This is a genomic window from Tissierella simiarum, from assembly GCF_018917865.1.
Lineage (GTDB): Bacteria > Bacillota > Clostridia > Tissierellales > Tissierellaceae > Tissierella_C > Tissierella_C simiarum.
In genome coordinates this window covers 57,672-115,342 of record NZ_JAHLPM010000002.1, presented here as the reverse complement: position 1 = coordinate 115,342, position 57,671 = coordinate 57,672, and the positions used below count along the sequence as shown (strand labels likewise).

Here is a 57,671-nt window from a genome sequence, read left to right as displayed (position 1 = left end):
TCTACCAGAAATATTTCCACTAGATGTGGAAGAAAAAATAGAGAAAAAATATACATATGTAGATACGCTAGGAGTAATAGATGATGGATTTGTAGTAAATTCTGCAGAAGACATAAAATCTCATTGGGGAGAAAAATGGATTGAGGGTTTGATAAAAGTTAGAGCAATTGGAGTAGACAAGAATGGAAACTTTAATCCAAAGACTGCTGTAACTAAAGAAGAATTTTTCAATATACTAGGTAAAGTATTATTTGGTGTAGATGAAAAGGTAGATTATGTTGAAGAGTTAAAGAAGTTAAATATTTTCCCTGAAGAATATATAACATCAAAGGAGAATATAAGTAGAGAAGAAGCAGCTGGAATGTTAGATATTTTAGTTTCAAATCCAGAGTTCAAAGTTATAACTATATTAGCTACATCAGACATCCATGGGCATATAACACCATATACACCAAGTGGAGCTAATAGACCTATTGGCGGAATGGCAAAGATGAAGAAATTAGTTGATGATGTTAGAAGTCGTCAGCCAAATACTTTATTAGTAGACATAGGAGATGCTCCTTATAATACAAATGTGGCTAACTTATTTGAAGGAAAACCAGTTATTGAGCTAATGAATATGATGGGATATGATGCCATGACTTTGGGAAACCATGATTTTGATTTTCCACAAGATGTGATGGAAAGAAATGCAAAACTAGCTAATTTTCCATTTTTATCAGCAAATACTTATTACAATGAAAAATATCCTGATTATTTAAAACCCTCTATAATTAAAGAAGTAGGCGGAATAAAAGTTGGTATAGTAGGAGTAGTAGACCATAATAGTGGCTTCTATACTCATCCAAACAATGTTAAAGGTATAGAGTTTAAAAATCATTTTGATTCGGCTAAAAAAGAGATTGAAGCTATAAAAGACAAGGTAGATTTAATAATAGTATTAGGACATTTACACACAGATAACGGAGTATTACCAGAAAAGGTAGATGGAATAGACCTTATGTTTGGTGGAGGAACTGATATCGTTGCTTATCCAGAAAAGATCAAGGATTCTTGGTTAATTTCTTCAGGAAAACATGCGGAGCTTGTATCTCAAACAAATGTAAATATGCTTAATGGGAAAAAATTAGGATTTAATTTTGGACATGTTTTTATGACTGAAAATCTAGAAGAAGATAGTGAAGCAGTTAAACTAACGGAAAAATATACTAAAGAGTTAGACGCTAAAATGGAAGAAATTGTAGGAACTACAAAAGTAGCTTTAGATGGAGAAAGAGGAACTACAAGACGTAAAGAATCCAACTTAGCCAATGTAATAGCTGATAGTTTAGTAGAAATAACAGGAGCAGATGCAGCTTTATTAAATGGTGGTGGAGTTAGAGCTAGTATCCAAGAAGGAAATATTACATTAAAAGATGTTTATACAGTACTTCCTTTTGATAATGCAGTAGTGCTTTTAGAAATGGAAGGTAAAACTTTAAAAGCTGCTTTAGAGCATGGAGTTTCTCAATATCCAAGTGCAGCAGGATCATTCTTACAAGTATCAGGAATCTCCTATACTTTTGATGCAAATAAGGAAGTGGGAGAAAGAATAGTTGACATTAAGGTAAATGGTAAAGATCTAGAAATGGATAAGAAATATAAAGTGGCTGCTAATGACTTTTTAAGTGGTGGAGGAGATAAATTTACTATGCTTAAAGATGATGCAGAATTATTACAAAAGACTAAATTTTATTTAAGAGATAGTTTTAAAGAATATTTATTAAATCATAAAACTATAGAACCAAAGACTGAAGGACGTATTATTATATTAAACGAAGTCGTTCATGAAGATTAAAAGTGTATAATAAAGCCAGCTCTTAGGAGCTGGTTTTATCAGTATTTTTAATATAAAAGAAATGGGCATGAAATTATTTTAAGTACTTTTTCCATAAGATATTATGATATAATAAATTTAAGGGAATAATACGAGAGAGGAGGTAAATCTATGGATGACAAAACTTTTGAACTGCTGGAAAAAATGTATTCTGAGTTTTTAAGTTTTAAAAATGAAATGACAGGTTTTAAAGAAAGATCGGAGAGATTTCAAGATGAGATGACAGAATTTAAAAACGATATGACGGAATTTAGAACTGATATGACAGAATTTAAGAGTGAAATGACAGAATTCAAAAGCGATATGACAAAATTCAAAGACGATACTACCTCTAGACTTACTAGGATTGAAATGAATCAGGAAAGTATGGAAAAAGACATCAAGACTATAATAGAAGTTCAAGTAAATCATATGGAACAGAATGAAAAACAACATAAGGAAATGATGGACACCTTTGATGGGAAAATAGAAGTTATGGAAGCTGCTATAAGACATATAGCAGGACAGACTACAATGAATACTGCAGAATTAACTACTTTAAAGAAAAAGTTAGCATAGATTAAAATGATACATTAAATAAATAGTTATATAAATAATAAGTTAGTGATTAAAACTAGCTTATTTTTTTTATTATAGAAAAGATTAAATTATTAAATATTCATAAAATTTTATAACACTTTAAATTAGAAAAGAAAAGTTTTTATAGTAAACTAACAAGGCTTATTTTTTTATATTATGATATTATATAACAGATTCAATTTTGTATTAAAAATGGATATATTAAACAGCTTAGAAAATTTATTAAAGTAACCAATTTTATTATTAAAAATCCAAGGAGTGATGAATATGAAACAAAAGGAAGATAAAATAATACTTAAAGGTGACATAGTTTTTACTCCGACTAAAGAAAAATTTGAAATTCACAAAGACTCTTATATAGTAGCAGAAAATGGGAAGGTAGTAGGAATATTTAAAGAATTAGAAGAGAAATACCAACATTACGTTATAAAAGATTTTAGTAATAAGATTATAATACCAGGGTTTATAGATTTACATCTTCATGCTCCCCAATATCCCAATAGGGGATTAGGGTTAGATAAGGAACTTTTACCGTGGCTTGAAACTTATACATTTCCAGAAGAAAAGAAGTATGAAGACATTCAGTATGGAAAAAAAGTTTATACTAAGTTGATTAGAGAGTTATGGAGAGTTGGAACTACTCGCTGTGTAATATTTAGCAGTATACATAAAGAAAGTACAAAGCTTTTATTTGATTTATTCATAAAATCTGGATTAGGAGCATATATAGGAAAGGTAAACATGGATAGAAATTCTCCTGATTATATTACGGAGGATACAAAAAAATCAATTGTAGATACAGAAGAAATAGTAATAGAATATAAAGATAAATCAGATTTAGTAAAACCCATTATTGCTCCAAGATTTGCCCCTGTATGTACTGTAGAACTCCTTGAAAGTTTAGGCTATCTTGCATCTAAATACAATCTACCCGTTGAATCTCACCTTAGTGAAAACATAGGAGAATTAGCATGGGTTAAGGAATTGTATCCAGAGTTTGCTAATTATGCAAGTGTGTACAATCAATATGGTTTGTTTGGTCAGACTAAAACTGTTATGGGTCATTGCATATATAATACTGAAGAAGAAATAGAATTAATGGCTAAGAATGGAGTATATGCTGCCCATTGTCCTCATTCAAATTTTGATCTTTCTAGTGGAATTATGCCAGTAAGAAAGTTCTTAGATAAAGGTGTACCTTTAGGTTTAGGTACAGATATGGCAGGAGGACATTGTATAAGTATGGCGGACGTTATGGTGGCAGCTATCCAAAGTTCAAAGATGAAATGGCTCGAAACTAATAAAGAACTTCAACCAATTACTATTAGTGAAGCTTTTTTCTTAGGAACAAAAGGTGGAGGAAGTTTCTTTGGTAAAGTTGGAAGCTTTGAAGAAGGCTATGAGTTAGATGCTTTAATAATAGATGACTCTTCGCTGGCAGATATAGAGCCCCTATCCTTAGAAGAAAGAATACAAAAGTTTATCTATATTGGAGATGATAGAAATATAGTTGAGAGATACATAAGAGGAAGAAAGGTTGAAGAACCCGAATTTTAACTATTATCTTTATAAAGATAAGTTAATAGGTGATTAAAAAATAAATTTATATATTTCAGAATATTGAGTAGATAATAATTTCCTTAAGTGCTATAATTTTAACGAAGGAGTATTATAAGGGAAATTAATATGAGCTCATGAAAGTATTAAGTTTATTTTCTAGTTATCAAAAGAGATTATGGGGAAGATTTAAAATTACTATATTTTAAATTTAAGGAGTAGGTACCATGACTGGGCAAAATGGAATTAGTGTTGAAGATATGTTGAAGTTAGAGGTTATGGGAGATTCTAATTTAATTGCTGGATCTAAAGGTGCTAGAAATACAATAACTAGAGTAAATATTATGGCAGATCCAGATATAATTGACTGGGTAAGTGAAGGGGAATTTTTGTTAACAACTGCATATTTTTTTAAAAAAGAAAATGCTGAAGTACAGAAAAATCTTATCGAAGAATGTTCAAAGAAGAAGCTTTCTGGTATTGGAATAAAAGTGCATCCTTATTTAGATTTTCTTTCACAGGAAGTTATAGATCTTGCGGATGAATTAGGCTTTCCTTTAATAGATATCCACTATTCCATACCTTTATCAGATGTAATGCTGTCTACAATTAAAGCAATATTCAATAAACAAGCCTCCTTGCTGGAAAGAATAGAGAAAGTCCATGGAAGATTTATAAATGTAATGCTTAATGGAAATGGAATAGAAGAATTAACTAAAATAGTCGAAGAAAATATTAAGAATCCTGTAATATTAAAATTAAATTTTTCCCACGATACCATTGAGCAGTTGGAAAACGTAGATGATATTACAAGAAATCAAATTCGGGAAGATGTAAAGCGATTTTATAATCCAAATAGTAGTAAAAGTAAGTTGAAAAAATTAGATGAAGAGAAAATGCTCATAAATGGAAAGTATGTTAAAAGAATGGTCATGCCAATAGTTGTTAAAGACAATGTATATGGCCATATATTTTCTTGGTCAACAAATACGCCCTTAGGTGGTTTTGATTTATCCATTATAGAAAGTGCAACAACTACTATAGCTTTAGCGGTATTGCAGGAGCTTTCTATTAAAGAAATAGAGATAAGATATAGATCCGAGTATTTTGAGGATTTAATTTCCGTAGATTCAAAGAGAAAGAGAAAAGCTTTGGAGAGGGCACGATTTTTTAACTTAAATCCTAGTGATTATTATGTAATAGAAGTAATGAGCTTCAAGTTTAAATTTGATAAACAAGAAAATGATGAATATTCTATAGACTTTATTCAAGATTACATTAATAGGACTGTCACAACGGTAGAAGAAATAATAGATTATTTTAAAATAGAGGGAATCGTGGCAAGCAAGATGAATGGAATTCAAATACTATTAGGATTTAAAGACAAAAAGTCTATTGATGACAGACTAAGAAGATTTAATGATATGATAGTTGAAAAATTAGGCGAAAAATTTAAGAACTTAGAAGTAAAGATTGGAGTAGGTAGGGCTTATAAAGGACTTATCAATGTAAGTAAAAGCTTTGCAGATGCTATAAAAACCATAAGGACTGGAAGAATCCTTACAGAAAGACAAGTAGTCTACTTTGATGATTTAGGTATATTTAAAATATTGTGTCAGGACTTTTTAACAGAAGAATTAGAGGATTTTTATGCAACTACTTTAAAACCTCTAGTAGATTATGATAATAAAAAATCCACAGAATTAGTTAAAACTTTAGAAGCTTATTTTATGTTTAATGGGAATCTAACAAGGATGTCTGAACATTTGTATACCCATTATAACACTATTTTATATAGAATTAATAGAATCAATGAAATAACAGGAATGAATTTAGATGATTCAAATGATAGATTAAATCTTGAAATTGCTTTGAAGATTAGAGAACTTTTAGTAAAATAGAGCATAGATAAAAGCCTTGGAGAATAAAAAATATCCAAGGCTTTTATCTATGCTCTTTTAAAATTATTGTAGAATAATAACAAAGACTTTTTCATAAAGATATATAATCATATTAGAGTGGGAGTGTGGTAAAGTATAAAATTGTTTTAGGAGGGGTTAGATGTCTAATGATATTTTAGAAGAAAAAGTGGGGTCTGAGCTAATATATCGCATCAATGATAAACCACCATTAAAAATCGCTATAGCATTAGCCATTCAAAACATTATGGCAGCTTTCAGCGGAATTGTAGCAGTACCTTTAGTAGTAGGGCAGGCATTAGGATTATCACCAGCGGATATGACTTTTATGGTAAGTGCTACATTGTTTGCATCTGGATTAGCGACGCTTATTCAATCTCATGGAGTAGGTCCAATAGGTTCAAGATTACCTTGCATTATGGGGACTGATTTTACTTTTGTAGGGCCTGGAATTGCAGTAGGTACAGCCTTTGGATTACCTGCATATTTTGGAGCCACTATATTTGGTTCTTTTTTAGAAATGATTTTAAGTCGGCTTATTAAACCTCTCAGAAGATTCTTTCCACCTGCAGTTACAGGAATAGTTGTTACTTTAATAGGACTAACTATGCTTCCTGTAGCTGTTGACTGGTCTGCTGGAGGATCGGGAGTTTCAGACTATGGTAGTTTGAAATACATATTATTATCTTTCATAGTTATGGCTATTATTGTTTTATTAAATCAAAGTGGCAAAGGATTTTTTAGTGTTGGAGCCATTCTTATTGGTATTATATCTGGGTATATTATATCTATTCCTATGGGTTTATTGGATATTACACCAGTGAAAGAAGCAGCATGGCTTTCTTTCCCTAGACCTTTTAAATTTGGAATTGATGTAAATATAACTGCTATTCTAACTTTTTTACCTGCCTATATTGTTACAGCTATAGAAACCATAGGAGATTTGATATCAGTAGCTTCTGCTAGTGAACATGAAATAACTGGTGATGAATTATCAGCAGGAATATTATCAGATGGTGTGGGAAGTTTTTTGGCTGGTATTTTTAATGCAGGACCTCATACATCTTTTAGTCAAAATGTAGGGATTATACCTCTAACAGGAGTTGCTAGTAGATATGTAGTAATGCTATCTGGAATAATACTTATGTTATCAGGAATCTTTCCCAAGTTAGGAGCATTAGTAGCTATAATGCCTAATCCTGTTTTAGGGGGAGCTGGTATTATGATGTTTGGTATGATAGCAGTTGGTGGATTAAAGATATTAAAAGATGTAAACTTTAATAGACGAAATAGTTTGATTGTAGCAATAGCTATTGGTTTGGGATTATCCGTTGTATATAGACCTGAAATTTTAAATAATTTCCCAAAAGCTTTTTCAACCATATTCCAATCAGGAATGACTACGGGAACTATTACAGCAATAATATTAAATATGATACTTCCAGGTGGAGAAAAAGCAGCATAATAAAGATAAAAAAATGCCTAGACCATTCAACGTCTAGGCATTTTTTATTCTTTCACTAAGGCTACTGCTCTAATGGGGGAACCTGACCCATCTCTAATCTTTAGTGGAAGCCCGATGTATAAAAATCTTTTATTTACCAGTTTGTCTAAATTACACAAATTCTCCGTATTAGTTATGTCATATTCTCCACAGATCATATGGGCAGAAAAATTCAAATCTTCAGGATGATCAACAGAAGGTGAATCTACTCCAATGTTTACCACACCTTTTTCAGCCAACCATTTAGCTCCTTCATAGCTAAGACCAGCATAAGTAGTTTGCCATTTATTAGTATCAAAATTTCTATCAAAATGGCCTGTATATAGGAGAACAATATCTCCTTTTTTTATTTCCTGTCCAGATCTTTCAACTGCTTCCTCTAAATCTTTTGGCTCAATATATCTTGTTTCTGGTACGTGAGTTAAATCGATGCATATAGCACTACCCCAAAAATATTCTAAAGGCATTTTGTCAATAGTTGCACCAGTAGGTTTATACTCCCATACAGCATCACAATGGGTTCCACAGTGTTCACTTAAGAGAAGATTTCTTGCAGAGAACCCTAAAGCAGTGCTTCCAGTGTCTTTCATGTTTTTTTCATGAGACATATTTGTCATTATGAAAGTTTTCTGATGCATTGGAAATACAGACATTCCCTCATATATTTCCTGTGATAAGTCTATTAATTTTAAACTCATAACTCTACTACCCCCTTTAATACTAATTATATTAATTGAATAGGAGAGATAGTATATATAAAATATACAAACTGATTATTGAATATTTACAAAATTACTTAAGCATATAGAGAGTAAATAAATAATTTTTATAGTAAACTAACAAGGTTTATTTCAAAATATTATGTTATTATATAAAAAATTTATCATAGCATTAAAAAAAGGGGGTTTTAAAATGTATGATCTAATAATTAAAAATGCAAGGATACCACAAGGGGATGAAATGATTTTAACAAATATTCTAGTAAAAGATGAAAAAATAGCAGGTTTTATAGATGAAATTGATGGAATAGAAGTAAAAGAGGTAATAGATGCAAAAGGATTTTTAACACTACCAGGTTGTATAGATTCTCATACTCACTTTATGGATCCAGGATTTACCCATAGAGAAAATTTCTTAACAGGTACTTCTGGAGCTGCTGCAGGAGGTGTAACCACTATTATAGATATGCCTTGCTGTTCTGTTCCATCTGTAAGAAGCGTATCTCAACTTGAAAACAAAATAGAAAAAATAAGGGATAAGGCTATCGTAGACTATGGTTTCTGGGGAGGAGTAACAGGAGAAGATGTAAGGGAAGGTTGGCTACATAATGTAAAAGAGCAGGCAGATTATGGAGTTATAGGGTTTAAAGTTTATATGACTCCATCGGTTCCAACTTATCCTAGAGTTACAGATCCAGAAATGCATGAAGCCTTTAAAGCAGTAGCAGAAACTGGATTACCTATAGGAATACATGCAGAGAACTTTGCTATGTGTGACTATTATGTGAAAAAGTTCCAAAAAGATGGAAGAATGGATGGGCCAGCTTGGGCAGAAGCAAGGATGGAATTAGCAGAAAAAGTTGCTATTCAATTAGGTATAAGTTTTGCAGAAGATACTGGTGCAAGACTTCATATAGTTCATATGAGTACGGGAATTGGAGCAAAACTTGTTAAAGAAGCAAAGATGAGAGGGATAAATGTAACTAGCGAAACTTGTCCTCATTATCTAACATTAAACTATAAAGAAGCTATGGATAAGTATGGAGCTTTTGCTAAAATTGCACCTCCTATAAGAGCCAAAAAGGACAACGAAGAATTATGGAATGGAATAATAGACGGTAGTGTAGACTTCATAGCTACAGATCATGCTCCTTACAATGTAGAATCAGAAAAAGATAAAGAAGGAATGAATATCTGGACAGCATTCCCAGGAATACCTGGAGTAGAAACTATGGTTCCTATTATAATAAGCGAAGGATATAACAAAGGTAGAATTACTTTATCTAAGCTTGTAGAAATATTGAGTACCAATGCTGCTAAACATTATGGAATATATCCAAAGAAAGGGAGCTTAAATATAGGAGCAGATGCAGACTTTACTATTATTGATCTAGATAAGGAATGGACTATAGAAAAAGAAAAAATGTATTGTCTTGCTAAATATACTCCATTCGACGGCTTTAAACTAAAAGGAAAAGTAGATAAAACTTTAGTACGTGGAAAGGTAGTATTTGATGAAAGTCAAGGAATTACAGTAGTAGAAGGCTATGGAAAGATAATAAAAAGGCAAAGTATACAAAAATTAGATAGAACTATAAGATTTTAAGGAGGAATAATATGTCTAGACACGCTATTTTAGTTATAGATATGTTGAATGATTTTGTGGGAGAAAAGGCTCCTTTAAGATGTCCTGGAGGAGAAGAGATAGTCCCTAATCTTCAAAACCTTTTTCAATGGGTTAGAAGTAGGAAAGGTGATGACGTACAGTTAGTGTTCATACAGGAAGCTCATAGAGAAAATGATGCGGATTTTAGAGTTAGACCCGTTCACGCAGTAAAGGGAACTTGGGGTTCCGATTTTATACCAGAATTATATCCTGAAAAAGGAGAATATATTGTTCAAAAAAGAAGACATAGTGGATTCCAACATACAGACTTAGATTTATTTTTGAGAGAAGAAAATATCGACACAGTAGTAGTTACTGGAGTTTGGACCAATGTTTGTGTAAGAAGTACTGCTACAGATGCCTTGGCAAAAGCTTATAGAGTAATTACTTTAAGTGATGGCTGTGCATCAAAGACTAAAGAAATGCATGAATATGGGCTTAATGATCTGAGTATCTTCTCAAAAGTAATGACTATAGACGAATATGTTCAATCTTGGGAAAAAGGACTAGACCCTTGGAAAGGTGGGGGTGACAGAGAAAATAAAGTAGAATAAAGCCTATAGGGTATTTACCCTATAGGTTCCATGAAAGAGAGGAAAGGAAATGAAAGTAGTAGTTGGAATTTCTGGAGGAAGTGGGTCAATATATGCTATTTCACTTCTAAAGGCACTTAAAGAATTGAATATAGAAACTCATTTAGTAGTATCCACTATGGGAGAGTATGTTACAGAACATGAGTGTGGTGTAACTATAGAAGAATTAAAGAATCTAGCTACTTATTTTCACGATAACAAAAATTTTGCAGCTCCTATAGCAAGTGGCTCTTTTAAAATAGATAGTATGGTAGTTCTTCCTTGTTCAATGAAAACCTTAGCTGGAATTGCAAACGGTTTTGCAGACGGTCTTCTAATTAGGGCCTGTGATGTGACTATCAAGGAAGGAAGAAAGTTAATACTTGTACCTAGAGAGACCCCTTTAAGTCCTATACACTTAGAGAATATGTTAAAACTATCTAAAATAGGAGTAACCATTTTTCCACCTAGTCCTGGGTTTTATAACCATCCTGAGACCATTGAAGATATAGTATTAAACATGACAGGTAGAATACTGGATATGATAGGAATAGACAATAACTTAGTGAATAGATGGAAGGGTTTATAGAAAGGAGGGCAGCTTTTTGCTTAGATCTACATTAGAGAAATTGGAAAAAATGAATCAGCTTCTTATATGTGAAAGAGAAGTAAACTCTGAGTATGAATTAGGTGCAGTGCTTAAACATTTTGAAAATAAAAGACCTATATTATTCAATAAAGTAAAAGGAAGTCCTGTAAAAGTAGTTGGAGGATTGTATGGAGATAGGGAAGTTTTTTATAACCTTCTCAACATAAATCATGAAAATAGATTGTTTACCTTTATGGATGTAATAGCCAACTCTAAACCTTATAAATTGGTTAGCAATGGTCCCATAAAAGAGAATATCATAGATAAAAACATAGATTTATCTAAAATCTTTCCTATTCCTAAATTCCAAGAAAAAGATTCTTCAAGTTTCATTACAGCTGGAATACTGGTAGTTAAAGATCCAGATACGGGAAGACATTTTACATCTGTGAGAAGGTTTCAAATAAATGGCAAAAACGAAGTTTCAGCTCTTATAGCTTCACCAAAGCTTACCAATGATTTTTTAGAATTAGAAAAATTAAATAAACCTATGGATATAGCAATAATTCTTGGATATGATGCACCATTTTTATTGGCAAGCCAAATAAGCAGTTTTACTTATGGAGTAGATAAATATGAGGTGGATAGTGCTCTGAGGGGGAGACCTTTAGAATTAGTAAAATGTGAAACTGTTGACCTTCTTGTACCAGCCTATAGTGAAATAGTTCTAGAAGGGAAAATCATACCAAACAAAAGGAAAATTGAAGGGCCTTTTGGAGAATTGATGGGATATTATGGAGAGGCGGCAAATCATCCAATTATTGAAATAGACTTAGTTATGCATAGAAACAACCCTATATTTCAAGTGGCATTTCCTTGTAGAGAAGAGCATTTATCCAATGGACTTATTAGAGAAGTAGAATTATATAATTCCCTTAGAAATCAAGTAGATGTAGGAGATGTTTATGTAACAGAAGGTGGAGGATATAGGTTTAATGCTTTTGTATCTATAAACAAACATCAAGAAGGTGACGGCAAAAGTGCTATTATAGCAGCTTTAGGATCTAATAAAGATTTAAAACAGGTAGTTATAGTAGATGAAGATGTAGATATATTTAGTTTAAAGGAAATTGAATGGGCTATTACTACAAGATCTCAGGCTAGCGAAGATTTGGTAGTTATAAAAGGGGGCTTAGGTTCGTCCTTAGAGCCGTCTCACGGAATAAGGGGAGTAACGGATAAGGTAGGAATAGATGCAACAAAGCCTCTAGGAGAAAAAGGTTTAAAATTTGAGAGAGCTATAATTCCAAATTACGAAAACATAGATATTCATAAATATTTTCCAAATATAGAATAAAGAAGGTGAAGCATAATGAGGGAAGCTATAGGAATGGTTGAAACCAGAAGCCTTATAGCAGCTATAGAGGCAGCAGATACAATGAGTAAGTCTGCGAATATAAAAATAATAGATTTTCAGATTGTAGGTTCAGGATTAGTTTCGGTAACGGTTTCGGGGGAGGTAGCAGCAGTAAAAGCAGCAGTAGATAGTGGTAAGGAGAAGGCAGCAACGGTAGCAGAAGTAGTTTCAGCCAATGTAATTCCAAGACCTCATGAAGAAGTGGATAAAATATTATAGCTTAATGGTGGTGAAAAGTTATGGTTAATCCATTAGCTAGGGTTTACATGAATAATGTGATAAACAAAACTAGCTCTACTAAGAAATCTGATTTAAAAGAAAATAAAGCAGATAATTTAACGTCTAAGGAAGAAAAGTTGATATTAGAAATAATAAGAGGAGAAAGAGAAGTAAAGGAAAATAAAGCTGTAGCTCCTATATTGACTTTAGATGAAGTAGTTGAAAAGATTAAGAGTAGCCGTTAATTTATAGGACGGAGGTGTAGTATGAATAAAGCATTAGGTCTTATTGAGACCATAGGACTTACTACTGCTGTTACAGCAGTAGATGCAGCTAGTAAAGCAGCTGATGTAACCTTAATAGGAGTAGAGAAGGTAATAGGGGTAGAAAAAGCAGTAGGAGTAACTATTCAGCTGGCTGGAGAAGTAGCAGCAGTAAGAGCAGCGGTAGATGCAGGAGTGGAGGCAGCTAACAGAATAGGTACAGTAGTTTCAAGTCATGTAATACCTAGACCCCATGATGAAGTAGATACTCTTATAGAAAAATTTTCTAAGAATTTAAAAATAAAAGAAAATAAAGTAGAAAATAAAAAGAAAAATAAAGATAAAGAAAACAAAAATAAGGAGGAATAAAGCATGAGTCAAGCATTAGGATTAGTTGAAACTAAAGGATTGGTAGGTTCAATTGAAGCTGCTGATGCTATGGTAAAGGCAGCTAATGTAACACTAATAGGCTATGAGAAAATAGGCTTTGGGCTTGTAACTGTAATGGTAAGAGGAGATGTAGGGGCAGTAAAGGCAGCAGTAGATGCAGGGGCAGAAGCGGCAAGAGCTGTTGGAGAATTACACTCTGTTCATGTAATACCAAGACCTCATTCAGAAGTAGAAAGAGTGATACTAAAAAATTATGAATAATCCCTTTGGGGTGTGCTAAATGAATAAAAATAGATTAACTCTAAATGTATTGGACAGTATATCCAAGAAGATTAATAAAAGTAATTCCTTAAATTCAAATAATAAAGTACTAATCCTTATTACAGGTTCATTTTTTGAATTAGATGAAAAAATAAAGGAACTAAAAAGACTAAAGGGCAATAATATTGATATTTCCTTAGGATTTTCTTTTATGGCCGAAAAAATATTAGATATAAATAATATAATCGATTCTTTAAATCCCTTAAAGGTATATAGAGAGGAAGATATATTTAATATTCACAATATAATAAAGGACTACTCAAAAATAGTAGTACCTAATATCACTATAAATACTATTTCAAAAGTATCTTTAGGAATGGTAGATAGTTTTGTATCAAATTTGATTTGGAGTTTTTTATATATGAATAAAGAAGTATATATAGATTTTACTTCTTTAAAGACATATATGGGAGAACCGTGTAAAAATGCAGAAATAGATACTATGATAGATGATTATACAAGTAAGGTAAAAAAAATGGGCGGATTAGAAATAGAGAAAGGAAATTATCTAGAAAAGATATTCTATGGGGAGAATATGAGCGGAAAGATAGATAGTCTAAATAAGGTAATAACAGAAAGGGATATAATGAACTATTCAAATACAAATAAGTTTATTTTAGTGCCAAAAGGGACTATCTTAACTCCTTTGGCAAAAGATAGGGCTAAAGAGCGGGGAATAGAAATAAAGATAGAGACTTAAAGAGGTGATGGTAATATGTATATCGGGAAAGTAGTTGGTACAGTAGTGGCAACAAGGAAAGATGATAGACTTATAGGCAGTAAGCTAATGATTACCCAGCCTCTCAACGGAAAATTAGAATCTATAGGAGAACCCTTAATTGCTGTAGATACAGTAGGAGCTGGAATCGGAGAACTAATAATATATGTAAAAGGAACAGCTGCTAGAATTGCAGCAAAAAAAATGGAATCTCCTATAGATATATCCATAGTAGGTATAATTGATGAAATAGATATTCATAATGACCTATTAAATAAAGAATAGGAGGGAGGCATGGAATTGCATAATACTTTTTATTTAAAAATGGCAGTTGAGTACAGGAAATTAATAGATGTTCTTATGAGCAGCAAAGAGTATGCAGATGTAGTTCTTCATAAAGGAGAAGTAATAAATGTTATAACAAGAGAAGTATATAAGGCTGATATTGCCATTAAAGATAAGTATATTTTGTTAGTAGGTGACTGTAGAGATTTAATAGGACCCGATACTTTGGTTATTGATGTGGAAGGGAAATACTTATCCCCAGGCTTTATAGATTCTCATATGCATTTTGAAAGTAGCATGCTTACGATTACTGAATTTTCTAGACTCTCAATTCCTTCAGGGACCACCACCCTAGTAGCAGATCCTCATGAAATCGGAAATGCATTAGGCTCTATTGGTATGAAAGCTATGGCTGATGAAATAGATAACGTTCCTAATAATGTGTACTTAGTAGTACCAGCTTTAACTCCAGATTGTCCAAACTTAGAAACTGCAGGATATGATATAACTTCAAAGGATATGGAAGATTTATTAAACTATAAGCACATAATTGGAATAGGAGAACTACAGGGATTTAGCAATGCTAAACATGTTTATAGAAATACTCCTGAAATAGTTACAGATTTAGTTTCTTCAACAATATATGCAAGAAGTAAAGGAATGATAGTAGATGGAAATGCACCTGAATTATTTGGAAAAGATTTAGCAGCTCATATAATCTCAACGGGAGGAAAATGTTCTTGCCATGAAACTACTACAAAAGAGGAAGCTATAGAGAAACTAAGACAAGGAGTTTATCTATTTATGAGGGAAGGCTCAACTCAAAGAAACATGGCAGAATGTATTAGAGCAGTTACAGAAGAAGGGTTGGACTCTAGAAGATGTATATTAGCCACCGATGACATGGTATCTGCGGATTTACAGACATTAGGACATATGAATGAAATAATTAAGAGAACTATAAAAGAAGGGGTAAGCCCTGTAGAAGCAATACAGATGGCTACTATAAATCCAGCTACTTATTTTGGGTTTGACCATGTAGGAGTTCTTGCTCCTGGGAAAATGGCAGATATAGCGATAATAGAAGATTTAGAAGAAATGACTGTAGAGGGAGTCTTTATTCAAGGAAAGTTAGTAGCTTCTAAAGGAGAACTTCTAATAGACCTACCTAAATATACTTATCCTGAAGAAGTAAAAAAATCTGTTAAAAGAGGACCTATTACCGAGAAGGATTTAGAGATTGAAGCTCAAGGCTCTACAGCTAGAGTTAGATGTATAGAGCTTATACCAGATCAAAATTTAACAGGAAAATTAGAAGAAACATTAAGGATATATGGAGGAATAGCTAAGCCTGATACATCTACAGATACACTAGAAATAGCCTGCATAGAAAGATATGGTAGAAATGGCAACATAGGTAAAGCTTTTGTCAAGGGGTTTGGAATGAAAGAGGGGGCTTTTGCAGAAAGTGTTGCTCATGATACCCACAATATTATAGTGGTAGGAACAAATGTAAAGGATATGACTTTAGCCGTTAACAGGGTTATAGAAATAGGAGGAGGCATAGCCATAGCAAATAAAGGGAGAATTCTTTCAGATATGAGGTTACCAGTAGGTGGACTTATAACAGATGAATTAATGGGGAATGAGGTAAGTGAAAAAATTGCAGAATTAGAGAGGATAGTTTCCAAAGAATTAGGTTGTAAAGTACATGCTCCATTTATGCATCTATCTTTCTTAACTCTATCTACAAGTCCTTCTTGGAAAATTACTGACAAGGGTTTAATAGACGTAAATAATTTTGAGGTTCTATCTCCAGTAGTAAAGTAAAAAAGGCTTGTATTGAAGCATTAATACACTAAGGAGGCTTTTTTTGAAACCCATTACGGAAAGTTTAAATTAAGGAAAAGTAGGACTTTCCTATGGGTTATAAAAAACTGTATAAATATTAAAGGAAAAGGAGGGTAGGAAATTTAGAATTAAAACAAAGGGGGAGTTGTATGTCTAGTAAAGCAGTTAGTAATGAAGGATTCTTGGAAAGAAGATTCAAACTTAGTGAGCACAACACAGATATAAAGACTGAAATTATAGCAGGAGTTACTACATTTATGACTATGGCTTATATTCTAGTGGTTAACCCTTTGACTCTGGCAGATGCAGGAATGGATAAAGGAGGAGTTTTCACAGCCACAGCTTTGTCTGCAGTTATTGCCACTCTGATTATGGCCTTCTATGCTAACTATCCTTTTGCCTTAGCACCAGGTATGGGACTTAATGCTTTTTTCGCTTATACAGTAGTAATAAAAATGGGATATTCTTGGGAAACGGCATTAACAGCAGTATTTCTAGAAGGAGTTATATTTATCCTTCTTTCACTAATTAAAGCTAGAGAAGCTATATTTGAAGCTATTCCTACTAATTTAAAAAATGCCGTATCCGTAGGAATAGGGTTATTTATAGCCTTCATAGGCTTATCGTCAGCAGGAATAGTGCAACAGGGGGGAGCAATACTTGAATTAGGAAATCTAAAGTCACCAAGTGCGGTACTTGCAATTATAGGTCTTGTAATTATGGGAGTATTATTGGCTAAGAAAGTTAAGGGAGCACTTCTTATAGGAATAATAACTACTACCTTAATTGGAATACCAATGGGAGTAACTCCTATTCCAGAAGGGATAATTGGACTTCCTCCTTCTTTAACAAATGTAGCATTTAAATTTGACTGGACAAAAGTATTTACTGGCGAAATGCTTATAGTAGTATTTACCTTTCTATTTGTAGATATTTTTGATACAGTAGGAACCTTAGTAGGAGTGGCTTCAAAGGCAGATATGCTTGATGAAGAAGGAAAACTTCCTAAAGTAAGTCATGCTTTACTTGCTGATGCAGTAGGAACTATAGCTGGTGCTTGTTTAGGAACTAGTACAGTAACTACATATGTAGAAAGTGCATCAGGTGTAGCTGAAGGAGGTAGAACAGGACTTACAGCATTATCTACTGCTTGTATGTTTGCTTTGGCACTTTTATTTGCTCCAATATTTATTATAGTGCCGAAAGCTGCAACAGCACCAGCATTAATAATGGTAGGGCTTTTCATGATGAGTCCAATAAAAAAGATAGATTTAGAAGATTTTACAGAAGCAATACCAGCATTTTTAACTATTATTATGATGCCTTTAGCTTATAGCATTGCAGAAGGAATTGTATTTGGAATGGTATCTTATGTACTTTTAAAAGTACTTATTGGAAAGTGGAAAGATGTATCTTTTGTAATGTATATACTATCAATACTATTTGTAGTAAAGCAATTCTTCTAAAAAGTGCCACCTTCCAATGAAAGGTGGCACTTTCCAAGAATCTATCTTCTGAATCGGAGGAGGCATGAAATAATGGAATTACAGGAAGTTTATAAAGGAGAAAATGTAAATGAGATCATAAGGGTTTTATCTATATATAAAAATGAAGCAAAGATAATAGCAGGCGGAACAGACATAATTATAGATTTGAGAAATGAAAAGATTTCGCCTAAAGTTTTAATAGATATTTCAAATACTAGGGAACTTTCCTATATAAAAGAGGAAGGAGAATTTATTGAAATAGGAGGAGCCACTACATTTACTCAATTAATAGAAAATCCATTAATACAAGAAAACTTGCAAGGACTTAAAAAAGCTTGCAGCCTTGTAGGTTCTCCTCAAATAAGAAATAAGGGAACTATTGGAGGAAATATTGCTAATGGTTCTTCAGCAGCAGATTCTATACCCCCTTTAATTTGTTTAAATAGCACTATTACTCTAGTAAGCACTAGGGGAAAGAGAGAAGTATATTTAGAAGATCTTTACACAGATATGAATAAAACTATAAGAGAAGATGAACTCCTTACCAATATTCGTTTTAAAAAACCTAAACCAGAGCAGATACTTACATTTTCTAAACTAGGTCTTAGAAAAGCTTTGGCTATTTCTCGGATGTCTATAAGTACTCTTCTAGAAATCAATAAAAAAGGAGTGTTTAAAGCCATAAAAATTGCCAGTGGTTCTTTAGGTAAGTATCCTATGAGGGAATTAGAAGTAGAAGAGTTTCTTCTAGAGAAATCTCCAGATGAAAAAACCATATATAAAGCAGCAAAGATTCTTCAAGAGTCTATGGGCAAAAGGTTAAAGGGAAGATCAACTTTGCCTTACAAAAGAGAAGCTGTTATAGGAGTATTTAGGGAAGCTGTTGAAGAAGGGGTGAATTGGTCCTGTGAAAGAAATAAAATTAAAGGTTAACGGCATAGATTATATACTAAATATAGATGAAGATATAAGACTTATAGATTTATTGAGAGATAAGCTTAGATTAACTGGAACGAAAGAAGGGTGCGGTGAGGGAGAGTGTGGAGCCTGTACTGTAATAATGGATGGAGTCTCTGTTAACTCTTGCTTGGTTATGGCTTTTCAAGCTGATGGAAGTAATATTTTAACCATAGAAGGATTAGAAGAAGAGGGTAAATTACATCCAATTCAAAAAGCTTTCATAGAAGAAGGAGCTATTCAATGCGGATATTGTACTCCTGGCATGATTATGTCTGTAAAAGCTCTTTTAGATAAGCAGCCTTACCCTAGTAGGGAAGAAATAAGAAAAGGAATATCTGGAAATCTATGTAGATGTACAGGATATAACAAAATAGTAGATGCAACAGAAATGGCTATTAAATATATAAAAGAGGAGGGGGTATAGTGAATTTAAATATAGTGGGAAAAGATATTCTTAGAGTAGACGGACTAAGTAAAGTAACGGGAAAAGCATTATATCCTCAAGATTTATATATAGATGATATGATTTATGGAAAAACTTTAAGATCGGATAAATCTCATGCTTATATAGAGGTAGATATTAAAGAAGCTGAGAAGATAAAAGGAATAATAAAAATTTTTACTTATAAAGATGTTCCAATTAATCACTATGGAGTTGTATTTAAAGACCATGAAGTTTTTTGCAGAGAAAAAGTAAGGCAAATAGGAGATCCTATTGCTTTTGTTGTTGGAGAAAATGAGAGAGTTTGTAAAGAAGCTTTAAAAAAGATAAAAGTATATTATGAAGAAATAGAAGGGGTATTTAACCCCATAGATGCTATGAGAGAAGATTCCCCAAAGATTCATGGAGATACGAATATAGTCTATCATTATAAATTGAAAAAGGGAAATATAGAGGAAGGCTATAGTAACAGTTATGTAGTAGTAGAAAATACCTACAAAACTCACATGGTGGATCATGCCTTTCTCCAGCCAGAAGCAGGATTGGCTTTTGTTGATAAAGAAAATATTTTAACAGTTATGGTAGCCACCCAATATCCTCATTATGATAGAGAAGAAGTAGCAGCAGCCCTTAATTTGTCACAAGAAGAAGTAAAAATAATAAATACCAATGTAGGAGGGGCCTTTGGAGGAAGAGAAGACATAAGTCTTCAGATTCATTTGGCTTTAGCGGCATATACACTCAAGAAGCCCGTAAAAGCTATATATTCTAGAGAAGAATCATTTATAGCACACTCTAAACGCCATCCTTTAATTATGAAATATAAGACAGGTGCAGATAAGAATGGATACTTACAAATAATGGAAGCTGAAATAATAGGAGACACAGGAGCCTATGCTTCCTGGGCAACTAATGTATTGAGAAAATCAGGGGTTCATGCCACAGGACCATACTTTATACCCAATGTAAAAGTAGATAGCTATGCTGTTTATACAAATAACCTTTTTGCTGGAGCTATGAGGGGATTTGGAGCTACTCAAGTACCTGTAGCTCATGAACAACAGATGGATATATTAGCAGAAAAATTGGGAATAGATCCTATTTCTATAAGAATGAAAAATATATTTAAAAAAGGATCTGTATCGGCTACTGGGCAGATAATGTTGGAAAGTGTTCCTATTGATAGATGTATAGAAGAAGTAGTAAAGAATATTGGTTTCTCCATGAGTGTAGGGAGGGGATAAAATGAAAAAGAAAGGAGTGGGGATAGGTATATCTTTTTATGGAATAGGATATGGTAATGGGTTTCCAGATGTATCTAAGGCAGTAGTAAGGCTTCTAGATGGGGGAAAGATAGGAATATATACTGGAGCTACAGAAGTGGGGCAAGGTTCAAAAACAGTCTTATCACAAATTGGAGCAGAAACTCTAAAAATAGATTCAAAGGATATATTGTTCATATGTGAAGATACTAGCCTTATGCCGGATTCAGGAACTACTGCTGCCAGTAGACAAACCTATAATACTGGAAATGCTATAAAGACTGCTTGTGAGAAATTTAGAGAAGAGTTATTAGACGCAGCTCAAAGAGAATTAGGATTAAACTCTGTTTCTGGATTGACTATGGAAAAGGGAGAAATATATTTAAACTTTTTTCCACACAAAAGGATTTCTTTTAAAGAATTAAGTAAGACTTATAAAGATAATCCAATAGAAGTAGAAGGAATATTTACTGCCCAAACTGTAGAAATGGATTCAGAAACAGGACAGGGGGCGCCTTACTGGCCTTATACTTTTAATGCCTGTGGAGTGGAAGTTGAAGTGGATACATTAACAGGAAAAGTAGAAATTTTAAAGGCAGTTTTTGCTCAAGATACAGGAAGAGCTATAAACCCTAAGTTAGTAGAAGGACAGATGGATGGTGGTTTTGCCATGGCTTTAGGTTATGCCTTGTTTGAAGATTTAGAAATAGATAAGGGCAGGATAAAAAACAATAAGTTTTCAAAATATCTTATTCCTACAGCAATGGATATGATAGATGTAAAAAACATTATAATAGAAGATCCAGAAAATACAGCACCTTATGGTGCAAAAGGTATAGGAGAATCCGTTACTATTCCTATAACACCTGCCATATTAAATGCTATATACGATGCGGTAGGAGTAAGAATTACTGAAATACCAGTAACTCCTTCACGATTGTTAAAGGTTTTGGCAGATAAGGCATAAGAGAGAAGGATTTAAATTTAATATAACTTTTAATTTTTAAAAAATAAAGGGGGATAAAAATGAGTTTGCAAAAAAAGTATATTTTAGCAGTTCCTAATTTTAGTGATGGAAGAAGAGAAGAGGTTATTGAAGCCATAGTGGATGAAGTAAGAAACAAAGACGGAGTAAAGTTGGTAAGTTATGAGCCTGAACACGACTTTAATAGAACAGTAGTTACTGTAATAGGCGAACCTGAACCTTTAAAGGAAGCTTTAATTCAAATGGCAGGTAAATCCTATGAACTAATAGATATGGAAGAACAAAAAGGAACCCATCCTAGAATAGGAGCTCAGGATACTATACCTATATTTCCATTTAAAAATATAACCTTAGAGGAATGTATAAATTTAGCTAATGAAATAGGAGAAGAGTTATTTGAAAAATATAAGGTACCTATCTTCTTCTCAGGTAAAAATGCTAGAACGGAAGATAAAGAAAGCATATCTTTCATAAGAAAAGGTCAGTATGAAGGATTAAAGGAATTACTTGAGGATGTAAATCATCCAGATTACGAAGAGAGGAAGCCAGATTTTAGCGTAGACGGTAAATTAAGTCCGAAATCTGGAGCTACAATAGTTAGTGCAGATACGGAAGGGCTAACAGCCTATAATGTATTTTTAGGAACAGAAGATGTAAAGATTGCTAAAGAAATAGCTAAAGCAGTAAGAGGTCCCAGTGGAGGTTTCTCAACAGTAAGGGCAGTAGGTATTAAATTTCCGGAAAGAGATGGTGTAGTAGTTTCTATGAACATGTTTGATTGTAATGTCACACCTCTTTATAGAACCTATGAATTAGTTAAGCAAGAAGCTAGAAGATATGGAATACCAGTTACTGGATCAGAGCTAGTAGGTCCTGTAAAATTGGAACATTTACTTAACTCTTTAGAATATTATCTAGGATTTGAAAACTTCAGGAAAGAACAAATATTGGAAACTCATTTAATGGAATAAATGATGAAATAAAAGTCTAATATTAGACAAGAGGAGCTCTTTAAAATCACAGTTTAAAGGGCTCTTCTATATTTTTAGACATCTTTTTCTTTCCTTTACAACATTACCTATATTTCCCGGGAAAAGTGCAAAAAAATTAAAAAAATTACTGAAGAAAAATATTGAAAAACTACTTTTCTGGTAGTAAAATATTTTTGTTACTTTATTAAAAGGTGGTGTTTTAAATGAAACTAGTTACCTTTAATCCCTTTAGAACCCTAGGGATGCGCAACGTAACTTATATTAAGCCAGAAAATATTTTTAAAGAAATAGATAAGATAAAAGAAGCAGATTATGTATTATTTCCTGAATACTGGCAAGTAAATTCTTTAGTTTATGGGCTGAAAAAGAAAATATTTCCTAATATTAATACCTATCACCTAGGACACAATAAAATTGAAACCACTAGAGCATTATGGGCTACTTTTCCAAGAAATGTACCTTATACTCAAATATTAAGCAAAGATAATGCAGATATTGAAACAATTGAAGAAGAATTTGGATATCCTTTAGTAGCTAAAGAAATAAAAAGTTCCATGGGTAGAGGGGTATTTCTTGTAGAAAATAGGCAGGAATTAAAAAATTATATAGAGAATAATGATACTTTATATATTCAAGAAAAACTTCCTATAGATAGAGACTTAAGAATAGTATATGTAGGAAATAAAGTAATAGGAGCTTATTGGAGAATAGCTGCCGAAGGAAGTTTTCATAATAATATAGCAAAAGGAGCCAGTTATGATTACAATGACATTCCTTTGGAAGCCATTGAATTAGTAGAAAGAGTTGCGGCTACTTTAGAAATAAATCATGCAGGATTCGATATAGCTGTAGTTGGAAATAATCATTATATATTAGAATATAATGTAATGTTCGGAAATGAAGGATTAAGAAATATGGGAGTTGAAGTAGAAAAATGTATTTATGAATATATTTCATCGGACCCTGACTTTAATCCAAATAGTCCAATATATCCTAAAGCTTCATAAAAAATATCCCCTTTACAGTCATATATTTATGTAAAGGGGATATTTTTATTCTTCATCTAATTTTTTACCACAGCTGGAACAAAATTTAGAGTCTATGGTTACTTCAGCACCACATTCACAGGTAGTAGTTTCCTCTTTACCTGTTTTTTCATTTAGAATGCTTTTTAATTCTGTAATTTTCTCATTAAAATAATTAATTTGATCTACTACTCCTTCTAAAAGTTCGTCTTCCATTTCTTTATTTGCTATTTTTTCAAATACAGATTTTCCTAAAGCTAAATATAATTCATCTCTGTTATCTTCAATTTTAGAAATTTCATTTTTTAAAGATATGATTTCTTGAGTTTGTTGAATTTTTTCTTTACCTTCTTGGAAACTTTTCTGAACACCTTTTTGTAAACCTAGAAGACTTTTTTGGAGTTTGGATTGGAAATCAGACATTTATATGTTCCCTCCTCAATTAAATTTATATAAATTATTAAAATTCAGTATCACCTTTACCATCTAAATTCATTTTCATTCTTGTTTCTCCATTAAAAGTTCCTGAATCGAAATATTCTTTATAATATATATTATTACCTAATACATTAATAGACCTAGGGTAAGCAGCTTTTAATTCTTTAGCTTGAGTACCATCAAGTTTTGCTTTCCATAATGTAGGTAACTTTTCCAGAAAATTATGATTAGGACCTACATAAGTATCTATACCCTTACTAAGATTGCTAAAATAAATCCATCTATTATCTATATTTATATTTTCAACAGAAAAATCTAATACCTTCTTATTTTTTCCACCCTTTATTGGGACTTTATATACTTTAGACTTATCAGAGTAGTTGATATAGTAGATCTCGTTGCCTACAGTATTTATACAATTAGCAGCATCTTTAGTTATAAGGCTTTTGTTTTTACCATTTTTATCTGTTTTATAAATGCTTCCTACAGGAATACCTGGGCTAAACAAAGGACCATCTACCTTTTTCTCATCTACAGCATAAATTATATTATCATTAGTAATATTAAAACATGCTATTTTATCATCTATTAGTTTTTCAATTTTAGTACCATCTAAGTTTGCTCTATATAGTTTTCCGCTATCCTTTAGATTTACAAAATATATTTTTGTATCACTTATATAATATTGTCCAATATTATCAATTAGTTTTTTTAATGTTGTACCGTTAGATCCAATGGAATATAAATTATTTATATAGGGATCTTTGGTATCATCAGAATAATCATAATCTGGATTACTCTCATATTTAGCAAAATATATAATATTTTTCGATACATTTAAATTACTAATATCATGATAGTCATCTTTATTTATTTTAACAGGGTTTTTTCCATTGGCATCAGCTTTATATATATTGGTTTGATCCCAGGATTCTCCAGATATATAATATAAGCTATCGCCATCTTTAACAACCCAAGAGCCATTAACACTATTTCCAATAGTAGTTCCTACAGTAGTGGGAGCTGGCTTGTTTGTAGTAGTTTTCTTAGTTGCTGCTGCTTCAATATTTGATACAGAGCCTAAGAACATAATTGTAGCAATAAAAATAGTCAAAATAGAATAAAATCTTTTCTTCATGTAAATTCTCCCTTCAATATCTGATTCATATAATATGTTCAATTAGAACACATTCGACAAAATTTACAAAAGTCCTTCTTTTAGTTAATAAAAAGCGACAAATGGTAGTTCATAATTTCAAGGTGGTATAATACAATTAATGGGAGGTGGACTTAATGAAAAAATTATCTATATTCTTAATTATTGTGGGGATATTGTTGATAAGTAGTCCTTTAATAAAGGATATACGCTATAGTTATCAACAAAAGAAAATGAAGAAATCTTGGGAGAATATATTTCAATTAGTAGATAATGAAAGGGAAAAAAGTATCTCTAAAAATGAAAGTGAAGAGATAGAGTAGATACTAATAACTATTTGTTTTGATGTAAGGCACAATACAGAGGAAGTTATTTTAAATAAAAGAAGGAAATTTTTAGTATTATGTAGAATATGTTTTTTAACTTACGGTAATAGGAGGAGGCTATGGCTAGGAAACCAAGAATAGAGTATTATGGTGCTATATACCATATTATTCATAACGGGAATAACAAGGAGTATATTTTTGAAGATGAAGAAGACAAAATTTATTTACTTAAGGTGGTTGGAGAAGTAAAAGAAATATATGATTTTAGTATTTTTGCCTATATTATAATGAATAATCATTATCATTTTATTATAAGAGCATATAATATTCCTATTAGTAAAATTATGCATAGAATAAATACTAAATATGCTAAATACTATAATGCTAAAAAACAAAGAAAGGGATCTCCTTTTGAAGGTAGATATAGAAGTATATTGATTCAAAATGAAAGTTATATTTTAAACTTAATAAAATATGTACATAACAATCCAGTTTATGCTGGTATCTGTAGCTCCATGGAAGAATATAAATGGAGCAGTGATATATTCTATAGAATGAATTTAGATAATCTAGTAGATATAGATGGATTATTAGATATGTTTTCCTTAGATAGACTAGTAGCCATAGACAAGTATAAAAAATTAATGAAAGAAGTTCCAGAAGATTATTTAAGTCTAAAATATCAATATGAAAATGAGAATATAATAGGAATCGATGAGTTTAAAGAGTCCTATAAAAAACAGGATAAAAATGTAAAAGCAATAGGCTTAGATGAAATATTAAAAAATATTTGTTCTACAGAAGAAGATTTTAAATTAATAAAAAATGGTTCAAGAAAAAGATATCTTACTCAATATAAATACGAATATATTATGGAAGCAAGAAAAAATGGTTATACCAATATAGAAATAGGAAAAAATATTGGTATAAGTCCTAGGGCAATTAGACTTTTATTAAGTCTTTCATAAAAATTATTGATCGCTGAAGAGTCATAGCTTTTCAGTGATTTTTTGTTTTTAATATTTCTATATATATTTAAACCTTTAAAGTAGTAAAATATATTTTGATTTTAGTTCTGTAAAAATTTATATAAGAGTAAAATGTAAAAACGAGAGAATAAATTACTTTGTAAAGGATTATTTGAAAAATCTTTTAAGGGGGATCAATATGTATATAGGAAAAGTTATTGGAACTGTAGTGGCAACGAAAAAGGACAATAGGCTTATTGGAAGTAAACTAATGATTATTCAGCCTCTTAATATTGAATTATTACCTATAGAAGAACCAATAATTGCTGTAGATACGGTAGGTGCTGGAATAGGAGAATTAGTAATAATCGTAAAGGGAACTGCCGCTAGAATTGCAGCTCAAAAAATGGAGTCTCCTATAGATATATCTATTGTAGGGCTAGTAGATGAAATTAATATATAGAAAACAAAAAATATATAAGATAAAAACTTTTATATAAAATATATGAGAAAAGAAGGTTTTATCGAATTAAGGTAGAAATAATATTATTATGAAGATAACTTTATACAAGGAGGATTAATTATGAATTTTAAAAACAAAAAAATCTTTAGTCTAGTACTTTCACTAATGCTCTTAGTTGGTATATTTATTGTACCAGTAAATAATGCTTATGCTAGCAAAGACACAGTAAATATTACAATTTTAGGGACATCAGATGTTCATGGTAATGTTATAAATTGGTCTTATGAAGATGGTAAAGAGATAGAAGAGACTAGTCTTGCTAAAATTTATTCTTTAGTAGAAAAGGTGAGAAAAGAAAATCCAAATACTTTATTATTAGATAATGGTGATACTGTTCAAGGAACTATATTAACAGATGATTTATATAATGTTAAATTAGAAGAAAAACACCCTGTAATAGATGTAATGAATTTTATGGGATATGATTCTATGACTTTAGGAAACCATGAGTTTAACTTTGGTTTAGATTTAGTTGATAAAATAGTGAAAGAAGCAGAATTCCCTATTCTTTCAGCTAATATTTATAATAAAAAAGATAACTCATATTTTGTTAAACCTTACATTATAAAAGAAGTAGGCGGAGTAAAAATAGGTATTTTAGGATTAACTACTCCTAATGTTCCAAAATGGGACGGAGTTAAGGTAACAGATCTTAACTTTGAAGCTATGGATAAAGCTGCTGCAAAGGCTATTAAGGAATTAAAAGAAAAAGAAAAAGTAGATATAATAATAGCTACAGCTCATGCAGGAGTAAATGGAGAGTATGATGAATTAGGAGGAGATTCTGTTAAAAAGGTTATTGAAAATAATCCTGAAATAGAAGCGTTCTTAGTAGGACATGATCACTCTACAGTTAAAGAAACTATAGGAAATACAGTAGTAGGTGGACCAAGAAATGAAGGTAGACAGGTAGTTAGATTTGATTTAGCTCTTGAAAAAGAAAATAATAAATGGGAAGTTAAAGATAGAAAAGTAGATGTAATAGATGTAAAGGAATTTGAAGCATCTAAAGAGCTTGTTGCTTATGCTAAGAAGTACCATGATACCACATTAAAATTTCTTGAAGAAGTTATAGGTGAAGTAACAGAAGATTTCCATCCTGCTTCAGAAGTAAAGGGGATTCCAGAAGCACAAGTTAGAGATACAGCTGTAATGGATTTAATAAATGAAGTTCAATTGAAAAATTCAGGGGCAGATGTTTCAGCGGCAGCTTTATTTAAAGATAGTTCCAATTTAAAGAAGGGTGCAGTAAATTTTGCCAGTGTATTTGATATCTATAAATTTCCTAATACTTTAAAGGTTGTAGAAGTAAATGGGAAAGAACTCAAAGATTATATGGAATGGTCAGCAGCTTATTACAATACTTATAAACCAGGGGATGTAACTATTAGCTTTAATCCTGAAATAAGAGGATATAAGTATGATATGTTTGCTGGAGTAGATTATAAAATAGATATTTCTAAGCCAGCAGGAGAGAGAATAGTTGACTTGAAATTTAAAGGAGAGCCTGTAAAAGAAACAGATAAATTTAAGTTAGCTATAAATGACTATAGATATTCTGGATTAAAAACTGAGGGAATAATAAGTGGAGAACCAATTTATGATTCAGATCCAATTTCTTTAAGAAGTATGATTGTTGAACATATTAGAAATCTTAAGACTCTTGAACCAAAAACAGATAACAATTGGGAAATAATTGGAGCAGATCTAGATCATCCATTGAGAGATTATATAATAAAGCAAGTAAATGAAGGTAAAATTCAGATTCCAACATCAGAAGATGGAAGAACGTCTAACGTTAAGGCTTTAAACGTTAATGAAATGATAGATGCAGGGTTAATACCAGAAGAAGTATTAAAAGAACACAACATAAAGATAGAAAAGCCTGTAGAAGAACAAGTAACCACAGAACCAGCGGTAGAAGTTAAGAAAGAAGTAACCACAGAACCAGCAGTAAAAAAATATTCTGTAAAAACTGGAGATGTATTATGGAGAATAGCTAAGAAATTTAATACTACTTGGCAAAGATTAGCTGAGCTTAACAATCTTAAAAATCCACATTTGATTTTTCCAAATCAAGAAATATTAGTACCTTAGATAAAAAGAGCATAATCAACAATGTTGATTATGCTCTTCTTTATAACGAATAGGAAAGTTCTACTTTTTTCTTTTTTCAATATAAGAACTCGTTCTGACCTAAATGAGTTTCAAAAAAGGCTACATTAAAAGGCTTCTTTAGAAGCCTTTTTTATTATTTAATTGTTTATACCAAAGCTTATAGTATTCTCCATTTTTTTCCATAAGTTTTTGATGAGAACCTTTTTCTATTACTTTTCCTTTTTTTATAACATAAATAACATCACATGAAGTTATAAACTTCAATTTGTGAGCTACAATTATGGTAGTTTTGTTTTTCGTATATTCTAATATAGTTTCTTCAACAATTTTTTCAGTTATAGAATCGAGATTACTCGTAGCTTCATCTAGTAAAACTATATCTGGGTTTTTTAAAAGAGCTCTTGCTATAGAAAGCCTTTGTTTTTGTCCTCCTGATAAATTAGTTCCATTTTCATCTATGATAGTATCATATTTGTTAGGAAGGGAATTTATGAAGTCATCTATATCAACTCTTTTACAGACTTCAGTGATTTCGTCATCCTTTATAAAAAAATTGCCCATGCATAGATTTTCCTTTATAGTTCCATTGAAGAAAAACAAAGATTGGGGAACATATCCAACTCTGCTTCTTAAATAATCAAGATCTATGTCATTTATATTGATATTATTTATAAATATATTTCCCTTTTCTATGGAGTAAAAATTCATTAAAAGCTTTGTTAATGTGGTTTTGCCTGAGCCGCTTTCACCTACAAAAGCTACTCTTTCACCAGGTTTTATATCAATATCAATATTACTTAATACAGGGGTTTCCGAATTGTACTGAAAGGAAACATTTTCAAATGTAATATTTCCTTTTAAAGAAGGTTTCAAAGAACCTTTATACCTTATTTTTTCTTTCTCAATATCTAATATATTTTCAACTCTTTCTGCCGCAACCATTGCTGTTTGAATAGATGGCTGTAAGTTTATTATGCTCTCTATAGGATTTAAAAAATATGTAAGTAGAGCATTAAAGGTTAGGAGTTCGCCTAGAGTTAATCTTCCCCTTATGACTTCTATTCCACCAATCCAAAAAACTATCACATTAAATATAACTTTAATATAAGCTTTTAAAGAACTTTGGAGATTGGTAATCCATCCTCTTTTTAAAGCATTCCTTGTCAAATTTAAAAATTTCTTTTCTGTTTTAAGCTTTGTTTCATTTTCTGTACTGAAGGCTTTAATAGTATCTATTCCATTTAGTGATGATATTAAGTATGAAGTAAGATTTGATCCACTTTCCATAGTTTTTCTATTTATATCTTCTAAAGGTTTTCTGAAAAAGTATACTATTATGCCATAAAAAGCAATGGGAATAATAGTCACCAAAAATAGAATAATATTTTGACGATAGAGCATAATTCCACCTATAATTGCCATAAGTGTATCTATCATAATTGCTAAAGCTACATTACATATAGCATCCCTTATTTTTCCTGAATCATTAAACCTTGATATTATGTCTCCAATTTCTCTTGTATCAAAAAAGTTCATAGGTAGGTCAACAACATGTTCATAATAGCCAAGCATAAGTCCCATATCTATGTTTTGCCCAAGATACAATAAAAGCTGGGTCCTAAATAGTTCAAATAAAGTTTTAAAGGTGAAAAGTAAAATAAATAAAAGAGAAAATCGAGTTAATAAACTTTTAGAATTATTGGGGATTATTTTATCGACAAGAAACTTAAAATAAAATGCTCCTATTACACCAAAGATTGTTATTAATAATGAGATAAAAAATATTTTTATAATAAATTTCTTTTGATATTTAAGAATGGCGGAAAATTTCTTAAATAACCCTTTCTTTTCTGAATCCAATTGTATTTTAGGTATGATTACAAACATAATACCATTCCATATATTCATAAATTCAAGAAAGGAGAAGCTTATAATACCTTTTTTGGGAACAGATGCTATTATTTTATTTTTATTTATTTTTTCTATAACTATGTAATGATTGATTCCATTTTCATTTATATATGCTATTGCAGGTATAGGACAATAAGACAATATATCTTCAATGTTACTTCCTTTAAGCTGTTTAATAGAAAATCCTAGCTTGTCTTCTAAATCCATAATATTTAAATCTTCTTCTTTATAATTTATAATGCTGTTAATTTTAGATGCAGAGATTCTAGTACCAAAATGTTTGCATAATGATGACATACATACTGCAAAAGATTCTCTATTTTCTTCATCATAAGTTACTTTTTCCATATTTACCACTCCTTCTTAATAGCTAATTTTAAAGCTTTATTAATATAACTGTTAAATTTTGTACAAAAGGCTTGTCTTTTCCACTTACATATTATACAATATATTACAAGGTAATCATACATTACCATTAAATAAATTATATAGACATAATGGTAATGCAAAATAAAATAAGGGGGTATTTGTATGAATATCAAAGAATTAACTAAGGGGTTGGAGGAATTTATATCCACAGATGTAGTTACAGAATCACTTAATAAAATAGGGGATGATTCTAAACCACCAATACAACCACTATATGGAATTCCACCTGTAGAATATTAAAAATAATAGGAACAACAATATTGGGAATGACTTAAGTCATTCCCAATAATTTAATTCTAAATTTTTTATGTTAATAGACAATAAATAATAACATAATTGAGTGGGAGGATAATTATGAAATACAAGCCAATGACTGGTGTTTGGGAAATAACAATGGGATGCAATATGCGTTGTAAGCATTGTGGATCAATATGTGAAAATCCTCAAATTGACGAGCTAACGACGAAAGAAGCTTTAACTTTATGTGAAGAACTTGGAGCATTAGGCTTTAAACATATAACCTTATCTGGGGGAGAACCGACTACAAGAGATGATTGGCATATTATAGCAAAGGGACTTAGAGATAATGGTATTATTCCAACTATGATAACTAATGGATGGCTTATAAATGAAGAGATTATAGATAAGGCTATGGAATCAGGGATAAATACTATTGCTATAAGTATAGATGGCTTAGAAGAAACTCATGATTTTATGAGAAAGTCTGGTTCTTTTCAAAGATCTATAAAAGCTCTTAAACTTATGAAGGATAAAGGAATGTATTCTGCAGTAATAACTACAGTAAATAAGCAGAATATAAATCAGTTAGAAGATATGAAAAGTGTATTCATAGAAAATGGAGTAACTACATGGCAACTTCAAATTGGTATGCCTATGGGAAATTTAAAAGAAAACTGTGAGTTAGTTTTAGATAACGATGGGATTGATACAATAATTGATTTTGGATATAAAAATTTAAATGATAATAAAATAAAAGTACATTTTGCAGATTGCATAGGATACTATAATACAAAAGAAATGGAAGTAAGAAAGGCTTTTTCTAATAATAACTACATATGGCAGGGTTGTGGAGCTGGAAAACACAGCTTAGGTATTTTATGTAACGGTGACATAGTAGGATGTACTTCTATAAGAAATAAAGAATTTATTGAAGGAAATATAAGAGAAAATTCTTTAAAAGATATATGGACAAGTTCTGAAACTTTTAAATGGAATAGAGAAATTACAAAAGAAAAAATAGAAGGATTTTGCAGTAAGTGTAATTATGGGGATGTATGCCTTGGTGGGTGTTCCAATTCAAGATTATGTATGGAAAATAGTATATACAAAGAAAATAAATATTGTTCATATTACATAGCCATGGATAGAAAAAGGGAAGAAATAAAAGCTATAAATGACATAGATATTCTATTTGAAAATGCAGAGAATTTGGCAGAAATGGGACAATTTCAGTTATCTGAACTTTTATTAGAAAGAGCAATTCATTTAGGAAATGAGAATATAGAGATTTTAAATCTTTATGCTTATGTAAATTTTATGCTAAAGAATTATACTATAGCTAAAGATGTAAATGAAAGAATTCTTGAAATAGATCATAATGATATATATGCAAATAAAGGGTTGGGTTTAACACTATGTAAATTAGGAGAAGTTGAAAAAGGAATACATTATCTTAAAAATGCTGTGAAACTTACGGATTCTAATTATATGGACCCTTATCATGACTGTGCAGCAACTCTTATGGAATATGATAAAATAGAAGAAGCTAAGGATATTTTACAGCAGGCTAGAAACATGTCATTAGACTTTTTTGAAGAGAATAAGAATTTATACGATAAATTAAATATATCTGCTATAGCAGAAGAAGCATAGCTTTAAATAAGGTTTTATATAGATGACTATATAAAACCTTATTTAATGAAAGGGAATTATAGATTACCATTTAGTTTTAGCCATGAAAATAATTTAGATTCTAATACTATATGTATGTAAGAATATCTAAATATCTTATTCGCTAATGCAATACTGCAGATAATAGTTTTTTATTTGCTGGCACATATTTTTAATACTAGTATTCTCTTTGTTTAATTTTTTTTCAAATCTAATTAGACCTTCTGTCATTTTATCTAAGTTATAATTTTTTACCAACTCTTCAACTTTATTTTCTTTAATATTTCCAATAGGGCATACATCGTCATCTAAAAATTCGCAGGGTTTGATAATGCCAGCCTCGCTTATACACCAATTTAAAAGACCTGCACCACATTCTAAACTTTTATGTTTAAAGTCGATACCTTTTTTGTTTTCATCTTCACGCCAAGTTAAAACTCTTATTTTATTCCTATATTTTTCCGATAAATCATCTAATATATATTCTACATTTTTAATATCTTCTTGAGATATAACTAACGAACTTAAAGAAGCTGCTCTTCCACTTGATGTTAAATTACCAAATCTTATTGAGCTTGCACCAATTTTATAAGTAAATTCAATCATATTTTCTATATTATTGATATTTTGTTTTGTAATTATTGTTGATACTGTTGAAGGAATTTTTATTTTAGAAAGTTCATTTATGGCATTTATAGTTTTTCTGAAAGAGCCTGAAACTGTAGTTACCAAATCATGTTTATTTTCCTCATATGAGTACATTGAGATCTGAACCGTATTTACCCCTTTGTAGTTATTTACATTTTCAGAATTAATTAATGTTCCATTAGTAGTTATGCTAGTATCAAAGTTATCAATACAATGTTTCAAAATATCAAAAAATTTATTGTGAAGCATAGGTTCTCCACCAGTAAGTTGTATATTAGTAGTCTTATCCTTCAGAAAACTTAACGTATCTATTAACTCATTATAAGGAATAAAGTCATCATTTTTATTTGAACATTTCTTAAAACAATGGATACAGTTAAGATTACATTTATCAGTAAGACTTAGAACTACTCCCATAGGTACTTTTGCATCTTTTAATCCCGTTTTTTTAAAGTAGGTAGATTTGGGCAACTCACTTAGGAAGATAAAATTAGATTTGCTTTTTATAAAATCCATCATAATATTCTCTATTTTGAATTTATCATCCGTCTCTAACTCAATAGCAATTTCAGATGTAATTTCATTAATAGATTTATTACCACTGAATTTTTCTATCATATATATTTCTACATCATTCAATACATAATTTCCGACGTCTGTAATAAGTATTCCACGATCTTCAAAATAATGTAGAATGCTATTATTTAAAACATGAGGATACATATTTATACCTCCATTCATATATACCGTTATCTAACTTAAACGGTAATAATAAAAAAGTTGGTAAAGCAGAAAATGTCCTACTTTACCATGTGTTAAATAAAAAATTTATTAAATTATAAGTCACCAGGATCTCCATACATTACATCTTTATAACAATAGAAAGCTTGAAATTTTAGACATGATTGAACGCTACATGTATTAAAATCAGGTTTATAGTTAAAAAATTTAGCTTTATTCATAATTTCACCTCCTTTATATATGGAAAAACATGATTATTTTTCCATTAATTTTGGTTTATTATAATTATAGCATTTAAAGGACAAACTTGCAAATGTTTTCCATTTAATTTGGGATTTTATATAAGTATTAGGTTATATATAACTGGGATATAAGTGAAAAGAATTAAAAATATATTATTCTAATAGGGTTGTATGAACCATAAGCCTTAACTATATGTTATTATAAATAGAATGTTTTATTATAAGCAGAAAAGTAGTATAAAACTTCATTCGGAAGTCTTATCACAGAATAAACTAGGATGTATGAAACATAAGATATTATAAATTAGATAATTTTCATATCTTACTTTATTAAAATTAATCTAACAGTTTAATAGATTAAGTAAGATTAGTGTCCGAAAATGTCGTAATAAGCCGAAAATCTAAAAGGTTCTGAAAACATTGACCATTGAAGCAATATATGGTAATATATGAGGAAAGGTTTATATACATAGGCGATGATACACTGACTACAATACTATTGACAGAACTATTTTAAATATAAGTTGAGGAACTAGAAGCCCAAGAATTTAGAGTTATTAGGATATAACTTAATACTATCTAAAATTATTGTGGCTTTATGTATTATATAGTATAAAATTGTTTAAATATAAGTTAAACAAATAAATTAGGACTTTTCTTAACTAATTAATATAAAATTTACTTTAATGTTTTAAATGAGTAAGATATTACACCAAGTAAGAATTGTGCTGCAAAAATTAATTATTTATTAGATTAAATTAAAAATAATTAAGCAAATTTGTATGTCTTAATCATTAGAAGTCTATCTAATATTGAACCAAAACTTGTCTAACATTGTCGAAAAAATAATCGAAGATTTTAGAAAATTAAATTTATTAATAAATTTAATTTAAAAACTTTATAACATAAGAATTAGTTATAAATTGTAAGCTTCTCTATATTTATGAAAATAGAATCGTATGTCCGTTTTTATAAATGATGAAGTTTACAATTTAAAAGAGGGAATTACATAATTAAACTTACATAATTAATATGTGGATTATTAATTTAGACCAAAGATAATTATAATTAAGTTTTATTGTTTAATATGGAATTTCCTCAAATATAAATTATAAATTTTTATATAAAATAAGGAGGGACATTATGAAAAAGTTCAAAAAATTGTTAGCTCTTATGCTAATAATAGCTATGACCATGTCAATATTAGCTGGATGTGGTAAAAAGACTCAAGATGTTACAAAGGAAGAGGAAGAAGTAGAAGTGGAAAAGGCGGAATCTACTGGACCAAAAGTGTATAGAAAAAGTGGTATGTCTACTGATACTCTTAATCCCCATGTAAGTGATAGTACATCTGAAAGCTATGTAATGGAACTAATTTATGGAAATCTATTAGACTTAATTTATGATAAAGAAAGTGAAGGATTAAAATTCATTCCAAATCATGCAGAAGCGTTACCTACTACTGAAGATGGAATAACTTGGGTATTTAAATTAAAGAAAGATATAAAATGGACAGATGGGACCCCTATTGATGCAAATAGCTATGTATGGTCATGGAAAATGTTGTTAGACCCAGAACTAATCAATAGTGGTGCTAGAGCGTTATTTGATACTATTCCAGTTGTAAATGCTTTAGAATATTTTAAAGGTGAAGTAGAATGGGAAGAAGTTGGAATTAAAGCGTTAGATGATTACACATTAGAAATAAAATTAGAGACACAAATGCCGGAAATAGATGTTCTATTGACATTTAGTAGAGGATATCAAGCTACAACTCCAGTACATAAAGAATTATATGAAGCTGGAATGAAAGAAAAGGTAAAGAAAGAAGGAGAAGAAGATTCGAAAGGTCTAAAGGAAACTGACTATGCTACATCTTTGGAAAAAACACCTTCTTCAGGAACTTATAAATTGACAGAGTGGGTTAGAGATCAACATAAAGTATATGAAAAGAATACAGGAACTCCTGTAGCTGATTATTATACACCAGATAGAATAGAAGAAAGAGTTATCAGTGAAAATTCTACTAGAATACAGTTATTTGAAAAAGGAGAGTTAGAAGCAGTATCAGTTACTGGTGATGATTATGAAAAATATGCAGAAGATCCAAGAATAGTATTCCAAGAAGCTAATACTGTATGGGGATTCTATATAAATGGGAAGTCAGAGAAGAACCCTATTTTACAAAATAAGGATTTAAGAAAAGCATTATTCTACGGAATCAATAGAGATGCTATATCAAAAGGTGTATTTAAAGTATATGCCTCTTCTCCATATTATATATCCACACCTTGTATGGTAGGAGATTGGAAAGAAGGCTTAAAATATCGTGATACTGAAAAAGCAAAGGCAATTACTCCAGAGGGAAGCGGTTACAATCCAGAGCTAGCAAAGGAATATTTTGAGAAAGCTTATGCAGCTAATGGGAATAAAAAAATACAGATAGAAATAATATATTTTGAAGCACAAGAAACTATGAAGAGATTATCAGAGGTAGCAGAAGAAGAATACGAAAAATTGTTCGGATCTGATAAACTAGATATTACATTAAGAGCTATGCCTCCTATGGCAGCATATGATACCTATGAAAATGGCGATTATGATATGGGTATTGGTGCTAGAGGACAAAATACATTTAATGCATGGAAGAGTATGGTAGTTTGGACTAGTGATTTTCCAAATAAAACTGACACAATGTATAATAAGGAATTTGATGAATTATTCAAAAGAACTACGCAAGGGGATCTAATGAATAAACCAGAAGAAAGAATAGAAGCTTTAGTTAGAATGGAAGAGATACTAATGGATGAGATACCATTAATACCTATATTCCAAAACAATAACGCTGTGATGTATCAAGATAGAATTAAACTGATAACTGGTGGTAAATATATGCCAGAGGTAGGGTTTGCTCCATATCAAGCAGAAATATTAGATCAATAACAACATGAAAATTCTAATATTTTCAATTCTGGATTGTAAATGAATATAATAGTCAATCATATTTGAGCAATTATAGTTTAAACTATAATTGCTCAAATATAGATATAAACTTTAAGTAACATTGAAAGGAGTAGTAAGCCGATGCTAAGATATATAGGTCAAAGATTAGCTGCAATGGCAATTACATTGTTTTTAATCATAAGTATATCCTTTTTTGTTCTCCATGCCATGCCAGGAAGTATAGTAGGTGATGATCCTATGATTCCTCAAGAAGTAAGAAAAGCTATTGAAGCAAAATATCATTTGGACAAGCCCTTGCCAGTTCAATATGGGTATTTTTTGAAAGATTTTTTATCCTTTGAATTTGGGACATCACTGAAGGTCCAACCTAGGGTCCCTGTATTCAATATAATAGCTGAAAAGTTACCAATAACTTTACAACTTAATATTTTTTCTCTTATTTTAACGGTGCCTCTAGGAATTACTTTTGGAATAATTGCAGCATTGAAAAAGAATACAAGAATAGATCATACTATTTCTACGCTAACTATTTTCTTTATATCAGTACCTTCTTTCGTTTTTGCAGCTGTAATGCAATATTATATGGCTTTTAAATGGGATTTAGTTCCTATATTGTTATCAACAGAACCTACTCTTACTTGGACAAAGTTTAAGTCTATGATTCTACCAATACTTTCTCTGTCATTTTCTGGAATAGCGGGGATTACTAGATATATGAGAGCAGAATTATGTGATGCTTTGAATTCTGAATATATGCTTTTGGCAAAGACTAAGGGATTATCCCAGGTTCAAGCGACTGTAAAACATGCTATACGTAATTCTTTTATACCTTTAGCTAATATAATTGTACCTATGTTTTTAGGAATCTTAGGAGGGTCTATGGTAGTAGAAAACATATTTAGTATACCTGGAACTGGAAGTTTAATGGTTAGGTCTATAAATGCATTAGATCATCCATTAAGTATTGCTGTATTATTTTTCTACTCTCTAATAGGTCTTATCAGTATTTTGTTAGTAGACCTATCTTATGGAATTATTGATCCTCGAATTCGTATAGGAGGTAGAAAATAATGGATACTACTAAACAATTAAAAGAAGAAATAAAGATTAAAGAAAAAGACTTTAAATTTGTTCAGTTGGATGAAAAGATATATGATGAAAAGTTTGAAGGAGAGGCTATTGGATTTTTTAAGGATGCAATGCTTCGTTTTAAGAAAAATAGGGCTGCAATTGTATCTGGTTGGATTATTGCTTTTATAGTATTCATGGCTATTTTTGGGCCTATGATGAATGAATATACTTATAGAGAACAACATTTGGAGTGGGCATTTTTACCACCGAGAGTTCCAGGGCTTGAGAAACTCGGAATTTTTGATGGAACAAAAGAAATAAGAGTAAGGAAAGAGAATATAGAAGAAAAGTACGGAGATGCACTTATAAAAGTAGTGGAAGAATATAATGTAAAGCATCAAGGTCGAGATGTGGCCATGGCTGTAATAAAGGTGGATGCATACAAATTAAATGAAGCTGAAGATGTATATTTTTGGCTTGGAACAGACTCTATAGGAAGAGATCAGTGGACTCGTCTATGGAGAGGTTCAAGAGTATCTTTATTTATCGGAGTTATGGCTGTTATAATCAATATGTTTATTGGAGTTGTTTATGGCTCTGTTTCCGGTTATTATGGCGGTTGGATAGATATGGTGTTGCAGAGAATCACAGAAGTCTTAGGTGGAATTCCTAGCTTGGTACTGATAATGTTATTTATTATGTATATGGGGGCAGGTATAATACCCTTTATTTTGGCAATGGTTCTTACTGGCTGGATAGGTATGAGTCGTATGATAAGAGCTCAATTTTATAAATATAAAGGGCAAGAATATGTGTTAGCGTCTAGAACTATGGGAGCTAAAGATAGGAGTTTGATTTTTAGACATATTTTGCCTAATGCTATAGGACCAATTATTACTCAAGCTACTTTGGCAGTACCGGGATTTATTTTTACTGAATCCATGTTATCTTATCTGGGACTAGGTCTTGGGGCACCTGAGCCTTCTATTGGGGTTTTATTAGCAGAAGGTCAAAAAGTATTATTAAACCATCCTCATTTAACTTTATTTCCAGCTATGGTAATATCTATATTAATGCTTGCATTTAATCTATTTGGTAATGGATTAAGGGATGCATTTGACCCAACATTAAGAGGACAAGAATAGAAAGGAGGTTGTAGCCATGGAAAATAGAGAAAAAGTATTGCAAATAAAAGATTTATATATAACCTTCAACACCTTTTCTGGAAAAGTTCATGCTGTTAGAGGTGTTAATTTTGATTTACATAAGGGAGAAACTCTAGCTATTGTTGGTGAATCTGGTTCAGGGAAGTCTGTAACAAACAAGACTATTATGGGGATTTTAGCCAAAAATGCCAATATAGAAAAAGGAGAAATCCTTTATAATGGTAAAGATTTGACTAAATTTAATGATAAAGAATTTACCAAAATTAGAGGATCGGAAATTTCTATGATATTTCAGGACCCTATGTCATCTTTAGACCCAGTAATGAAAATTGGTAAGCAAATAACGGAGGCCATGTTAGTAAAAGGAAATATTACAAAAGAAGAAGCAAAGAAGAAGGCAATAAAATTAATGGGGGCTGTAGGGATTCCACATCCAGAGAAGAGATATGAACAATATCCATTTCAGTTTTCTGGAGGAATGAGGCAAAGAATAGTTATAGCCATAGCTTTAGCTTGTGATCCAGATATATTAATATGTGATGAACCTACAACGGCTTTAGACGTAACTATTCAAGCACAAATATTAGATTTAATAAAGGAAATACAAAAAGAGAGACAAATATCTGTAATATTTATTACCCATGATTTAGGGGTTGTAGCTAATATGGCGGATAGAGTAGCAGTTATGTATGCGGGTAAAATTGTTGAAACTGGAACGGTAGACGAAATATTTTATGATCCAAAGCATCCATATACTTGGAGCTTGTTAGCTTCTATGCCAGATTTAGACACAGATGCTACAGATGAACTGTTAGTTATACCAGGAACACCTCCAAATATGTTATATCCTCCTAAAGGAGATGCTTTTGCTCCTAGAAATAGATATGCTATGGAAATTGATTTTAAAGAAGAACCTCCTATGTTTAGAGTAAGTGATACTCATTATGCAGCCACTTGGCTTTTACATCCAAGTGCTCCAAAGATTGATATGCCTGATGCATTAAAGATTCGAATAGAAAAGCAACAAGAAAGGCAGGTGCTGCAAAATGAAACAAACTAAAGAGGATGCAGTATTAAGAGTTGAAAATTTAAAACAATATTTTACTAGTGGATTTGGAAAGAAGAAAATAGTGGTAAAGGCTGTAGATGATATTAGTTTTACTATCAATAAAGGAGAGGCCTTTGGACTAGTTGGAGAGTCTGGTTGTGGAAAAACTACTACAGGTAGATCTATAATTAGATTATACGAGCCTACAGGCGGAAATGTATATTTTAATGGAAAGTTAATATCAAGGAAACTTTCTAAGGAAGAAAAAAAATCAGTAACTCGTGGTATCCAAATGATTTTCCAAGATCCTATAGCTTCCTTAAATCCAAGAATGACCGTAAAGGAAATTATAGGAGAAGGTTTAAAAATTAATAATTTATGTGATAATGAAGAACATATGATGGAACTTATATATAATATGCTTGAAACGGTAGGTCTTACTAAAGATCATGCTACTCGATATCCTCATGAGTTTTCTGGTGGTCAAAGACAGCGTATAGGTATTGCAAGAGCTTTAATTACTAATCCTGATTTAGTAATTGCTGATGAACCTATATCAGCTCTAGATGTATCTATTCAAGCACAGGTACTAAATCTGCTAAATGAATTAAAGAAGAAATTGGGATTAACTGTATTATTTATTGCTCACGATTTATCTGTTGTTAAGTATTTTTCAGATACTATAGGAGTAATGTATAATGGGAAGATAGTAGAGTTAGCAAAGTCTGAAGAGTTATATAAATATCCACTTCATCCATATACTAAATCTTTACTATCTGCTATACCTTTAGCTGATCCAAACTATGAAAGACATAGAAAAAGGATTTATTATGATCCAAGTATTCATAACTATGATAAAGAAGAACCAGAATTAGTCGAAATAAGACCTGGTCACTTTATATATGCATCTAAATCAGAAATTGAACAATACAAAGTATTAATTTAGATAAATTCTCCTTTCTAATGGAAATTAAAAAGTAATAGATATTAGAAAGGAGAATTTTTATTGTTAATTCACTAGGAAGAAATTTTGAAAATTTAAGTAACTTATCTAAACTTTGTATTTCCAACATGAAGTCTTTCTTATCATTAGGGCAAAATTATCAACATGCAAAAGTTTGCTATGGTAGAATGTTAGAGATCTTAAACTTGGAACAAGAGCATAATAGAAGTAAAATTATAGATGATATAGATTCTATTGAAGTAAAGAGATTAAGTTTTCAGTATGTGATTAACATACCTTTAAGTCAAAATTTAACCTTTGGAATTCAGTCTTACGATAGTAATAGACTAGAAAGATTGTGTTCAAAGCTATCCATAGATAAAAGAGTAAATAGTAAGTGTGATTATATAAACTTATCAGGTGGGGAAAAACAGAAAATATGCGAAATAAGAGCATTACTAAAAAACCCAAAGATGATGATACTAGATGAACCTATATCAGCTTTAGATTCTAGGAGCATAGTTAGACTTAAAGAAATATTGGGTGAAGAAAAGGAAGATAAGATTATATTATTGATTACTCATAATGAAGAAATTGAAGATATTGTAGATGAATTTATAACTCTTTAATAATATATAAATTAAAAGCCAGATTACATTATATGTAATACTGGCTTTCTTTCTAGCTTTCCTTGTGAAGTTTTTCAATTATTGATAGAATGGTATTAAATTTATCCTAATAGGAAGTGGAGCTTATGAAGAACAATAAAGAAAAGGTTTTTGCTATTGTTAAAGAATCTATTGTCAATTCTTCCAAAGGTATTTCTGCTGGAGAAATTGCAAAAATGTTAAATATGCATAGAAGTAATGCCAGCTCCTTATTAAATGAACTGTATAAAGAAGGAAAGCTTTTAAAAATTAGAGGGAAACCCGTATTATATACCTTAAATAAAGATGAGAAAAGGGGAACAACTACTTTTAAGACTACGGGAAATTTTGATATGTTAATTGGAAGTAGTGATTCTCTTAAGAAGAGTATACAACAGGCTAAGGCTGCCATATTGTATCCTCCTAACGGATTACATACTTTAATATTAGGGCCTAGTGGAGTAGGTAAGACTATGTTTGCAGAATTGATGTTTAATTTTGCCATAGAAAATTCTACATTTCCTATAGATTCACCTTTTATTGCTTTTAACTGTGCAGATTATGCTAACAATCCCCAGCTTTTGCTAACCTATCTTTTTGGGTGTAAAAAAGGTGCCTTTACTGGTGCAGATAAAGATAAAGAGGGAATAGTTGCTAAGGCAAATGGAGGAGTTTTATTTTTAGATGAAGTTCATAGACTGCCTCCAGAAGGACAAGAAATGCTATTCTACCTTATAGATAAGGGATTATATACGCCTTTAGGAGACGAGAAGAAAAGAGAAAGTAAGGTTTTAATAATATGTGCTACTACTGAAGATATAGACAATGTTTTGCTGACTACTTTCACTAGAAGGATTCCCATGACTATAGAGATTCCTCAGTTAAAGGAGAGAAGTTTAGAAGAAAGGTTTCAATTAATTTACGAATTTTTTACTATAGAGGCTGGGAGAATAGGAAGAAGTATACAAGTTTCTACTAACACTATGAGGCAGCTTTTGCTTTATGAATGTTCTGGAAATGTGGGGCAGCTTAAAAGTGATATACAATTAGGTTGTGCCAATGCCTTTTTAAATTCTGTTTCCAATGGACTAAAAAATATAGTAGTTCATTGTACAGATTTTGCTTCCCATGTTAACCAAGGACTTTTAATATATAAGAGTCATAGAAATGAAGTAGACAAGTTAATTAAAGATAATGCTAGACTAGAGTTTACATCCAAAGGACCTAAAAGTTTTTTAGAAGAAGGGGATTACTCTTTACCAGATAATTTTTATGAAGAAATAGAAAAGAGAATGAATGAACTTCAGCAAAGGGATTTAAAGGCAGAAGATATAAGATTGATGATGGAATTAGATATAGAAAATTACTTTAAAAACTTTATGAGAAGTTTTAAGCTGGGAATTCATAAAGAACAGCTTTCAAAAATTGTAGATGAAAAACTTATAGATATAGTGGAAAGTTTTTTACGAGATGCTAGTAAAAAGTTAGATAGGATTTTTCCCAATAAAGTTTTTTACGGTTTATGTCTTCATATAAATGGAAGCATAAATAGATTGAAAGAAAATAAAGATATAGTCAATCATAATCTAGAAAATATACAAAAAGATTATGGTAAGGAATATGAAATAGCAGAAGAATTATCTAAGAAAATAGAGTCAAATTATGGAATAACAGTTCCTGAAGATGAAATAGGGTTTATTACTATGTTTTTAACTGTAGATGAAATAGAAAATAAGTCAGCATATGGCAAGCCCATAGTTATAATTGCCATGCATGGCAGAGCCACAGCTTCATCTATGGCAGAAGTAGTGAATTCTTTAGTAGGAGCAAATAATGTTTACGGATATGATATGCCTTTAGAGAAAAGTACAAAAGATGCCTATGAAGAATTAAAGGAATTAATAATAAAAAAAGAACAAGGAGCAGGTACCCTTCTATTAGTAGATATGGGCTCTTTAGGTATATTCGGAGAGTTGATTAGTAGAGATACTGGAATAAAGATAAAATCTATAGATATGGTTACCACTCCAATAGCATTAGAATGTTCAAGAAAAGCTATTATCGAATCGGATATTGAAAAAATATATGAAGAAATGCTAAAGAATGTATACCAGTATACATCTTACAATATGAAGGTAAGAGAACACTTTCTGCCGAACAAGGAAAATATAATAGTGACTTTATGTACCACGGGAGAAGGAAGTGCAATAAAGCTTAAAAGTTTTATTGAAAGTAAGGTTAATATTAAAAAGCATAATTTAGAAGTTTTTCCTATGTCTTTGAATAATAAAGATCATATGTTTAAACAGATTAATAATATATCAAAAGAAAAAAATATTTTAGCTATAGTTGGTACTATCAATCCTAATATATATGGGATACCTTATATATCGACTTATGATGTTTTTATGGATAATGATTGTGATAAGCTGATAAATATTATAGAAGGAAAAGCTACAAGCAGCAGTTATGAAAGCTTTGCAAAAGCATTGGAAGATGAGCTGCAAAATATTGATTTATCTATATATGAAAAAATATATGATGATTTTATATTAAACATTGAGAGAAATATTAACAAAAAGATGTCACAAGCCACTTATACAGGATTAAAAGTACATATGGCCTGTAGTATCAATAATTTAGTAGGTGGAGGACTTAGTCCAACTTGCTATTATAAGGATTTAATATTGGGAAAATATGATAAGGAAATAAGTTTAGTTAAAGAAGTTATAAAAGTCATAGAGGAGTATTATAAAATAAAATTTGATATAGATGCTATCTGTTTTATAGTAAGGAATATTATTAGTATGTAAAATATACTGATGTGTATAGAATAGCAATGAATGTGTATATAAAATTATGAAAAACAAGGTTTTAAGTTAGTGTACTAAAGCTTAAGATCTTGTTTTTTATTTTAATTTAAGGATTTCAAGCTGATGTGTATAAAATGAGTATAGAAGAAATATATATATTGCCCAATTTATTAGATAACGAGCTGTTTAAATAACTTGGTATGAAAATTGCTATATATTATTTACAACATCTAAAAGTTTGGAGGAATCTACATGGCAAATATAAAAGATCTAGATATTGAGGAAGAAATTATATTTAATTTGATAAGCTGTTCTGGTGAAGGAAGGAGTCTAATATTTGAAGCTTTTAATGCAGTAAAAAAGGAAGAATATAATGAGGCAGAAAAACTTATGGATATGGCTACAGAAAGCATATTAAAAGCTCATAATATACAAACAAAGCTAATACAAGGGGAAGCTGCTGGTCAACACAGAGAAATTAATTTATTGATGGTTCATGCCCAAGATCATTTAATGAGTACTATACTATCTCAAAATTTAATAAAGAATATGATTTCTATGCAAAAAGAAATAAACCAATTAAAAAATGAATTGAAAAATAAATAATTAGAGAGGAGTTTTTCATATGAGAAAAATTTATTTATTTTGTGATGCTGGTATGTCTACAAGTTTATTAGTAAAAAAAATGCAAGATGTGGCTGAAAAACATAATTTATCTGTGAAAATTGAAGCCTTTCCTTTCGTTAAAGCTCATGCCATTATAACAGAGGAAAGACCAGATTGTATATTGTTAGGACCTCAAGTTAGATTTCTATTAAATGAAATGCAGGAAAAATACAAAGACTTAGGCATGCCTATAGAAGTTATCAATCCAGTAGATTATGGGGTAATGAATGGTGAAAACGTTTTGAAATTTGCTATTAAACTTATAAAAGAAAATGAAAAAAATAAATAGGAGGGATATTTTATGCAAAGATTTATGGATTCTTTAGAAAAGCTTTTAATGCCTCTTGCCGAAAAAATAGGTAAGAATAAATACTTAATTGCTATTCGAGATGGATTTTTAATTTCATCACCTCTATTAATCATAGGATCATTTTTCTTACTTGTTGCCAACTTTCCAATACCAGGATGGAATGATTTTTTAGCAAAATTTTTTGGAGAAGGTTGGGCAACAAAATTAATGCAGCCTGTAAGAGCAACTTTTGATGTAATGACTATTCTAGCCGTATTAGGAATTGGTTATAGTTTAGGTAGACAATTAGATGTAGATGCTATTGCATCAAGTGCTATTGCTCTAGTAGCTTTTTTTATACTAACTCCATTTATAACAAATTTTACTCCAAATGATATGGAAGTTGTTTATGAGGTAAAAAGTATACCTTTGAAATGGGTTGGTTCTAATGGATTATTTGTAGGTATGATTACAGCTTTAACTTCTGTACTACTTTTTGCTAAGATAGTTAAAAAAGGCTGGATTATTAAAATGCCGGAGGGAGTCCCACCAACAGTAGCTAAATCTTTCGCAGCGCTAATACCTTCTGGTATAGTTATGGTAGTGTTTTTTATAGTTAAAACTTTATTTGAGTTTACTTCTTATGGAAATGTACATGAAATTATTTATACTTATTTACAAGCTCCATTGACAAGCCTAGGAAATACCTTGCCAGCTATGGTTATTGCTTATATATTTTTACATTTGTTCTGGTTCTTTGGAATCAATGGTTCAAGTGTTGTTGGGGCAGTATATAACCCAATATTAAGAGTACTTTCAGCTGAAAATTTAGCTGCATTTCAAGCAGGATTACCGATACCAAATATCATCACTGGTACATTTCAAGATATGTTTGCTACCTTTGGAGGGGCAGGAAGTACATTGTCTTTAATTGTCGCCATGCTATATATCTGTAAAAGTAAACGTATAAAAGAACTAGGAAAACTATCTTTATTGCCAGGAATATTTGGAATTAATGAACCTATTATATTTGGTCTACCTATAATGCTTAACCCAATAATGTTGATACCATTTATGTTGGTTCCCACTATAAATATTATAATTGCTTATTTTGCTATGAGCTTAGGTATTGTTCCTCTCACAAATGGAGTATCAGTACCTTGGACTACACCTCTAGTATTCTCAGGCTTTTTAGTATCTGGAATTAGAGGAGCTATTTTACAAATTATATTATTTATCATAGGTGTATTTATCTATATACCCTTTATAAAAATAGTGGATCGTCAATATTTAAAGGAAGAAGATAGACTTCAATCTGAAGACAGTGGTGATATATCCTTTGACAGTTTAGATTTTTAAAATAAAGCGAAGAGGTGCAAGATAGAGTAGAGAAAATTTATCAGTACAAAGTTATATAAATATTAAAATTCCAAGAAAATGTAGAATAGAATTAATAAATAAAATCTACTTTTTGGTACTATACCAAAAAGCAGATTTTTGTTTGTATAATATTTATCTATATACTAAATATGATACAATGAAAATCTAAATATTAAATTTCTTCAATCACTATTTAGATGTTAAAAAATGATATAAGTAAAAGTAAAGAAAATGGACATAAGTATATATAGAGATGGAATCTTTTACGGAAGGGAAGAAGACTATGAGGGTTCAGGATTTACTTAAACAATTTGATGATTTTTATGTTTTAGCAGGAGAAGAAGGACTAAATAGAAATGTGAGTACTGTTAGTGTAATGGATGCTCCAGATATATATAACTGGATGAAGGGAGGAGAGTTCTTAATTACAACGGCATACGTAATGAAGGATGATCCTTTAGAGTTGAAGGATTTAGTAATAAGGTTAAATAATGCTGGAACGTCAGCTTTGGGAATAAAATTGAATCGATTTATAAAAAAACTTCCAGAGGAAGTAAAAAAAGTAGGAGATCAGCTGAAATTTCCTATTATATTTGTTCCTGATCATTATGCTTTTACAGACGTAATAAATCCGGTATTATCTAGAATCGTAAATACTCAAGCTAAGAAATTAGAAAGATCGGAGAAAATCCATAGATCTTTTACTGAGATTGCTATTAAAGGAAAGGGTACAGAGGATATAATGAATACTCTTTACAGGATTTTAGGGAAAAGCGTAGCTTATATTGATTTATTGTTTAATAAGAATTATATTAGGTCAAATACTAAGGAATTTAAATCTGATATTGGGGAAATTAGGCTGGATAATTTACTTAAAAAATATAGTTCTTATCCTGTTAGAATAGGCAGCGTATTATACGGATATTTAATAGTAACAAAAGAAAAAGAAGATAATGATGGATTAGAAAAAGTAACTATTGAACATGCCAGTACTGTATTGAAATTAGAAATTCAGAAAAAACTATCTAACAGTCAAATAGAACAAAAATATAGAGATGAATTTGTCCAAGATTTGCTTATGAACAATATAAGAACTAAAGAAGAAGTGGAAAATAGAGCTGCTCTTTATGGATGGAAAATGGATAAAGGTCTTATCTGTATTACTTTAGATATTGATAATTTTAAAGAGAAGTTTATCTCTATAGAGAATACAAGAAATTTAGAAATAGAAAGGGATAAAATCTTTTCCATCTCTAGAAAAATTATGAAGGAAAACTTTTCGAAGGTTTACTATACTACCTTTAGTGATAGTACTATTTATTTAATTGAACCAGATATAGATGAATATATAAAGTTTCAAGAAAGATTACAGAAAGTCTTAGAGAATCTTAGGGAAGAAGTTAGAAATAGGAGTAATTTTACTTTAACTATTGGAATTGGAAGCTATAAGGAGTCTGTAATGGATGTTTATATTAGCTTTATAGAATCCCAAAAAGCAGTAAGAATAGGCAGATCTATATATGAAAAAGATAGAATTGTATTTTACTCTGACTTAGGTATCTACAATGTTTTATATAATTTATCTTTAGAAGAAGAAGCAAAATCTTTTTGTAATAAAAACATTAAATCATTAGTAGATTATGACAAGAGTAATAATACAAAATACGTAGAAACTTTGTATTGCTTGGTAAAAAATGATTGGAATTTAAAGTCTACAGCAGAACAATTATTTATACATTATAACACTATGAAATATAGATATGGTAAAATTTGTGAGGTTTTAAAATTAGATTTAAATAATAGAGAAACCAAGTTTAATATTGAATTCTGTTTAAGACTAATGAGTATGTCAGATCAATATTCCTTGTACATGAAGACTAATATTTAGTCTTCTTTTTATACTTCATGGACAATGAATATAAACAATAATAGTTATAAAATTAACATAAGAAGTAAAAAAACAAAAGGAGGATACTATTTATGTATGAAAAAAATGTAGGCATGATGAAAGAAATTTTAGCCTCAGTAAAAGATAATAAACTTAGTAATCCTATAGGAGAAGTAAAAGAAACGGGAAGAATAATTCTTAAAAATGGACTAGTAGTAGACCCTAAAAACAACATAGAAGAAGTAAAAGATATAGCCATATATCAAGGATTAATTGAAGAAGTGGCTTCTAATATTAATCCAGAAAAAGGAGATATGGTTATTAATTGTGAAGAGCTACTTGTAGTGCCGGGAATTATAGATATGCATCTTCACTTAGGTGATTTATTTGAAGTAAGTACAAATCCAATGTATGGAGCTGCTGCAAACGGTGTCACTATGGGACTTTCTCCTGGAGCAGGAAATACTTTTATGGCACCTGCATTATTAGGTGCAGAAATAGATAGAGGGTTGCCTTTAAATATTGGAGTTTATCAAGGAGCGGCCAGTGTATTATCCACTATGCTATCTGTAGAAGAGTTGATTCAGTTATATAAAGGAGAATTAGATCCAGATATAGCTGCTACCAAAATGACTAGAAATGGAATTACTAATACTACAGCTCCATTAATTGTAGGAATTAAAGATCATATGGGTCATTTTATTATGTCTGATGAAAACATAGATAAGATATTTGAAATAACATCTAAGGCGAAACTAGTATATATGACTCATACTCAAGATCCAGCTCATGCTTTAAGGTTAGAAGAACTTTCTAAAGGAAGACCGTTGCATTTAGGTCATGCTACAGCAGCAGGCTGTGGAACTCATATGGATTCTATAGAAGCAATGAAGATAATAGTAGATTTATGTAAAAAGACTCATGTTACTGGAGAATTTGTTACAACTATGCTTAGAAAAGGTGGAGGAAGTAGAGAAGGTCTTATCATGCCAAAGAAAGCCCAAGAAATTGCCTACGATGCTTTAGAAAAAGGTATAGTGGATGTATTGATTTCTGATGGTCAAAATGATGCTACTATGAAAGGCTTTGGGGATACAAGAGATAATGTTCCCGCTATATTAGAGTTAGTTGAAATGGGAGTATTGCCTTTAAAGGACAGTGTGGCAACTATGACCTATAATCCTGTAAAATTAATGGAGGAAAAAACTGGGGATAACTGGTGGACTGAAAAAGTAGGGCATCTAGGAAAAGGAGCATTAGGCAATGTTACTGTTATAAATAAAGATGTTAAATCTGCTGTATATACCATCGTAAATGGAGAAGTAGTAGGGTTTGAAAATAGAGCAGTAAGGCGAGGTAGTGGTGCTGGCGGATTTGTAAGTAAGTTTGGTATGGTTAAGAGAACTGGAGTTGGTGACTTAGTAATCTTTTCATTAAAAAAATAAATTTGAAAGGAGGGAGTAGCTTGGGAAACCATATTAGGAATGATTTTTTAAATGAAGATAAAGCTACTTTAATATTGAAAAAGTTAGTTAAGACCAATTCTACCAACCCTCTAGGAAATGAAATGGATATGGTGAAGGCTATATTAGACTATTTTCCTAAAGATGTAGATTACCATATATTAGACCATGGTAATAACAGAGGGTCTTTAGTTATAAATATTCCTGGGAAAGGGAAGGATTCCTTAGCATTTATAGGACATATAGATACAGTCCCTGTTTCTGATGAATCTTCTTGGGATTATCCGCCTTTTGAAGGATTAATAGAAGAAGGCTATCTTTATGGAAGAGGATCTTCTGATATGAAAGGAGGAGTAACATCTATGATTTTAACTGCCTTATACTTTATTGAAAATCATATTACTCCTTCAGTTAACTTGAAATTTCTATTTACTGCTGATGAAGAATCAGGAGGTATTGGAATAACATCCTTAAGAGAAGAAGGATATTTAGATGGAGTATCTGTTATATTTATAGCAGAACCTTCTGATGAAAAAATAGGATTATGTGAAAAAGGAGCTTTGTGGCTTCAAATCTTTGCTACAGGTAAAGAATCTCATGGTTCTAAACCAGAGTTAGGAGTAAATGCAGTAGAAAACTTAATAGATTTTATATATAAACTAAAGAAAATTGTAGATTTAGAAAAACAACATCCCCTTTTAGGTAGAGCCACATTTGCAATAACTCAGTTAAAAGGTGGTGTTAAAACCAATATTACTCCTAGTAAAGCAGAAGCAACCTTGGATATTCGGACAGTCCCGGGTATGGATCATGAAGATATAATGGACAAGGCATTTAGGATTGCTGATGAAATGGAGGAACTTAACCCACAATTAAAGTTAAATATTGTAATAGAAAATAATAGACCAGCTATATCTACAAAAAAGGAAGAACAATTTGTAAAAGACATTATAAAAACCTATGAAGAATTAGATTATCCAGTAGACTTTAAAGGAATCAACTTTTACACTGATGCTTCTCAAGTAATTCCTTTTTATAATGTACCCTTCGTGATATTAGGTCCTGGAGAAGAAAAAATGGCTCATCAAAAAAATGAAAGAATAGAAATACAATCAGTTGTTAGAATGGCTAAATTTTATATTTCTCATATTCTAAACCAATAGATAGGAGGAAGACTATGGAAAGTTTTAGAAAGAATAAACAAGATCATAAATTAGGTTCTCTAGCTGGATTAATTATTACTTTAGCCATAGGATTTGGAATATACTTTATATTAAATAGTATTAAAGTTACTAGTAATTGGCTAGATTACAATACCATTGTTTCTAATGCAGGTAATAACACATTCTATAAGTTTATATGGTATATAATGAACTTTACTGAACCTCAATTTTATGCTGGTGTTTTTGCTTCAATAGGTATAGTTTTAGGCGGTTTTATTGCCTGGAGGTTAGATGTTAAAGATTCATCTTTAGCAGGATTTAATGTATCTTATGGTTCTAACCTATGGCCATGGGTGTTAGCATCTCAATTATTGTCCTTATTTATAGCTATATTTGTATTAAATTATACAAAATTTTTTAACGGTGGAGAATATACTTGGCTGCCAACATTCGTTATGGTAGTAGGGGCTCCTCCAGCTATAATGTTATTATATGGACCTAACATTAAGGCTTTATTAACAGGATCTATTCTCGGAGGAATAATAGGATTTCCCGTAGCTTTTTGGATAACAAATAATATAATTCCTGTATTAGAAGTGCCGGGAGTAGTTTCAAATGTATTCACTATGGCTTTGACTGGTATTATTATATGCGGTATTTGTAAGGCTTTGCCTTGGATGAAGAAAATGCCCTCTAAAGCTATAAATAGAAAAGCTAAATCCGAAGAAGATATTATGAAAGAGATGGGAAAACCATCATGGTTTGTAAGAAGAGTTTTTGCAGACTTTTCTGAAGCTCAATTTTACGGTAATGAAATTGCAGGATTATTTGTAATTATAGGAGCAATTATAGATTGGTTTTTAAATATAGGTCATGGAGCTTATGGTTCTGGAACTATACCTGCAATAATATTATCTCAAATTATTGGTTCAGCAGTAGGAGTATTTTTATATTTTGACAAATATGTAGAAAAAGGTTGGTATGGTACCTATGTACCAGTAGTAAGTGTAGGACCTGCCTGTGTGTTAATGTTTGGTGGATCTATTGGAGTAGCAGCCACAGCAGGAATATTAGGAGGTATAATAGGTGCACCTCTAGCAGAATATTTTTGTGATAAATTGCCTGAAGGATATCATCCAACTATAGGAAATGTTACTTCTATGGGAGTTACAACTATTGTAGTATCTATGATAATAAAAGCATTATTTTAAAATAAAATAAAATTTAATCTTATTAGACAATATTGACATAAACCACCGCTAATTTAAGTATAAATACTTTTATAGCGGTGGTTTTATTGCTGTATATTGGAGAAAATAATAAAACAATATTTTTTCTAAAAACTTTAAAAGACAGGTTTTTCTTTTGTCGACAACATTACCTAATATTTCCCGGGAAAAGAACATTTTTGTATATGGTAATTAAGTCTACATAAAGGATAAAAAATAAGTTATTGCTAAAGAATATTTCCAAAAAGAAGGATTTTATTTAAATTTATAGAAAGTATATAAAAGAGTATAGTTAAATTAATAATCAAATTTAAAGGAGGATTTATTATGAAATTAACAAACAAAAGATTTATGAGTCTATTTTTATCAATTGCTTTAGTTCTTGGTATATTAATAATCCCAGCACAAAACAAAGCTTTTGCAGCGGAAGCAAAAGTAAAGAAATTAACCATTGTTCATACCAATGACATCCATGGTAGAATAAAAGAAGATAAATATGATGGTATGGGATTTGGGAAATTAGAAACTAAATTAAAAGAACTTAAAAGTGAAAATCCAAACTTAATTTTACTTAATGCTGGAGATACAGTACATGGTTTGCCAATCGTTACTATATCTCGTGGGGAAGCTATGGTTAAGTTAATGAATGAAATGAGCTTCGATGCTATGGTTCCAGGAAATCATGATTTCAATTATGGTACAGATAGATTATTAGAACTAAAAGATATAGCTGAATTTCCTATATTAGCAGCTAATGTAGTTAAAGGCGATGGAACAAATGTATTTAAAGAGTATGTAATTAAAGAAGTTGACGGATTAAAGATTGGCATTTTTGGATTGGCTACAGAAGAAACAAAACATAAAGCAAATCCAAAATATACTGAAGGAATATTTTTTAAAGATCCTATAAAAACTGCACAACAAATGGTGCTTAAGCTAGAAAAAGAAGAAGTAGATATGATAGTTGCTCTAACTCATATTGGAATTGATGAAGAAAGTGATCCGACAACTATTGACATAGCTAATAAGGTTACAGGTATTGATTTAATAGTAGATGGTCACAGCCACTCAAAGTTAGATGAAGGAAAACTTGTAAATAATACTTTGATAGTGCAAGCAGGAGAGTATTTAAAGAATGTAGGTATTGTAGATGTTGAATTTACTGATGGAAAGATTACTAAGAAAGAAGCTAAATTGTTTACAAAAGAAGAAGCAGTTGATGTAAAAGAAGATGAAAAGATTATGAAACTTATAAATGAATTAGAAGAAAAGGATAAACCTGTAATGGATGCTGTTATAGGAGAAGCAAAAGTAAAATTAGATGGTGAAAGAGAAATTGTAAGAACTAAAGAATCTAATTTAGGAAACCTTTTAGCAGATGCAATGTTAGATTTAACAAAAGCTGATGTAGCTATCACTAATGGTGGCGGCATTAGAACTTCTATAGAAGCAGGACCTATTAAGAAAGGTCATGTTTTAACTGCATTCCCATTTGCTAACTATACTGTAGTTATCGAAGTAAAAGGAATAGATATAATAAATGCCTTAGAAAATGGTTTAGTTGCCTACCCAGAAACAGCCGGTGCATTTCCACAAGTTGGCGGTATGACCTTTAAGTTCGATCCAACTAAAAATGCTGGAAACAAAGTATATGATTTAATGATTCAAGGAAAACCTGTAGATTTAAATAAGACTTATAAATTAGCAACCAATGATTTTATGGCTGCTGGTGGAGATAAATATGAAATGTTTATAGGAAAGCCAATAGTCGGAGAATATGAAGCATTAAATGAAATGTTAATAAACTATATCCAAAAGATAGGTGAATTAGATATAAAAGTTGAAGGAAGATCAGTTCCTCAAGAAGGTAAGAAAGATAAAGATATTACTGTAGTTCCTACAGAAATAAAAGAAACTAAAGAAACAACTGCAGAAGTAGTTACAGTTGAAACTAAACAAGAAACTCCAGTAGAAAAATATAATGTTAAATCTGGCGATACTCTTTGGAAAATAGGCAAAGTATTTAATACTACTTGGCAAAAAATAGCTGAATTTAATAAAATTTCAAATCCACATTTAATTTTTCCGGGCCAACAAATATTGATTCCTGCTAAATAAAATCAAATTTAAATAATTCATTTAAATATTCCCTTTTAAATTATTTTAATTTAAAAGGGAATATTTATTTTAAAATAAATGAAAATATCCATTTTTTAACTGGCTAGAAATAAAATTTTACAATATAATAAAATTAATTAAATAAAATTTCACAAAAATTAAAAGGAGGTTTTATTAATGGATAAAAAAAGTAGTATGAGATTTTTATCTGTATCATTATTATTTATTTTATTATTTACTAATTTTATGCCTCTGATGGCTAATGCTGATGCAATGGTATCTCAAGGAAATACAAGATTTCCAGAAGAAGAACCAACTAGTAGAATCTTTGCTAGGGACAGACAAGTTTTTAAAGGCTATGAAGGTAAGGGACATATTTTAATTGAAAATTATGGTGTGGAATCTGCTGAAGTGTATATTAATGGAAATGAAATTAAAGTTGATGAAGTTTTAAAAGAAAAACATGGGAAAAGGATTTTCGACATAGGAGAATATACAGTTAATGGAGATAATACCATAAAAGTATTAAACGTAGAACCAGAAGGTACATATCTAGATATACATCTATTCTATCCTAAAATAGGTATTGGAAATCCTGAAGATGTAGGATTTTCTAATAAAAAATTGGCTGAGATTGATGACTTTATCAATAAAGAAGTAGAGGAAGGATTTCCAGGTGCTGTTCTTCTAGTGCTTAAAGATGGAAAAATAGTTAAAAATACTGCTTATGGATATAAACTTAAATATGATGGAGAAAAATTACTTGATGAGTTTCAACCAATGGACCCTGATACAATATTTGATTTAGCTTCAAATACAAAGATGTATGCAACCAATATAGCTATCCAAAAACTAGTTAGTGAAGGAAAATTAGATGTAAATAAAAAAGTAATAGATTATATTCCTGGATTTACAGGAGATACAAGAGAGAATATAAAGGTAAAGGACTTATTAAATCATACTGCTGGATTTGCTGCAAGTATAAAATTTTATATGCCAGATAATCCATTAGGAGAAGAATTTTTCTCTCACGATAGAGAAAAAACTCTAGAATTATTAGAAAAAGCTCCATTAGAATATGAAACAGGAACTAAAACTATATACAGCGATACTGACTATATGTTATTAGGCTATATAATTGAAAATATAACAGGTCAAAGATTAGATGAATATGTAGAAGAAAACATTTACAAACCATTAGGATTGAAGAATACAAAATTTTTACCTTTGGAAAAGGGTTTCACTAAAGATGAATTTGCTGCAACAGAAACCCTAGGAAATACAAGAGGTGGAGAAAGGGATTTCCCTAATATTAGAAAGCATACGTTACAAGGAGAAGCTCATGATGAAAAAGCTTTTTATTCAATGGGCGGAGTATCAGGTCATGCTGGCTTATTTTCAACGACTAAAGATTTAGCTGTTCTTTGTCAAACTATACTAAATCATGGAGGCTATGGAAACACAAAATTATTTGATGGTAATGTATTAGATCAATTTACTAAACCATCTGATAATAGTATAACTTTTGGTTTAGGATGGGATAGAGCAGGAAATATGGATAAAGTTTGGCAATTTGGACCTTATGCTAGTAACTTGGCGGTAGGTCATACTGGGTGGACAGGTACTTTAACTGTTATTGATCCAAAACATGATATGGCAATAGTTCTTCTTACTAATAAAAAACATTCCAAATTTGAAGATGGAAAGTTTGAAGGCGATGATTTCCAAACAGGACTGTATGGAAGTATAGTATCTTTAGTATACGAAGCTTTGTTAGAAAATAATTAATTGTTTTACAGCAGTAGGAACTTAAG

The 57,671-nt window shown here is 30.8% G+C and carries 51 protein-coding genes (1 of these 51 only partly in view); 45 read left to right on the top strand and 6 right to left on the bottom strand.

Annotated elements, in window-relative coordinates:
• From KQI42_RS02965 to KQI42_RS02945, 5 genes are all read left to right on the top strand, one after another.
• A protein-coding gene (locus KQI42_RS02965; RefSeq protein WP_216516590.1) for a 5'-nucleotidase C-terminal domain-containing protein crosses the window boundary here: on the top strand, window positions 1-1,837 show its 3' portion. 236 nt of this gene lie to the left of the window's left edge; the window shows 1,837 of its 2,073 coding nt (coding positions 237-2,073); its start codon lies off the left edge, out of view; the stop codon is at window positions 1,835-1,837.
• Between the two features lie 150 nt (window positions 1,838-1,987).
• On the top strand, window positions 1,988-2,434 hold the full coding sequence (locus KQI42_RS02960) for a hypothetical protein (RefSeq protein WP_216516589.1): 447 nt from the start codon (window positions 1,988-1,990) through the stop codon (window positions 2,432-2,434).
• A 288-nt stretch (window positions 2,435-2,722) separates the two neighbouring features.
• Window positions 2,723-4,012 (top strand): guanine deaminase, encoded by a 1,290-nt coding sequence (gene guaD / locus KQI42_RS02955; RefSeq protein WP_216516586.1) that lies wholly within the window; start codon window positions 2,723-2,725, stop codon window positions 4,010-4,012.
• Window positions 4,013-4,239: 227 nt separating this feature from the next.
• On the top strand, window positions 4,240-5,913 hold the full coding sequence (locus KQI42_RS02950; RefSeq protein ID WP_216516584.1) for a PucR family transcriptional regulator: 1,674 nt from the start codon (window positions 4,240-4,242) through the stop codon (window positions 5,911-5,913).
• A 160-nt stretch (window positions 5,914-6,073) separates the two neighbouring features.
• Window positions 6,074-7,396 carry a nucleobase:cation symporter-2 family protein gene (locus tag KQI42_RS02945; protein WP_216516581.1) on the top strand — a complete coding sequence of 441 codons (1,323 nt, stop codon included), beginning with the start codon at window positions 6,074-6,076 and terminating at the stop codon, window positions 7,394-7,396.
• 44 nt (window positions 7,397-7,440) lie between these two features.
• Here KQI42_RS02945 and KQI42_RS02940 read toward each other — a convergent pair whose 3' ends face one another.
• Window positions 7,441-8,133 (bottom strand): cyclase family protein, encoded by a 693-nt coding sequence (locus tag KQI42_RS02940; protein WP_216516579.1) that lies wholly within the window; start codon window positions 8,131-8,133, stop codon window positions 7,441-7,443.
• Between the two features lie 214 nt (window positions 8,134-8,347).
• On the opposite strand from KQI42_RS02940, the gene allB reads away from it, so the two are divergent.
• The 18 genes from allB to KQI42_RS02850 all read left to right on the top strand — a co-directional run bounded on the left by allB (window position 8,348) and on the right by KQI42_RS02850 (window position 23,580).
• On the top strand, window positions 8,348-9,760 hold the full coding sequence (gene allB, locus KQI42_RS02935; protein ID WP_216516576.1) for an allantoinase AllB: 1,413 nt from the start codon (window positions 8,348-8,350) through the stop codon (window positions 9,758-9,760).
• Between the two features lie 11 nt (window positions 9,761-9,771).
• A complete protein-coding gene (locus KQI42_RS02930) occupies window positions 9,772-10,374 on the top strand; it encodes a cysteine hydrolase family protein (protein WP_216516574.1) in 603 nt (200 codons plus the stop codon).
• Between the two features lie 49 nt (window positions 10,375-10,423).
• Window positions 10,424-10,981: a UbiX family flavin prenyltransferase gene (locus KQI42_RS02925; RefSeq protein ID WP_216516572.1), complete on the top strand. Its 558-nt coding sequence runs from the start codon at window positions 10,424-10,426 to the stop codon at window positions 10,979-10,981.
• A 16-nt stretch (window positions 10,982-10,997) separates the two neighbouring features.
• Window positions 10,998-12,338, top strand: a complete 1,341-nt coding sequence (locus KQI42_RS02920) for a UbiD family decarboxylase (RefSeq protein WP_216516570.1) — start codon at window positions 10,998-11,000, stop codon at window positions 12,336-12,338.
• 15 nt (window positions 12,339-12,353) lie between these two features.
• Window positions 12,354-12,617 (top strand): BMC domain-containing protein, encoded by a 264-nt coding sequence (locus KQI42_RS02915; RefSeq protein ID WP_216516568.1) that lies wholly within the window; start codon window positions 12,354-12,356, stop codon window positions 12,615-12,617.
• A 20-nt stretch (window positions 12,618-12,637) separates the two neighbouring features.
• Window positions 12,638-12,862: a hypothetical protein gene (locus KQI42_RS02910; RefSeq protein WP_216516566.1), complete on the top strand. Its 225-nt coding sequence runs from the start codon at window positions 12,638-12,640 to the stop codon at window positions 12,860-12,862.
• Window positions 12,863-12,883: 21 nt separating this feature from the next.
• Window positions 12,884-13,249 carry a BMC domain-containing protein gene (locus KQI42_RS02905; protein ID WP_216516564.1) on the top strand — a complete coding sequence of 122 codons (366 nt, stop codon included), beginning with the start codon at window positions 12,884-12,886 and terminating at the stop codon, window positions 13,247-13,249.
• A 3-nt stretch (window positions 13,250-13,252) separates the two neighbouring features.
• A complete protein-coding gene (locus KQI42_RS02900; RefSeq protein ID WP_216516562.1) occupies window positions 13,253-13,531 on the top strand; it encodes a BMC domain-containing protein in 279 nt (92 codons plus the stop codon).
• Window positions 13,532-13,550: 19 nt separating this feature from the next.
• Window positions 13,551-14,291: a flavoprotein gene (locus tag KQI42_RS02895; protein WP_216516561.1), complete on the top strand. Its 741-nt coding sequence runs from the start codon at window positions 13,551-13,553 to the stop codon at window positions 14,289-14,291.
• A 15-nt stretch (window positions 14,292-14,306) separates the two neighbouring features.
• Entirely contained in the window at window positions 14,307-14,594 is a 288-nt protein-coding gene (locus KQI42_RS02890) for a EutN/CcmL family microcompartment protein (protein ID WP_216516560.1), read from the top strand.
• A gap of 9 nt (window positions 14,595-14,603) precedes the next feature.
• Entirely contained in the window at window positions 14,604-16,424 is a 1,821-nt protein-coding gene (gene ade, locus KQI42_RS02885) for an adenine deaminase (protein ID WP_216516559.1), read from the top strand.
• Window positions 16,425-16,594: 170 nt separating this feature from the next.
• Window positions 16,595-17,911 (top strand): NCS2 family permease, encoded by a 1,317-nt coding sequence (locus KQI42_RS02880; protein ID WP_216516558.1) that lies wholly within the window; start codon window positions 16,595-16,597, stop codon window positions 17,909-17,911.
• Between the two features lie 72 nt (window positions 17,912-17,983).
• A complete protein-coding gene (locus tag KQI42_RS02875) occupies window positions 17,984-18,865 on the top strand; it encodes an FAD binding domain-containing protein (protein ID WP_216516557.1) in 882 nt (293 codons plus the stop codon).
• Window positions 18,840-19,316, top strand: coding sequence for a (2Fe-2S)-binding protein (locus tag KQI42_RS02870; RefSeq protein WP_216516555.1), 477 nt, complete (start codon window positions 18,840-18,842; stop codon window positions 19,314-19,316). The genes KQI42_RS02875 and KQI42_RS02870 overlap by 26 nt, the downstream gene beginning before the upstream one ends.
• Window positions 19,316-20,578, top strand: a complete 1,263-nt coding sequence (locus tag KQI42_RS21210) for a xanthine dehydrogenase family protein molybdopterin-binding subunit (protein WP_216516553.1) — start codon at window positions 19,316-19,318, stop codon at window positions 20,576-20,578. Before KQI42_RS02870 ends, KQI42_RS21210 begins: the two co-directional genes overlap by 1 nt.
• A 1-nt stretch (window position 20,579) precedes the next feature.
• Window positions 20,580-21,563 (top strand): xanthine dehydrogenase family protein molybdopterin-binding subunit, encoded by a 984-nt coding sequence (locus tag KQI42_RS21205; RefSeq protein ID WP_216516550.1) that lies wholly within the window; start codon window positions 20,580-20,582, stop codon window positions 21,561-21,563.
• A gap of 59 nt (window positions 21,564-21,622) precedes the next feature.
• The gene (gene ftcD, locus KQI42_RS02855; protein WP_216516548.1) at window positions 21,623-22,552 is read left to right on the top strand and encodes a glutamate formimidoyltransferase; all 930 of its coding nucleotides are present in this window, start codon (window positions 21,623-21,625) and stop codon (window positions 22,550-22,552) included.
• Between the two features lie 224 nt (window positions 22,553-22,776).
• Entirely contained in the window at window positions 22,777-23,580 is an 804-nt protein-coding gene (locus KQI42_RS02850; RefSeq protein WP_216516546.1) for an ATP-grasp domain-containing protein, read from the top strand.
• A 45-nt stretch (window positions 23,581-23,625) separates the two neighbouring features.
• Here KQI42_RS02850 and KQI42_RS02845 read toward each other — a convergent pair whose 3' ends face one another.
• Together KQI42_RS02845 and KQI42_RS02840 are read right to left on the bottom strand one after the other, a co-directional pair.
• Window positions 23,626-24,021 carry a zinc ribbon domain-containing protein gene (locus KQI42_RS02845; RefSeq protein WP_216516545.1) on the bottom strand — a complete coding sequence of 132 codons (396 nt, stop codon included), beginning with the start codon at window positions 24,019-24,021 and terminating at the stop codon, window positions 23,626-23,628.
• A gap of 37 nt (window positions 24,022-24,058) precedes the next feature.
• The gene (locus tag KQI42_RS02840) at window positions 24,059-25,174 is read right to left on the bottom strand and encodes a DUF5050 domain-containing protein (protein WP_216516543.1); all 1,116 of its coding nucleotides are present in this window, start codon (window positions 25,172-25,174) and stop codon (window positions 24,059-24,061) included.
• 155 nt (window positions 25,175-25,329) lie between these two features.
• On the opposite strand from KQI42_RS02840, the gene KQI42_RS02835 reads away from it, so the two are divergent.
• The 4 genes from KQI42_RS02835 to KQI42_RS02820 all read left to right on the top strand — a co-directional run bounded on the left by KQI42_RS02835 (window position 25,330) and on the right by KQI42_RS02820 (window position 29,106).
• Complete coding sequence (locus KQI42_RS02835) at window positions 25,330-25,515, top strand: hypothetical protein (RefSeq protein ID WP_216516541.1); 186 nt, start codon at window positions 25,330-25,332, stop codon at window positions 25,513-25,515.
• 122 nt (window positions 25,516-25,637) lie between these two features.
• On the top strand, window positions 25,638-26,486 hold the full coding sequence (locus KQI42_RS02830) for a transposase (protein WP_216516539.1): 849 nt from the start codon (window positions 25,638-25,640) through the stop codon (window positions 26,484-26,486).
• 199 nt (window positions 26,487-26,685) lie between these two features.
• A complete protein-coding gene (locus KQI42_RS02825; RefSeq protein ID WP_216516537.1) occupies window positions 26,686-26,949 on the top strand; it encodes a EutN/CcmL family microcompartment protein in 264 nt (87 codons plus the stop codon).
• Between the two features lie 120 nt (window positions 26,950-27,069).
• The gene (locus KQI42_RS02820) at window positions 27,070-29,106 is read left to right on the top strand and encodes a 5'-nucleotidase C-terminal domain-containing protein (protein WP_216516534.1); all 2,037 of its coding nucleotides are present in this window, start codon (window positions 27,070-27,072) and stop codon (window positions 29,104-29,106) included.
• A 138-nt stretch (window positions 29,107-29,244) separates the two neighbouring features.
• On the opposite strand, the gene KQI42_RS02815 is transcribed toward KQI42_RS02820, so the two are convergent.
• A complete protein-coding gene (locus tag KQI42_RS02815; RefSeq protein ID WP_216516532.1) occupies window positions 29,245-31,386 on the bottom strand; it encodes a peptidase domain-containing ABC transporter in 2,142 nt (713 codons plus the stop codon).
• A gap of 183 nt (window positions 31,387-31,569) precedes the next feature.
• On the opposite strand from KQI42_RS02815, the gene KQI42_RS02810 reads away from it, so the two are divergent.
• Together KQI42_RS02810 and KQI42_RS02805 are read left to right on the top strand one after the other, a co-directional pair.
• Window positions 31,570-31,707: a hypothetical protein gene (locus tag KQI42_RS02810; protein ID WP_216516530.1), complete on the top strand. Its 138-nt coding sequence runs from the start codon at window positions 31,570-31,572 to the stop codon at window positions 31,705-31,707.
• Window positions 31,708-31,821: 114 nt separating this feature from the next.
• A complete protein-coding gene (locus tag KQI42_RS02805) occupies window positions 31,822-33,360 on the top strand; it encodes a radical SAM/SPASM domain-containing protein (protein ID WP_216516528.1) in 1,539 nt (512 codons plus the stop codon).
• Window positions 33,361-33,495: 135 nt separating this feature from the next.
• Here the strand turns inward: KQI42_RS02805 and KQI42_RS02800 are convergent, their stop codons facing one another.
• Together KQI42_RS02800 and KQI42_RS21200 are read right to left on the bottom strand one after the other, a co-directional pair.
• Window positions 33,496-34,749, bottom strand: coding sequence for a radical SAM protein (locus KQI42_RS02800; protein WP_216516526.1), 1,254 nt, complete (start codon window positions 34,747-34,749; stop codon window positions 33,496-33,498).
• 113 nt (window positions 34,750-34,862) lie between these two features.
• Window positions 34,863-34,988 (bottom strand): hypothetical protein, encoded by a 126-nt coding sequence (locus KQI42_RS21200; RefSeq protein ID WP_281420268.1) that lies wholly within the window; start codon window positions 34,986-34,988, stop codon window positions 34,863-34,865.
• 1,164 nt (window positions 34,989-36,152) lie between these two features.
• Here KQI42_RS21200 and KQI42_RS02795 point away from each other — a divergent pair.
• The 16 genes from KQI42_RS02795 (at window position 36,153) to pbp4b (ending at window position 57,645) form a co-directional block, all read left to right on the top strand.
• Window positions 36,153-37,952: a peptide ABC transporter substrate-binding protein gene (locus tag KQI42_RS02795; protein WP_216516524.1), complete on the top strand. Its 1,800-nt coding sequence runs from the start codon at window positions 36,153-36,155 to the stop codon at window positions 37,950-37,952.
• 141 nt (window positions 37,953-38,093) lie between these two features.
• A complete protein-coding gene (locus KQI42_RS02790) occupies window positions 38,094-39,044 on the top strand; it encodes an ABC transporter permease (protein WP_216516522.1) in 951 nt (316 codons plus the stop codon).
• Entirely contained in the window at window positions 39,044-40,189 is a 1,146-nt protein-coding gene (locus KQI42_RS02785; protein ID WP_216516520.1) for an ABC transporter permease, read from the top strand. The genes KQI42_RS02790 and KQI42_RS02785 overlap by 1 nt, the downstream gene beginning before the upstream one ends.
• A 16-nt stretch (window positions 40,190-40,205) precedes the next feature.
• The gene (locus KQI42_RS02780; protein ID WP_216516517.1) at window positions 40,206-41,270 is read left to right on the top strand and encodes an ABC transporter ATP-binding protein; all 1,065 of its coding nucleotides are present in this window, start codon (window positions 40,206-40,208) and stop codon (window positions 41,268-41,270) included.
• Window positions 41,257-42,204 (top strand): ABC transporter ATP-binding protein, encoded by a 948-nt coding sequence (locus KQI42_RS02775; RefSeq protein ID WP_216516516.1) that lies wholly within the window; start codon window positions 41,257-41,259, stop codon window positions 42,202-42,204. Before KQI42_RS02780 ends, KQI42_RS02775 begins: the two co-directional genes overlap by 14 nt.
• Before the next feature lie 125 nt (window positions 42,205-42,329).
• Window positions 42,330-42,830 carry an ATP-binding cassette domain-containing protein gene (locus KQI42_RS02770; RefSeq protein WP_216516514.1) on the top strand — a complete coding sequence of 167 codons (501 nt, stop codon included), beginning with the start codon at window positions 42,330-42,332 and terminating at the stop codon, window positions 42,828-42,830.
• A gap of 125 nt (window positions 42,831-42,955) precedes the next feature.
• Entirely contained in the window at window positions 42,956-45,661 is a 2,706-nt protein-coding gene (locus tag KQI42_RS02765) for a sigma-54-dependent transcriptional regulator (RefSeq protein ID WP_216516512.1), read from the top strand.
• Window positions 45,662-45,913: 252 nt separating this feature from the next.
• Window positions 45,914-46,267, top strand: coding sequence for a PTS lactose/cellobiose transporter subunit IIA (locus tag KQI42_RS02760; RefSeq protein WP_216516510.1), 354 nt, complete (start codon window positions 45,914-45,916; stop codon window positions 46,265-46,267).
• 19 nt (window positions 46,268-46,286) lie between these two features.
• Window positions 46,287-46,616: a PTS sugar transporter subunit IIB gene (locus KQI42_RS02755; protein WP_216516508.1), complete on the top strand. Its 330-nt coding sequence runs from the start codon at window positions 46,287-46,289 to the stop codon at window positions 46,614-46,616.
• Window positions 46,617-46,628: 12 nt separating this feature from the next.
• Window positions 46,629-47,975 carry a PTS cellobiose transporter subunit IIC gene (gene celB / locus KQI42_RS02750; protein WP_216516505.1) on the top strand — a complete coding sequence of 449 codons (1,347 nt, stop codon included), beginning with the start codon at window positions 46,629-46,631 and terminating at the stop codon, window positions 47,973-47,975.
• 304 nt (window positions 47,976-48,279) lie between these two features.
• Complete coding sequence (locus tag KQI42_RS02745) at window positions 48,280-49,884, top strand: PucR family transcriptional regulator (RefSeq protein WP_216516503.1); 1,605 nt, start codon at window positions 48,280-48,282, stop codon at window positions 49,882-49,884.
• Between the two features lie 92 nt (window positions 49,885-49,976).
• Complete coding sequence (locus KQI42_RS02740; protein WP_216516501.1) at window positions 49,977-51,329, top strand: amidohydrolase family protein; 1,353 nt, start codon at window positions 49,977-49,979, stop codon at window positions 51,327-51,329.
• A gap of 20 nt (window positions 51,330-51,349) precedes the next feature.
• Complete coding sequence (locus tag KQI42_RS02735) at window positions 51,350-52,510, top strand: M20 family metallopeptidase (protein WP_216516499.1); 1,161 nt, start codon at window positions 51,350-51,352, stop codon at window positions 52,508-52,510.
• Window positions 52,511-52,524: 14 nt separating this feature from the next.
• Window positions 52,525-53,721 (top strand): hypothetical protein, encoded by a 1,197-nt coding sequence (locus KQI42_RS02730; protein ID WP_216516497.1) that lies wholly within the window; start codon window positions 52,525-52,527, stop codon window positions 53,719-53,721.
• Window positions 53,722-54,066: 345 nt separating this feature from the next.
• Window positions 54,067-55,857 (top strand): 5'-nucleotidase C-terminal domain-containing protein, encoded by a 1,791-nt coding sequence (locus KQI42_RS02725; RefSeq protein ID WP_216516494.1) that lies wholly within the window; start codon window positions 54,067-54,069, stop codon window positions 55,855-55,857.
• A gap of 177 nt (window positions 55,858-56,034) precedes the next feature.
• Complete coding sequence (gene pbp4b / locus KQI42_RS02720) at window positions 56,035-57,645, top strand: penicillin binding protein PBP4B (RefSeq protein ID WP_216516492.1); 1,611 nt, start codon at window positions 56,035-56,037, stop codon at window positions 57,643-57,645.
• Window positions 57,646-57,671 lie beyond the last annotated feature (26 nt).

Bases quoted from the DNA above. Each gene is read 5' to 3' on its own strand.
- KQI42_RS02960 (WP_216516589.1), top strand. From the start codon at position 1,988: ATGGATGACAAAACTTTTGAACTGCTGGAAAAAATGTATTCTGAGTTT.
- guaD (WP_216516586.1), top strand. From the start codon at position 2,723: ATGAAACAAAAGGAAGATAAAATAATACTTAAAGGTGACATAGTTTTT.
- KQI42_RS02950 (WP_216516584.1), top strand. From the start codon at position 4,240: ATGACTGGGCAAAATGGAATTAGTGTTGAAGATATGTTGAAGTTAGAG.
- KQI42_RS02945 (WP_216516581.1), top strand. From the start codon at position 6,074: ATGTCTAATGATATTTTAGAAGAAAAAGTGGGGTCTGAGCTAATATAT.
- KQI42_RS02940 (WP_216516579.1), bottom strand. From the start codon at position 8,133: ATGAGTTTAAAATTAATAGACTTATCACAGGAAATATATGAGGGAATG.
- allB (WP_216516576.1), top strand. From the start codon at position 8,348: ATGTATGATCTAATAATTAAAAATGCAAGGATACCACAAGGGGATGAA.
- KQI42_RS02930 (WP_216516574.1), top strand. From the start codon at position 9,772: ATGTCTAGACACGCTATTTTAGTTATAGATATGTTGAATGATTTTGTG.
- KQI42_RS02925 (WP_216516572.1), top strand. From the start codon at position 10,424: ATGAAAGTAGTAGTTGGAATTTCTGGAGGAAGTGGGTCAATATATGCT.
- KQI42_RS02915 (WP_216516568.1), top strand. From the start codon at position 12,354: ATGAGGGAAGCTATAGGAATGGTTGAAACCAGAAGCCTTATAGCAGCT.
- KQI42_RS02910 (WP_216516566.1), top strand. From the start codon at position 12,638: ATGGTTAATCCATTAGCTAGGGTTTACATGAATAATGTGATAAACAAA.
- KQI42_RS02905 (WP_216516564.1), top strand. From the start codon at position 12,884: ATGAATAAAGCATTAGGTCTTATTGAGACCATAGGACTTACTACTGCT.
- KQI42_RS02900 (WP_216516562.1), top strand. From the start codon at position 13,253: ATGAGTCAAGCATTAGGATTAGTTGAAACTAAAGGATTGGTAGGTTCA.
- KQI42_RS02895 (WP_216516561.1), top strand. From the start codon at position 13,551: ATGAATAAAAATAGATTAACTCTAAATGTATTGGACAGTATATCCAAG.
- KQI42_RS02890 (WP_216516560.1), top strand. From the start codon at position 14,307: ATGTATATCGGGAAAGTAGTTGGTACAGTAGTGGCAACAAGGAAAGAT.
- ade (WP_216516559.1), top strand. From the start codon at position 14,604: ATGGAATTGCATAATACTTTTTATTTAAAAATGGCAGTTGAGTACAGG.
- KQI42_RS02880 (WP_216516558.1), top strand. From the start codon at position 16,595: ATGTCTAGTAAAGCAGTTAGTAATGAAGGATTCTTGGAAAGAAGATTC.
- KQI42_RS02875 (WP_216516557.1), top strand. From the start codon at position 17,984: ATGGAATTACAGGAAGTTTATAAAGGAGAAAATGTAAATGAGATCATA.
- KQI42_RS21205 (WP_216516550.1), top strand. From the start codon at position 20,580: ATGAAAAAGAAAGGAGTGGGGATAGGTATATCTTTTTATGGAATAGGA.
- ftcD (WP_216516548.1), top strand. From the start codon at position 21,623: ATGAGTTTGCAAAAAAAGTATATTTTAGCAGTTCCTAATTTTAGTGAT.
- KQI42_RS02850 (WP_216516546.1), top strand. From the start codon at position 22,777: ATGAAACTAGTTACCTTTAATCCCTTTAGAACCCTAGGGATGCGCAAC.
- KQI42_RS02845 (WP_216516545.1), bottom strand. From the start codon at position 24,021: ATGTCTGATTTCCAATCCAAACTCCAAAAAAGTCTTCTAGGTTTACAA.
- KQI42_RS02840 (WP_216516543.1), bottom strand. From the start codon at position 25,174: ATGAAGAAAAGATTTTATTCTATTTTGACTATTTTTATTGCTACAATT.
- KQI42_RS02835 (WP_216516541.1), top strand. From the start codon at position 25,330: ATGAAAAAATTATCTATATTCTTAATTATTGTGGGGATATTGTTGATA.
- KQI42_RS02830 (WP_216516539.1), top strand. From the start codon at position 25,638: ATGGCTAGGAAACCAAGAATAGAGTATTATGGTGCTATATACCATATT.
- KQI42_RS02825 (WP_216516537.1), top strand. From the start codon at position 26,686: ATGTATATAGGAAAAGTTATTGGAACTGTAGTGGCAACGAAAAAGGAC.
- KQI42_RS02820 (WP_216516534.1), top strand. From the start codon at position 27,070: ATGAATTTTAAAAACAAAAAAATCTTTAGTCTAGTACTTTCACTAATG.
- KQI42_RS02815 (WP_216516532.1), bottom strand. From the start codon at position 31,386: ATGGAAAAAGTAACTTATGATGAAGAAAATAGAGAATCTTTTGCAGTA.
- KQI42_RS02810 (WP_216516530.1), top strand. From the start codon at position 31,570: ATGAATATCAAAGAATTAACTAAGGGGTTGGAGGAATTTATATCCACA.
- KQI42_RS02805 (WP_216516528.1), top strand. From the start codon at position 31,822: ATGAAATACAAGCCAATGACTGGTGTTTGGGAAATAACAATGGGATGC.
- KQI42_RS02800 (WP_216516526.1), bottom strand. From the start codon at position 34,749: ATGTATCCTCATGTTTTAAATAATAGCATTCTACATTATTTTGAAGAT.
- KQI42_RS21200 (WP_281420268.1), bottom strand. From the start codon at position 34,988: ATGAATAAAGCTAAATTTTTTAACTATAAACCTGATTTTAATACATGT.
- KQI42_RS02795 (WP_216516524.1), top strand. From the start codon at position 36,153: ATGAAAAAGTTCAAAAAATTGTTAGCTCTTATGCTAATAATAGCTATG.
- KQI42_RS02790 (WP_216516522.1), top strand. From the start codon at position 38,094: ATGCTAAGATATATAGGTCAAAGATTAGCTGCAATGGCAATTACATTG.
- KQI42_RS02785 (WP_216516520.1), top strand. From the start codon at position 39,044: ATGGATACTACTAAACAATTAAAAGAAGAAATAAAGATTAAAGAAAAA.
- KQI42_RS02780 (WP_216516517.1), top strand. From the start codon at position 40,206: ATGGAAAATAGAGAAAAAGTATTGCAAATAAAAGATTTATATATAACC.
- KQI42_RS02775 (WP_216516516.1), top strand. From the start codon at position 41,257: ATGAAACAAACTAAAGAGGATGCAGTATTAAGAGTTGAAAATTTAAAA.
- KQI42_RS02770 (WP_216516514.1), top strand. From the start codon at position 42,330: ATGAAGTCTTTCTTATCATTAGGGCAAAATTATCAACATGCAAAAGTT.
- KQI42_RS02765 (WP_216516512.1), top strand. From the start codon at position 42,956: ATGAAGAACAATAAAGAAAAGGTTTTTGCTATTGTTAAAGAATCTATT.
- KQI42_RS02760 (WP_216516510.1), top strand. From the start codon at position 45,914: ATGGCAAATATAAAAGATCTAGATATTGAGGAAGAAATTATATTTAAT.
- KQI42_RS02755 (WP_216516508.1), top strand. From the start codon at position 46,287: ATGAGAAAAATTTATTTATTTTGTGATGCTGGTATGTCTACAAGTTTA.
- celB (WP_216516505.1), top strand. From the start codon at position 46,629: ATGCAAAGATTTATGGATTCTTTAGAAAAGCTTTTAATGCCTCTTGCC.
- KQI42_RS02745 (WP_216516503.1), top strand. From the start codon at position 48,280: ATGAGGGTTCAGGATTTACTTAAACAATTTGATGATTTTTATGTTTTA.
- KQI42_RS02740 (WP_216516501.1), top strand. From the start codon at position 49,977: ATGTATGAAAAAAATGTAGGCATGATGAAAGAAATTTTAGCCTCAGTA.
- KQI42_RS02730 (WP_216516497.1), top strand. From the start codon at position 52,525: ATGGAAAGTTTTAGAAAGAATAAACAAGATCATAAATTAGGTTCTCTA.
- KQI42_RS02725 (WP_216516494.1), top strand. From the start codon at position 54,067: ATGAAATTAACAAACAAAAGATTTATGAGTCTATTTTTATCAATTGCT.
- pbp4b (WP_216516492.1), top strand. From the start codon at position 56,035: ATGGATAAAAAAAGTAGTATGAGATTTTTATCTGTATCATTATTATTT.